The organism is Stutzerimonas stutzeri KOS6 (genome assembly GCF_000307775.2).
GTDB classification, from domain to species: domain Bacteria; phylum Pseudomonadota; class Gammaproteobacteria; order Pseudomonadales; family Pseudomonadaceae; genus Stutzerimonas; species Stutzerimonas stutzeri_B.
Window position 1 is genome coordinate 130,664 of sequence record NZ_KK020677.1, and the last position, 55,333, is coordinate 185,996.

The 55,333-nt window shown below is 65.1% G+C and carries 55 protein-coding genes (1 of these 55 only partly in view); 32 read left to right on the top strand and 23 right to left on the bottom strand.

Annotated features, from left to right (window positions below; translation table 11 throughout):
- Positions 1 to 345: 345 nt before the first annotated feature.
- From moaA to glp, 3 genes are all read left to right on the top strand, one after another.
- The gene (moaA, locus tag B597_RS41080) at positions 346 to 1,335 is read left to right on the top strand and encodes a GTP 3',8-cyclase MoaA (protein ID WP_003292302.1); all 990 of its coding nucleotides are present in this window, start codon (positions 346 to 348) and stop codon (positions 1,333 to 1,335) included.
- 223 nt (positions 1,336 to 1,558) lie between these two features.
- Positions 1,559 to 2,104 (top strand): molybdenum cofactor biosynthesis protein B, encoded by a 546-nt coding sequence (moaB, locus tag B597_RS41085; protein WP_003292303.1) that lies wholly within the window; start codon positions 1,559 to 1,561, stop codon positions 2,102 to 2,104.
- The gene (gene glp / locus B597_RS41090) at positions 2,101 to 3,333 is read left to right on the top strand and encodes a molybdopterin molybdotransferase MoeA (protein ID WP_003292304.1); all 1,233 of its coding nucleotides are present in this window, start codon (positions 2,101 to 2,103) and stop codon (positions 3,331 to 3,333) included. The genes moaB and glp overlap by 4 nt, the downstream gene beginning before the upstream one ends.
- Before the next feature lie 55 nt (positions 3,334 to 3,388).
- Here glp and B597_RS41095 read toward each other — a convergent pair whose 3' ends face one another.
- From B597_RS41095 to B597_RS41130, 8 genes are all read right to left on the bottom strand, one after another.
- On the bottom strand, positions 3,389 to 3,940 hold the full coding sequence (locus B597_RS41095; protein ID WP_003292306.1) for a cytochrome b: 552 nt from the start codon (positions 3,938 to 3,940) through the stop codon (positions 3,389 to 3,391).
- A 119-nt stretch (positions 3,941 to 4,059) separates the two neighbouring features.
- Positions 4,060 to 5,481 (bottom strand): ATP-binding protein, encoded by a 1,422-nt coding sequence (locus B597_RS41100; protein WP_024162390.1) that lies wholly within the window; start codon positions 5,479 to 5,481, stop codon positions 4,060 to 4,062.
- Complete coding sequence (locus B597_RS41105) at positions 5,475 to 6,134, bottom strand: response regulator (protein WP_003292307.1); 660 nt, start codon at positions 6,132 to 6,134, stop codon at positions 5,475 to 5,477. The genes B597_RS41100 and B597_RS41105 overlap by 7 nt, the downstream gene beginning before the upstream one ends.
- A 62-nt stretch (positions 6,135 to 6,196) precedes the next feature.
- Positions 6,197 to 6,847, bottom strand: coding sequence for a tetratricopeptide repeat protein (locus B597_RS41110; RefSeq protein WP_024162391.1), 651 nt, complete (start codon positions 6,845 to 6,847; stop codon positions 6,197 to 6,199).
- Positions 6,844 to 7,677, bottom strand: a complete 834-nt coding sequence (locus tag B597_RS41115) for an SDR family oxidoreductase (protein ID WP_003292309.1) — start codon at positions 7,675 to 7,677, stop codon at positions 6,844 to 6,846. Before B597_RS41115 ends, B597_RS41110 begins: the two co-directional genes overlap by 4 nt.
- 10 nt (positions 7,678 to 7,687) lie before the next feature.
- The gene (locus tag B597_RS41120; protein ID WP_003292310.1) at positions 7,688 to 8,335 is read right to left on the bottom strand and encodes an iron-containing redox enzyme family protein; all 648 of its coding nucleotides are present in this window, start codon (positions 8,333 to 8,335) and stop codon (positions 7,688 to 7,690) included.
- A 15-nt stretch (positions 8,336 to 8,350) separates the two neighbouring features.
- The gene (locus tag B597_RS41125) at positions 8,351 to 9,796 is read right to left on the bottom strand and encodes an AMP-binding protein (RefSeq protein ID WP_003292311.1); all 1,446 of its coding nucleotides are present in this window, start codon (positions 9,794 to 9,796) and stop codon (positions 8,351 to 8,353) included.
- On the bottom strand, positions 9,780 to 10,469 hold the full coding sequence (locus B597_RS41130; protein WP_003292312.1) for a thermostable hemolysin: 690 nt from the start codon (positions 10,467 to 10,469) through the stop codon (positions 9,780 to 9,782). Before B597_RS41130 ends, B597_RS41125 begins: the two co-directional genes overlap by 17 nt.
- A 194-nt stretch (positions 10,470 to 10,663) precedes the next feature.
- On the opposite strand from B597_RS41130, the gene B597_RS41135 reads away from it, so the two are divergent.
- The 6 genes from B597_RS41135 to B597_RS41160 all read left to right on the top strand — a co-directional run bounded on the left by B597_RS41135 (position 10,664) and on the right by B597_RS41160 (position 16,673).
- Positions 10,664 to 11,347 (top strand): response regulator transcription factor, encoded by a 684-nt coding sequence (locus B597_RS41135; RefSeq protein WP_003292313.1) that lies wholly within the window; start codon positions 10,664 to 10,666, stop codon positions 11,345 to 11,347.
- The gene (locus B597_RS41140) at positions 11,337 to 12,611 is read left to right on the top strand and encodes a sensor histidine kinase (RefSeq protein WP_024162392.1); all 1,275 of its coding nucleotides are present in this window, start codon (positions 11,337 to 11,339) and stop codon (positions 12,609 to 12,611) included. The genes B597_RS41135 and B597_RS41140 overlap by 11 nt, the downstream gene beginning before the upstream one ends.
- Before the next feature lie 81 nt (positions 12,612 to 12,692).
- A complete protein-coding gene (locus B597_RS41145) occupies positions 12,693 to 13,370 on the top strand; it encodes a class I SAM-dependent methyltransferase (RefSeq protein ID WP_003292314.1) in 678 nt (225 codons plus the stop codon).
- A gap of 2 nt (positions 13,371 to 13,372) precedes the next feature.
- Positions 13,373 to 14,092, top strand: coding sequence for a lipopolysaccharide kinase InaA family protein (locus B597_RS41150; protein ID WP_003292315.1), 720 nt, complete (start codon positions 13,373 to 13,375; stop codon positions 14,090 to 14,092).
- Positions 14,082 to 14,495 carry a diacylglycerol kinase gene (locus tag B597_RS41155; RefSeq protein WP_003292316.1) on the top strand — a complete coding sequence of 138 codons (414 nt, stop codon included), beginning with the start codon at positions 14,082 to 14,084 and terminating at the stop codon, positions 14,493 to 14,495. The genes B597_RS41150 and B597_RS41155 overlap by 11 nt, the downstream gene beginning before the upstream one ends.
- Positions 14,496 to 14,507: 12 nt before the next feature.
- Positions 14,508 to 16,673 carry an LTA synthase family protein gene (locus tag B597_RS41160; protein WP_003292317.1) on the top strand — a complete coding sequence of 722 codons (2,166 nt, stop codon included), beginning with the start codon at positions 14,508 to 14,510 and terminating at the stop codon, positions 16,671 to 16,673.
- 195 nt (positions 16,674 to 16,868) lie between these two features.
- On the opposite strand, the gene trmA is transcribed toward B597_RS41160, so the two are convergent.
- Both trmA and B597_RS41170 read right to left on the bottom strand, forming a co-directional pair.
- A complete protein-coding gene (gene trmA / locus B597_RS41165; RefSeq protein ID WP_003292318.1) occupies positions 16,869 to 17,957 on the bottom strand; it encodes a tRNA (uridine(54)-C5)-methyltransferase TrmA in 1,089 nt (362 codons plus the stop codon).
- Positions 17,958 to 18,076: 119 nt separating this feature from the next.
- Positions 18,077 to 19,372 carry an NCS2 family permease gene (locus B597_RS41170; protein WP_003292320.1) on the bottom strand — a complete coding sequence of 432 codons (1,296 nt, stop codon included), beginning with the start codon at positions 19,370 to 19,372 and terminating at the stop codon, positions 18,077 to 18,079.
- Positions 19,373 to 19,503: 131 nt separating this feature from the next.
- Here B597_RS41170 and B597_RS41175 point away from each other — a divergent pair, with 131 nt between their 5' ends.
- The 4 genes from B597_RS41175 (at position 19,504) to B597_RS41190 (ending at position 23,932) form a co-directional block, all read left to right on the top strand.
- Entirely contained in the window at positions 19,504 to 20,070 is a 567-nt protein-coding gene (locus tag B597_RS41175; protein ID WP_003292322.1) for a DJ-1 family glyoxalase III, read from the top strand.
- Positions 20,071 to 20,238: 168 nt separating this feature from the next.
- Entirely contained in the window at positions 20,239 to 20,751 is a 513-nt protein-coding gene (locus B597_RS41180) for a (2Fe-2S)-binding protein (RefSeq protein WP_003292323.1), read from the top strand.
- Positions 20,748 to 21,734, top strand: a complete 987-nt coding sequence (locus tag B597_RS41185) for an FAD binding domain-containing protein (protein WP_003292325.1) — start codon at positions 20,748 to 20,750, stop codon at positions 21,732 to 21,734. The genes B597_RS41180 and B597_RS41185 overlap by 4 nt, the downstream gene beginning before the upstream one ends.
- Positions 21,731 to 23,932 carry a xanthine dehydrogenase family protein molybdopterin-binding subunit gene (locus B597_RS41190; protein ID WP_003292326.1) on the top strand — a complete coding sequence of 734 codons (2,202 nt, stop codon included), beginning with the start codon at positions 21,731 to 21,733 and terminating at the stop codon, positions 23,930 to 23,932. Before B597_RS41185 ends, B597_RS41190 begins: the two co-directional genes overlap by 4 nt.
- Positions 23,933 to 24,074: 142 nt before the next feature.
- Here B597_RS41190 and B597_RS41195 read toward each other — a convergent pair whose 3' ends face one another.
- Entirely contained in the window at positions 24,075 to 25,304 is a 1,230-nt protein-coding gene (locus B597_RS41195) for an acyltransferase family protein (RefSeq protein ID WP_003292327.1), read from the bottom strand.
- A gap of 210 nt (positions 25,305 to 25,514) precedes the next feature.
- Between B597_RS41195 and B597_RS41200 the strand changes: the two genes are divergently transcribed.
- Positions 25,515 to 26,603 carry a serine hydrolase gene (locus B597_RS41200; protein WP_003292328.1) on the top strand — a complete coding sequence of 363 codons (1,089 nt, stop codon included), beginning with the start codon at positions 25,515 to 25,517 and terminating at the stop codon, positions 26,601 to 26,603.
- Positions 26,600 to 27,658: a serine hydrolase gene (locus tag B597_RS41205; RefSeq protein WP_003292330.1), complete on the top strand. Its 1,059-nt coding sequence runs from the start codon at positions 26,600 to 26,602 to the stop codon at positions 27,656 to 27,658. The genes B597_RS41200 and B597_RS41205 overlap by 4 nt, the downstream gene beginning before the upstream one ends.
- A gap of 153 nt (positions 27,659 to 27,811) precedes the next feature.
- Here the strand turns inward: B597_RS41205 and B597_RS41210 are convergent, their stop codons facing one another.
- Complete coding sequence (locus B597_RS41210; protein WP_003292331.1) at positions 27,812 to 28,942, bottom strand: methyltransferase; 1,131 nt, start codon at positions 28,940 to 28,942, stop codon at positions 27,812 to 27,814.
- 96 nt (positions 28,943 to 29,038) lie between these two features.
- Between B597_RS41210 and B597_RS41215 the strand changes: the two genes are divergently transcribed.
- On the top strand, positions 29,039 to 29,815 hold the full coding sequence (locus B597_RS41215) for a ferredoxin--NADP reductase (RefSeq protein WP_003292332.1): 777 nt from the start codon (positions 29,039 to 29,041) through the stop codon (positions 29,813 to 29,815).
- A gap of 220 nt (positions 29,816 to 30,035) precedes the next feature.
- Here B597_RS41215 and gdhA read toward each other — a convergent pair whose 3' ends face one another.
- From gdhA to ettA, 6 genes are all read right to left on the bottom strand, one after another.
- Entirely contained in the window at positions 30,036 to 31,373 is a 1,338-nt protein-coding gene (gene gdhA / locus B597_RS41220; protein ID WP_003292333.1) for an NADP-specific glutamate dehydrogenase, read from the bottom strand.
- A gap of 273 nt (positions 31,374 to 31,646) precedes the next feature.
- Positions 31,647 to 32,432 carry a biofilm regulation diguanylate cyclase SiaD gene (gene siaD, locus B597_RS41225; protein ID WP_003292334.1) on the bottom strand — a complete coding sequence of 262 codons (786 nt, stop codon included), beginning with the start codon at positions 32,430 to 32,432 and terminating at the stop codon, positions 31,647 to 31,649.
- A 13-nt stretch (positions 32,433 to 32,445) separates the two neighbouring features.
- Positions 32,446 to 32,823, bottom strand: coding sequence for a biofilm regulation phosphoprotein SiaC (gene siaC / locus B597_RS41230; protein ID WP_003292335.1), 378 nt, complete (start codon positions 32,821 to 32,823; stop codon positions 32,446 to 32,448).
- A 17-nt stretch (positions 32,824 to 32,840) separates the two neighbouring features.
- Complete coding sequence (gene siaB / locus B597_RS41235) at positions 32,841 to 33,383, bottom strand: biofilm regulation protein kinase SiaB (RefSeq protein ID WP_003292336.1); 543 nt, start codon at positions 33,381 to 33,383, stop codon at positions 32,841 to 32,843.
- A 15-nt stretch (positions 33,384 to 33,398) separates the two neighbouring features.
- Positions 33,399 to 35,390 (bottom strand): biofilm regulation protein phosphatase SiaA, encoded by a 1,992-nt coding sequence (gene siaA / locus B597_RS41240; RefSeq protein ID WP_024162394.1) that lies wholly within the window; start codon positions 35,388 to 35,390, stop codon positions 33,399 to 33,401.
- Positions 35,391 to 35,542: 152 nt separating this feature from the next.
- Positions 35,543 to 37,210: an energy-dependent translational throttle protein EttA gene (ettA, locus tag B597_RS41245; protein ID WP_003292337.1), complete on the bottom strand. Its 1,668-nt coding sequence runs from the start codon at positions 37,208 to 37,210 to the stop codon at positions 35,543 to 35,545.
- A 252-nt stretch (positions 37,211 to 37,462) separates the two neighbouring features.
- Here ettA and glyA point away from each other — a divergent pair, with 252 nt between their 5' ends.
- The 3 genes from glyA to B597_RS41260 all read left to right on the top strand — a co-directional run bounded on the left by glyA (position 37,463) and on the right by B597_RS41260 (position 39,737).
- A complete protein-coding gene (glyA, locus tag B597_RS41250; RefSeq protein ID WP_003292338.1) occupies positions 37,463 to 38,716 on the top strand; it encodes a serine hydroxymethyltransferase in 1,254 nt (417 codons plus the stop codon).
- A 134-nt stretch (positions 38,717 to 38,850) separates the two neighbouring features.
- Complete coding sequence (locus B597_RS41255) at positions 38,851 to 39,312, top strand: methyltransferase family protein (RefSeq protein ID WP_003292339.1); 462 nt, start codon at positions 38,851 to 38,853, stop codon at positions 39,310 to 39,312.
- A 56-nt stretch (positions 39,313 to 39,368) separates the two neighbouring features.
- Positions 39,369 to 39,737: a PilZ domain-containing protein gene (locus B597_RS41260; RefSeq protein ID WP_003292340.1), complete on the top strand. Its 369-nt coding sequence runs from the start codon at positions 39,369 to 39,371 to the stop codon at positions 39,735 to 39,737.
- A gap of 3 nt (positions 39,738 to 39,740) precedes the next feature.
- Here the strand turns inward: B597_RS41260 and radA are convergent, their stop codons facing one another.
- On the bottom strand, positions 39,741 to 41,102 hold the full coding sequence (gene radA, locus B597_RS41265; protein ID WP_003292341.1) for a DNA repair protein RadA: 1,362 nt from the start codon (positions 41,100 to 41,102) through the stop codon (positions 39,741 to 39,743).
- Positions 41,103 to 41,218: 116 nt separating this feature from the next.
- On the opposite strand from radA, the gene B597_RS41270 reads away from it, so the two are divergent.
- Positions 41,219 to 41,656 carry a CopD family protein gene (locus tag B597_RS41270; RefSeq protein WP_003292342.1) on the top strand — a complete coding sequence of 146 codons (438 nt, stop codon included), beginning with the start codon at positions 41,219 to 41,221 and terminating at the stop codon, positions 41,654 to 41,656.
- A gap of 103 nt (positions 41,657 to 41,759) precedes the next feature.
- Here the strand turns inward: B597_RS41270 and B597_RS41275 are convergent, their stop codons facing one another.
- Positions 41,760 to 42,029, bottom strand: coding sequence for an HP1242/YdcH family protein (locus B597_RS41275; RefSeq protein WP_003292344.1), 270 nt, complete (start codon positions 42,027 to 42,029; stop codon positions 41,760 to 41,762).
- A gap of 221 nt (positions 42,030 to 42,250) precedes the next feature.
- Here B597_RS41275 and mscL point away from each other — a divergent pair, with 221 nt between their 5' ends.
- Positions 42,251 to 42,661, top strand: a complete 411-nt coding sequence (gene mscL / locus B597_RS41280; protein ID WP_003292345.1) for a large-conductance mechanosensitive channel protein MscL — start codon at positions 42,251 to 42,253, stop codon at positions 42,659 to 42,661.
- 60 nt (positions 42,662 to 42,721) lie between these two features.
- Here the strand turns inward: mscL and B597_RS41285 are convergent, their stop codons facing one another.
- Positions 42,722 to 43,750 carry a cytochrome-c peroxidase gene (locus tag B597_RS41285; protein ID WP_003292347.1) on the bottom strand — a complete coding sequence of 343 codons (1,029 nt, stop codon included), beginning with the start codon at positions 43,748 to 43,750 and terminating at the stop codon, positions 42,722 to 42,724.
- A 294-nt stretch (positions 43,751 to 44,044) separates the two neighbouring features.
- On the opposite strand from B597_RS41285, the gene B597_RS41290 reads away from it, so the two are divergent.
- The 7 genes from B597_RS41290 (at position 44,045) to B597_RS41315 (ending at position 50,516) form a co-directional block, all read left to right on the top strand.
- Positions 44,045 to 46,480, top strand: coding sequence for a Lon protease family protein (locus B597_RS41290; protein WP_003292349.1), 2,436 nt, complete (start codon positions 44,045 to 44,047; stop codon positions 46,478 to 46,480).
- A 175-nt stretch (positions 46,481 to 46,655) separates the two neighbouring features.
- Positions 46,656 to 46,982, top strand: coding sequence for a PA4575 family protein (locus B597_RS41295; RefSeq protein WP_003292351.1), 327 nt, complete (start codon positions 46,656 to 46,658; stop codon positions 46,980 to 46,982).
- A 174-nt stretch (positions 46,983 to 47,156) separates the two neighbouring features.
- On the top strand, positions 47,157 to 47,645 hold the full coding sequence (locus B597_RS41300) for a TIGR00645 family protein (protein ID WP_003292352.1): 489 nt from the start codon (positions 47,157 to 47,159) through the stop codon (positions 47,643 to 47,645).
- A gap of 98 nt (positions 47,646 to 47,743) precedes the next feature.
- Positions 47,744 to 48,049, top strand: coding sequence for a DUF6482 family protein (locus B597_RS41305; protein ID WP_003292353.1), 306 nt, complete (start codon positions 47,744 to 47,746; stop codon positions 48,047 to 48,049).
- 61 nt (positions 48,050 to 48,110) lie between these two features.
- Entirely contained in the window at positions 48,111 to 49,646 is a 1,536-nt protein-coding gene (locus B597_RS41310; RefSeq protein WP_003292354.1) for a cryptochrome/photolyase family protein, read from the top strand.
- On the top strand, positions 49,643 to 49,816 hold the full coding sequence (locus B597_RS46580) for a DUF2256 domain-containing protein (protein ID WP_003292355.1): 174 nt from the start codon (positions 49,643 to 49,645) through the stop codon (positions 49,814 to 49,816). The genes B597_RS41310 and B597_RS46580 overlap by 4 nt, the downstream gene beginning before the upstream one ends.
- Positions 49,817 to 49,898: 82 nt before the next feature.
- Positions 49,899 to 50,516, top strand: coding sequence for a BamJ family beta-barrel-assembly machinery protein (locus tag B597_RS41315; RefSeq protein ID WP_003292356.1), 618 nt, complete (start codon positions 49,899 to 49,901; stop codon positions 50,514 to 50,516).
- 80 nt (positions 50,517 to 50,596) lie between these two features.
- Here B597_RS41315 and B597_RS41320 read toward each other — a convergent pair whose 3' ends face one another.
- Positions 50,597 to 50,824: a PA4570 family protein gene (locus B597_RS41320; protein ID WP_003292358.1), complete on the bottom strand. Its 228-nt coding sequence runs from the start codon at positions 50,822 to 50,824 to the stop codon at positions 50,597 to 50,599.
- A gap of 150 nt (positions 50,825 to 50,974) precedes the next feature.
- On the bottom strand, positions 50,975 to 51,943 hold the full coding sequence (locus B597_RS41325; RefSeq protein WP_003292360.1) for a polyprenyl synthetase family protein: 969 nt from the start codon (positions 51,941 to 51,943) through the stop codon (positions 50,975 to 50,977).
- Between the two features lie 241 nt (positions 51,944 to 52,184).
- On the opposite strand from B597_RS41325, the gene rplU reads away from it, so the two are divergent.
- The 4 genes from rplU to proB all read left to right on the top strand — a co-directional run.
- Positions 52,185 to 52,496 (top strand): 50S ribosomal protein L21, encoded by a 312-nt coding sequence (gene rplU / locus B597_RS41330; RefSeq protein ID WP_003292361.1) that lies wholly within the window; start codon positions 52,185 to 52,187, stop codon positions 52,494 to 52,496.
- A gap of 36 nt (positions 52,497 to 52,532) precedes the next feature.
- A complete protein-coding gene (gene rpmA, locus B597_RS41335; protein ID WP_003292362.1) occupies positions 52,533 to 52,790 on the top strand; it encodes a 50S ribosomal protein L27 in 258 nt (85 codons plus the stop codon).
- Between the two features lie 169 nt (positions 52,791 to 52,959).
- Complete coding sequence (gene cgtA, locus B597_RS41340; RefSeq protein ID WP_003292363.1) at positions 52,960 to 54,177, top strand: Obg family GTPase CgtA; 1,218 nt, start codon at positions 52,960 to 52,962, stop codon at positions 54,175 to 54,177.
- Between the two features lie 105 nt (positions 54,178 to 54,282).
- Positions 54,283 to 55,333, top strand: partial view of a glutamate 5-kinase gene (gene proB, locus B597_RS41345; protein ID WP_003292365.1) — the 5' portion only. 68 nt of this gene lie beyond the right edge of the window; the window shows 1,051 of its 1,119 coding nt (coding positions 1-1,051); it begins with the start codon at positions 54,283 to 54,285; its stop codon lies beyond the right edge, outside the window.

Here is a 55,333-nt window from a genome sequence, read left to right on the forward strand (position 1 = left end):
CTGTGCAGCAACGGCGGCTTGGCTCTGGGTAGGGTGGATGACGCCTCCATCCACCGCGCGGGTTGGCGGTGGATGGACGCAGCGGCACTTGCGCCACCCCATCGGGTCGCGCCACCGAGCAGGGCCATGGTGGATGAAAAACGCGTCATCCACCCTACGAGCTGGTGCAGCAACGGCGGCTTGGCTCTGGGTAGGGTGGATGACGCTTCACCCATCCACCGCGCGGGTTGGCGGTGGATGGACGCAGCGGCACTCGCGCCACCTCCACCGGCTCGCTCCACCGAGCGGGGACATGGTGGATGAAAAACGCGTCATCCACCCTACGAAGCTTCAGAGGTTTTACCGATGACTCAATTACGCGACGCCCACGACCGCCAGATCGATTATCTGCGCATGTCGGTGACCGACCGCTGCGACTTCCGCTGCGTCTACTGCATGGCCGAGGACATGACCTTCCTGCCGCGCCAGCAGGTGCTCGGCCTGGAGGAGCTGGAGCGCATCGCGCGGATCTTCGTCGGCCTGGGCGTGAAGAAGATTCGCCTCACCGGCGGCGAGCCGCTGGTACGCCAGGGCATCGTCGGACTCTGCGAACGCATCGCCGCATTGCCGGGGCTGCGCGAGCTGGTGATGACCACCAACGGCTCGCAACTGGTCAGGCTTGCCGCACCGCTGGCGCGCGCCGGGGTCAAGCGGCTGAACATCAGCCTGGATAGCCTGGACGCCGCCAAATTCCACGCCATCACCCGCACCGGTCAGCTGCAGCAGGTGCTCGACGGCATCGATGCGGCACGTGACGCCGGCTTTGAGCGGATCAAGCTCAATGCCGTGGTGATGAAAGGGCGCAACGCCGAGGAGGTCGCCGACCTGGTGGATTTCGCCATCACCGGCGGGCTGGACCTGAGCTTCATCGAGGAAATGCCGCTGGGCGACGTCGGTCGCTCGCGCGGCGCGAGCTTCTGCTCCAGCGACGAAGTGCGCGCGCTGATCGCCGAGCGCCACGCGCTTATCGATTCGGCCGAGCAGAGCGGCGGTCCGGCGCGCTACGTGCGTCTGGCAGACCATCCGCAGACGCGCATCGGCTTCATCTCGCCGCATTCCCACAATTTCTGCGCCACCTGCAACCGTGTCCGGCTGACCGTGGAAGGCCGGCTGCTGCTGTGCCTGGGGCACGAGCATTCCATCGACCTGCGCGCGCTGCTGCGTCGCCATCCGACCAGCGACCTGCCGCTGATCGATGCCATCCACGCCGCGCTGCAGCGCAAACCGCTGCGCCATGAATTCTCCAGCGGCGGTGAGGTCCAGGTACTGCGCTTCATGAACGCCAGCGGCGGCTGAGGCTGCTTTCAGGTTTCGAGCCGCCGCCCGAATTCGGTACCATCGGACGGTTTACCCGGTCTCCCCCGCATAGCGGTGCATCGAGTGCCGCGGTCGCGGAACTGTCCGCAGCGTTGTCAGACCTGATTGCACCTGCGCGCCGCGGTGATACCTCCAACGGGGAATGGGCTCGCGCGCGGCACCGGTGCAGCCTGCTCACACATATTCCAGGGAGTTTCGAGCCATGGCTCATCTGTCCAACACCGAATTCCAACCGCTGAGCATCGCCGTGCTCACCGTCAGCGATACCCGCACCCTCGATACCGACACCTCCGGCCAGGCGTTGATCGACGGGCTGCTGAGCGCGGGGCATAGCCTGGCCGAGCGAGCTATCGTCAAGGATGACATCTGGCAGATCCGCGCTCGCGTCTGCGGCTGGATCGCCAGTGACAACGTGCAGGCGGTGCTGATCACCGGCGGTACCGGCTTCACCGCGCGCGACAACACCCCGCAGGCGGTGCAGCCACTGCTGGACAAGTCCGTCGACGGCTTCGGCGAGCTGTTCCGCCATGTCTCGCTGGGCGAGATCGGCACCTCCACCGTGCAGTCCCGCGCCCTGGCCGGCATGAGCAATGGCACCCTGGTGTGCTGCCTGCCCGGTTCCACCAACGCCTGCCGCACGGCCTGGAACAAGATCCTCGTCGAGCAACTGGACAGCCGCACCAAGCCGTGCAACTTCGTGCCGCACCTGAAAGCCGCCGCGCTCGATAACTGCGGACCACGCTCATGAGCGCCTGTGGCTGCGACACCAGTGGCCTGAAGCCGGTCGACGAAGCCATCGCCGAGCTGCTGGCGCGGGTGCCGGCGCCGCCCGCCGTGGAAGAGGTCGCGTTGCGCGATGCGCTCGGCCGCGTGCTCGCCGAGCCGCTGGATGCCAGCTTTCCGGTGCCGCCCTGGGACAACAGCGCGATGGACGGCTACGCCCTGCGCGCCGCCGATCTGCCGGCCGAGGGCGGTGCGCTGCCGCTGGCCGGACGCATCGCCGCCGGTGATGCCGCCAGTCAGCAGCTGCCGGCCGGGCATGCGGTGCGCATTTTCACCGGCGCGCCGTTGCCGCCGGGCGCGGACGCCGTGGTGGCCCAAGAGAACTGCCGCGTCGAAGGCGATCGCATCTGGCTGCCGAAGGTAAAGGCCGGTGACAACGTGCGCTGCCTGGGTGAGGAAACCGCCGCCGGCGAGCGCCTGATCGACGCTGGCAAGCGTCTGCGCCCGCAGGAACTCGGCTTGCTGGCGACCTTCGGCGTGGCGCGGGTGAAAGTGTACCGGCGTCTGCGCGTGGCGCTGCTGTCCAGCGGCAACGAGCTGCGCGAGCCGGGCGAGCCGCTGGACGCCGGGCAGATCTACAACTCCAACCGCTACAGCCTGCTCGGCGTTTTGCAGAGCCTCGGCTGCGAGGTGCACGACTACCCGATCCTGATCGACGATCTGGGCGCCAGCCGCGACGCGCTGGCCGATGCGGCGAGCCGCTTCGACCTGATCATCACCTCGGGCGGTGTTTCGGTGGGTGAGGAGGATCACCTCAAGCAGGCGATTCGCGATTTGGGCGAGCTGCACCTGTGGCGCCTGGCGATCCAGCCGGGCAAGCCGCTGGCCTTCGGCGAGGTCAACGGCACGCCGTGGATCGGCCTGCCGGGCAACCCGGCGGCGGCGCTGGTCACCTCGCTGGTGGTGGCCCGACCGTTCCTGCTGCGCGCCCAGGGCTGCACGCAGGTGCAGGTCACGCCGCTGCGCCTGCCGGCCGGTTTCGCCTGGCGCAAGGCCAACGTGCGCCAGCAGTTCCTGCGCGCGCGGCTCGAAGCGGTCGATGGCCGGCTCGAGGTGCGTCTGTTCCCACGCCAGGGCTCTGCCATGCTGACCTCGGCGACCTGGGCCGATGGCCTGGCCATCGTCGAGTGTCAGCGTACCCTCGCCGAAGGCGAGCTGGTGCAGTACCTGCCGTTCAGCGAGCTGCTCGGCTGACGCATGAAAACGCCCGGACGATGGTGAGTCGACCGGGCGTTGTCGTGTCTGCGCCTCAGACCTGGCTGCGCTGCGGCAGCATGCGCAGCAGGGTGCCGTCGCGGCGCACGTACTGGTGGAACAAGGCCGCCGCCGCATGCAGGCCGATCAGCCAGTAGCCGAGCACACCGACGGTTTCGTGGAGCTCCTTGAAATCTCCGGCCAGTGCTTCGTCCGGTCCGATCAGGGCCGGCAGTTCCAGGCCGAAGAAGGGAATCGGCTTGCCCGCCGCGCTCAGGGTCAGCCAACCCAGCAGTGGCAGGCCGATCATCAGCGCATACAGGGCCAGATGCATCAGGCTGGCCAGCACATGTTCCCAAGTTGCGCCTGCGACCGGCTTTGGCGCCGGCCGTAGCCACCGCGCGAGCAGGCGCAGCCAGACCAGGGCGAACACCGTCAGGCCGAGCATGAAGTGCCACTGCTTGAGCAATTCGCGTGGCTCGCTGCCCTTGGCGAAATTGCCCTTCAGTTCGATGGTGGCGTAGACGCCGACGATCAGCAGGACCATCAGCCAGTGCAGGGCGATGCTCAGGCGCCCGTAGCGCATCAGCGGGTTCGATGCAGTCATTTCACACACTCCGGGTAGGGGAATGTCGGCAGTCTAGGACGCCAGGCTTAAGCGAACCTTAGCGAGTGGCGGCTGCATCTGCGGCGCGCGGTCGCGGCTGCTCGCGGGTGCCCATCCGCCTACCGTCGTGGCTGGCGCGCAAGGCGCACGGCGACCTGCAGCCCGCCAAGCGGCGAGTCCGCCAGTTCGACCGAGGCGCCGTGCAGTTCAGCGATGCGGGCGACGATGGACAGGCCGAGGCCGGCGCCCTGGCCTTCGCCCTGGCGGTAGAAGCGCTCGAACAGCTTGTCGCGCTGCGCCGCCGCTACGCCGGGGCCGCTGTCGTCCACGTGCAGGGTGAGGGCCGCCTGCGTGGCCTGAATGCCGACCTGGATCTGTCCACCCACGGGCGTGTACTCCAATGCATTGCCCACCAGGTTCTGCAGCAGCGTGCCCAGGCTCGCGGCATCGCCGCTGAGGCGGCAATCGGCGCGTTCGTCCACTTCCAGCGTCAGCTCCTGCTCGCGGGCGATAGCCAGCGGTGTCAGCTCGGCAAGCGTCTCGCGCGCGAGCAAGCGCATGTCCAGAGGCGCCATGCGCAACTGTTGGGCGTTGGGCTCCAGGCGGGCAAGGGTGAGCAGCTGGGTGACCACGCGGGTCGTGCGGTCGACGCCGGCGAGCAGTTGGCGGAGGGCTTCGTCACGGTCGGTCTCGCTGCCGGCCTGCTGGGCGTTCTGCGCATGGATGCGCAGCACCGCCAAAGGCGTGCGCAACTCGTGGGCGGCGTCGGCGATGAAGCGCTTTTCGCGCTCGACCAACTGGTTGACCTGCTGCAGCAGGCGGTTCAGCGAAGCCGCCACCGGCTCCAGTTCCTGCGGCAGTGGCGCCAGCAGCAGCGGCGCGAGGTTGTCCGGGTCGCGGCGCTTGAGCAACTGCGCCATGCTCGCCAGCGGGCGCAGGCCCCAGCCCACCGCCAGCCAGATCAGCAACGCCAGCAGCGGCAGGCCGATGAGATCGGGCAGCAGGCTGCGTCGGGCGATCTTGCCGACCAGTTCGCCACGCACATCGCCGCGCTCGCTGAGCAGAATCCACAGGTCGTCTTCGCGGTCCTGCAGCAGGAACAGGCGCCAGGCGTGGCCGTCGAGCTGTACGTCGTGATAGCCGCCGCGCAGGCGGCCGAAGGGTGAGGTGGAAGCTGTGCCGGCCAGCTGCTGCAGTGCGCCATTCGGCGCGCCGGCCGATTGCAACAGGCTACTGCCGTCTGCGGCGTACACCTGAAAGCCCAGCTTGGTTTCGTAGTCATGCCCCGGCACGCCCTGGTCGCGCCGCGCATTCACCGCGGCGTCCAGCGCCTGCTGCAGCGCCTCGCGCGCCTGCGGGTCCATTTCTCGCATCACCAGGCCCTGCACCAGCCGCGCGCTGTGTGCCAGCTGCGCGTCGAACAGCTCCTCGATCTCGTGGCGGGCATCGCGGTAACTGCGCCAGGAAATCAGGCTCAGCGACAGCAGCAGGATGCCGAGCACCAGCACCAGGGTACGGTTGCGGATCGAGCGCTTCAGCATTTGTCCACCAGATAGCCGACGCCGCGCACGGTGCGGATCAGTTCGGGGAAGAACTTCTTGCGCAGATGATGGATATGCACCTCCAGTGCATTGCTCTCGACCTCCTCGTCCCAGCCGTAGAGCACCTGCTGCAGGCGATCGCGGGTCAGCACGCGGCCGGGCTGGGCGATCAGTTCGTGCAGTAGAACGAACTCCTTGCGCGGCAGGTTGATCGGCGTGTCCTGGTAGCTGACCTGCTGATTGGCCGGATCGAGCAGGATGCCGCGGTACTCCAGCACCGGTTCCGGACGGTTGAAGCTGCGCCGCAGCAGGGCGCGCAGGCGGGCCTTGAGTTCGGCGACGTCGAACGGCTTGACCAGGTAGTCGTCGGCACCGGCGTCGAGCCCGGCGATGCGGTCGGAGGTCGCATCGCGGGCGGTCAGTACCAGCACCGGCACCGGGTTGGCGCTGGCGCGCAAGCGCTTGAGCACTTCCAGTCCGTCCAGGCGCGGCAGGCCGAGGTCGAGGATCGCCAGCTCGAAGCTCTCATGGCTCAGGGCATGCAGCGCGCTGGCGCCGTCCTGCAGCCAGTCGACCGTATAACCCTCGGGCTTGAGTGCGGTGCGGATGCCCTCGCCGAGGGCACGATCGTCTTCTACCAGCAGAATGCGCATGTCGTTCCTGTCGTCCTGAAGGGTTCGCGGCATTGCTGTGCATTCAACGCCGCCGCACCCGGTTATTCCAGCTTTTCCTTGACCCTGGCCAGCAGCGCGCGGGCTTCGTCGCGGCGACCGGCATCGGCCACTTCACGGCCGGGGCGGTCCGCTGCGGCGAGCGCCTTGCGCAGCGCGGCCTGCGCCTCGCCGTAGCGGTTCTGGCGCAGCAGGAAATCGCCATGGAAATAGTTCGGGTCAATGCCGTTCGGGTTCAGCGCCAGCGCCTGCTTGAACAGCGCCTCGGCCTGCTCCTCGTCACCGAAGCCGATCGGCCAGCCGGGTACCTGGTAGTAGAGGCTGGCGAGGCTGGTGTAGGCCGAGCCGTCCAATGCCTGCGGGTCGAGTTCGATGGCTTTTTCCAGTTCCGCCTTGGCCTGCTTGACCAGGCCCAGCGCGCCAAGCCCGCCCTTGGCGCCGGCCCAGGTGCTGAGCACGATGCCGTGCCAGATATGCAGCTCGGCGGCCTGCGGTTCGCCGTTCACCGCGCTCTCGGCCTCCGAAGCGAGCCGGGCGAAGGCCGCTTCGCGCTGTGCTGGGGGCAACTGGTAGTTGATCTCCGCCCAGCGGCTCTGGATCTGGCGCAGCGACGACTCGCCAGCCGGGCTGAGGGCGAAGGAAGGCTGGCAGGCCAGGGCCAGCAGCAGGGAGCAAAGAATGGACAGGCGCTTCATGGGTGTTCTCCAGGCATGGGGGTGGATGAGGCAGGTGGTGGCGATTCGGCACCGGCGAAGCGCTTGATCACCGGCAGCTGCCTGCGCAGCGCCTGGTCGACCAGCCGCGGCAGCAGGCCGTTGAGGCGCACGAAGAGCTTTTCCGGCCAGCCCAGATAGAGCTCTTCGCGCTCGCGGACGATGGCCCGCAGGATCTCGCCGGCGACCTGCTGCGGGTCGTCCATGTCCACCTTCAATTCGTCGTTCATTGCCACCACCTGGGCGCTGTTCATCGCCGTGCGGGTCGCTCGTGGTGCGATGTAGAGCACCTTGACGTGGCTGTCGGCCAGTTCGCGCCGGAGCGCTTCGGAAAAGCCGCGCAAGGCGAACTTGCTGGCGCAGTAGGCGGCAAAACCCGGATAGCCGATCGAGCCGAAGGTCGAGCCGAGGTTGACCAGCAGGGCCTGCGGTTGCTGGCGCAGCAGCGGCAGCAACAGGTGGGTCAGTTGCAGGGTGGCGGTGACGTTGACGTCGATCAGCCGGGCGATGGCGTCTTCGTCCTGCTGTTCGAGCAGGCGGAACTGGTTGATCCCGGCGGCGTTGATCAGGCAGTTGAGCCCGCCGAAGCGGCGCGCGGCATCGAGTACCGTCTGCCGGCCGCTGCGCTGGGTGAGGTCGGCGCAGATCAGGCTGACCTGGCCGGGATGGCGCCGGGCGAGGTCATCCAGGGCGAGGCTGTCGCGTCCCACCAGCAGCAGTTGTGCGCCGTCCCGGCAGAGCCGATCCACCAGCACCTGGCCGATTCCGCCACTGGCGCCGGTGAGCAGGGCGCGGCATCGATTGAGTTGCATGGTCGTGCCCTCAGGCCGTCAGGCTGCGGAAGATGTCGCCGTAGAGGCGGTAGACCACCCGCGCGGTGTGCACCACGGCGGCCTTGTCGCTGTCGTCGTCGAGACGGTTCATCAGCGTCTTGAAGAATTCGATGTGCTCCAGGTCCAGGCTGCCGTGGGAGGTCAGGTAGCTGAACGCCTTGGCCGGCAGCTGGAGCTTGTCCCGCAGCACGCCGGCGGCCTGGGTCGCCAGGGCGGTGCTGGTGCCTTCCAGCACGTTGACCATGCCGAAGAAGCTCGTCGGGTTGTGCCGCGCGATGCGGTCGTAGACGTAGGCGACCATCAGCTCGGTGGGCAGCGCCGGCTGGCCGTCGCGCACCGCATCGGCATCACCGCCGCAGGCGCGGATGTCGTTGAGAATCCACTCCTGGTGGCCGATCTCCTCTTCGATGTATTCGGCGATCGCCTCGCGCAGCCATTCCAGCCGCTCCGGCAGGCGTGCGCCGCAGGCCATCAGCAGCGGCACCGTGTGCTTGACGTGGTGATAGGCCTGGGTAAGGAAGGCGATGTACTGCGCGTGGGTGGCGGTGCCGGCGAGCGCGGCGTGGATGATCGGTGCGCCGAGCAGGTATTCGCGCTCGCTGCTGGTCTGGTGTTGCAACTGGTCGAAGAATTCCATGGGGTTGCCTCGAAGTCAGGGCTGAAGGGCGTTGATGGCGGTCTGGTAATGGACGAGCAGGGCGTTGCGGCGCAGGCGGCCGTTGGCCGTGGCCAGGCCGTTGTCGGGTCGGAACGGTTGGCCGGCGCGCAACCAGTGGTGCACACGGGCGTAGTCGGGCAGGCCGGCGTTGACCTGGCTCACCGCGGCCTGCAGTTCGGCGTCGCTGCAGTCGGCGCGCCGCGGCACCAGCACGGCGACGTTCTGCGGCAGGGCTTCGCCGTGCAGCCAGGCCTGGGCGATGGCTGCCTGCTGGACCAGCTCGGCTTCCACCCACTCGGGATTGACGTTGCGCCCGTAGGCGGTGACGAACTGGTGTTTCTTGCGCCCGTGCAGGACCAGGAAACCGTCTTCGAAATGCCCCAGGTCGCCGCTCGCCAGCCAGTCGCCCGGCAGCGCCGGCTCGCCGAGATAACCGAGCATGTGCGGGCCCTTGACCAGCACCTCGCCATCCTCTGCCAGGCGCAGCTCGGCATGCGCCAGCGGCCGGCCGACCGTGCCGGTCCGGCGTGCTTGCGGCGTGTTCAGGCAGACCACCGAGGCACATTCGGACAGGCCATAGCCCTCGAACACCGGCAGGCCGAGGCGGTCGGCGCGCTCCAGCAGTTGCGGCGCGACCCGGCCACCGCCGACGGCGACGAAGCGCAGCGACGACGGCAACGGCAGGCCCTGTTCGGCGGCGCTGACCAGCCCCAGCAGCAGTTGCGGCAGCAGGATCAGGCTGTGCGGACGGCTCTCGTTCAGTGTGGCGAGCAGGCGCGGTAGCTCGAAGCCCGCTGCGCCGCTGAAGCCGATCTCGGCCAGCGGCCGCAGTTCGACCCGGGCGCCGGCCAGCAGCGGTGCGTAGAGCCCGGCGATATTCTCCAGCAGGGTCGCCAGCGGCAGCACGCACAGGTGCTGCTGCACGGCACAGGACTGGCTGGCCTGCCACAGGCTCTCGGCCACCGCCAACTGCGCGTGGGCGTCCAGGCAGACGCCCTTGGGCTGGCCGGTGGTGCCGGAGGTGTAGGTGATCTTGCGCGTGTCCGCTGGCACCGGCGTGACGACGCCCGGCTGGCGTTGCAGCAGTCCGCGAGCGGTCTGGCGAAAGCCGCAGCGCTCGCTGAGTGCGCTGGTCGCGCCGATCAGGCAGTCGATGCCGGCGTGCTGCAGCACGTGCTCCTGCTGAGCCGGCGAAAAGAACCCCGGCAGCGGTACGCAGACCCGTTCGGCGCGCAGCAGCGCCAGGTCCCACAGCGCCCACTCCAGACCGTTGTCCAGCGCCAGGGCGACGCGCAGCACGCCGAGCGTCTCCAGCAGGCTGGCGCGAGCGGCGACTTCGTGGCGCAGCTCGGCGTAGCTGAGCTGGCGCGCACCTTCGGCCAGGGCGATGCCACTGTGCTGCTCGAGTGCCGCCCGGAAGCGTTCAGCTGCAGGCTGCATGCGGCACCTCCGAGGCATCGAACAGCGGCTGGTAACCCAGCCGCGGGTAGACGCCAAGCTGCAGCAGATGCTGATGCCCCGGCAGGATCTCTCCAGCCATGACCTGAGGGCGGCTGGCGTAGTAGCTGCCCCAGTCGGCCAGCTCGTCGCCCATCCGGGCCGGATCGGCCAGGCCCAGCGGCAGCGGCGTCAGCGCCAGGCGCTGGAAGCTGTTGAGCAGGGCCGGCGTGCCGGTGAACACCACCCAGCGAAAACCCTGGGCCACCAGCAGGTCGGTCAGGGCGACGATCAGCAGGCGCGCCGAAGCATTGCCGAAGGCGGCCAGGTTGCCGACCTCGACGATCTGCGCACGCTCGACCTGGCGACCGCAGCGCTGCCTGACGGCCTGCTCGATCGGTTGGTCTAGATAGCGTTCGAGGAACAGCGGTCGGCGCTGGGCGCTGCGCAGGCCGACGGCGCCCTGTACGGTGCCGTCTTCGGCGTGCAAGCCGAGCAGGCAAGGCATGAAGTGCGTCACGCGCGCCCCGTAATGCTCGGCGAAACGCTGACGGATGAAGGCTTCCAGCGCAGCACGGCGCTCGCCTTGATCGGCTTGGGCCAGTTGCAGGGTCATCGGTCGCTCGCGGCCGATGCGTGCCAGTACGTCAGTTTGATCAACCCAGGGGAGTTCCATTCGGGGAACCTCGGTTAGAAGCCTGGGGCGATTGTTGGACGACAAACTTAAGGCAGTCTTAAGCCCGCGGGGCTGCAATGATGCGCAGCAAGGGCGACGTTTTTTTCACATCGCGTCGGCTATGTTTCTCCCCGCGCACAGGCGCAGTACTGTCTGTCGCAGCCGTTCCGAAACCTGTCGTGAGTACTCGTGCGATGCGCATCCTGGTCATCGAAGACAACCGAGACATCCTGGCCAACGTGCTCGACTACCTCGAGCTCAAGGGCTATGTGGTCGACTGCGCGCAGGACGGCCTGAGCGGCCTGCATCTGGCCGCCACCCATGAATACGACCTGATCGTGCTGGACATCATGTTGCCGGGCATCGATGGCTATCAGGTCTGCAAGCGCCTGCGCGAAGATGCCCGGCGCGACACGCCGATCATCATGCTCACCGCCTGCGATGCGCTGGCCGATCGCCTGCAGGGGCTGCAGGCAGGGGCCGACGACTATCTGGTCAAACCCTTCGCGCTGTCCGAACTGGTCGCGCGTATCGAGGCGGTGCTGCGTCGCAGCCAGGGTTCGCGGCGCCGCCAACTGCAGGTTGGCGACCTCGTCTACGACCTGGACACGCTCGCCGTCAGCCGCGGCGGCGTGTCGCTGCGCCTCAATCCCATCGGCCACAAGCTGCTGGCGCTGCTGATGCAGAAGAGTCCGGCGGTGGTGCGGCGCGAGCAGCTCGAAGAAGCGCTCTGGGGCGATCACGTGCCGGACAGCGATGCCCTGCGCAGCCATATCCATCAGTTGCGTCAGGCACTGGACAAACCTTTCGCCAAGCCGCTGCTGCAAACCGTACATGGCGTCGGCTTCCGCCTGGCGGAGGAAGGCGATGCTCGCTAAGCAACCTTTTTTCCGGCGCATCGTCATCGCTTTCACGCTGATGACATTGCTGGTCAGCGGCGTGTTTTCGCTCGGCATCGTCGCGGTGGTGCATTTCATCGAAGCACAGCTGGTGACCGAGGAGATGAGTCGCGAGATGGACTCGGTACTCGGCGAGGATCTTGCCCACGGTTTGCCTCCCAGGCTGGATGCGAGTACCCGCTTCTTCGCCTCGGGCCTGCCGCAATACGCGATGCCGGATGTTTTTGCCACGCTTGCGCCAGGTTTCACCGAGCTGGTGCGCGACAAGGAGGCTCACTACGTGTTCGTCCGCGACGTGGCTGGCGAGCGCTATGTCCTGATGGAGGACCAGCACGAGTTCGAAGCGCGCGAGAATGCGCTGTTCAATGCGGTACTGGTCGGCTTTCTGCTCAGCGTGCTCGGTGCCTGGGTGCTGGGACGGCTGATGGCCAACCGGGTGATGGCACCGGTGCGCCGGCTGGCCAACCAGGTGCGCCATCGCGACCAGCTGCATCCGCTGGCGCCGCCGCTGGCACTGCAGTATCCCGACGACGAGGTCGGCCACCTGGCTGCCGCCTTCGACAGCACCCTCGGCCAGCTGCGCCAGACCCTTGAGCGCGAGCGGCTGTTCACTGCCGACGTCAGTCATGAGCTGCGTACGCCGCTGATGGTGATGCTCGGCGCCTGCGAACTGCTCGAACAGGGCGAGCTGCCGCCGCGTGCACAACGGCAGGCGGCGCGTATCCAGCGTGCCGCGCAGGAGATGCAAGAGCTGGTGGAAACCTTCCTGCTGCTGGCGCGGGCGCGACCCGAACAGTTTTCCTTCGTCGGCGATGCCAGTCTGAAAAGCGTGGCGGCCGAGCAGGGCGAGCGCTGGGGGCCGTTGCTGGCTGAAAAGGGCCTGATCTTCGAGGTGCTGCAGGAGGGTGAGGACAAGGCGGCTTACAACCACACGCTGCTCAGCACGGTGATGTCCAACCTGTTGCGTAACGCCATGCACTACACCGACAGCGGCACGGTGCGACTTATCCTCAGCCATGGCGGTTTCCGCGTCGAGGACAGTGGCGTGGGCATCCCGCTGGCCGAGCAGGAGCGCATGTTCCAGCCGTTCGTGCGGGGTGCCGAGCAGCGTGGCGAGGGGCTTGGGCTGGGGCTGTCGCTGGTCAAGCGGATCTGCGCGCACCAGGGCTGGTACGTCGGTGTGACAGCGCGCCAGCCGCAGGGCAGCTGTTTCCAGGTGCGGCTGCGCGATGGCGGCTCATGACGTTTTTTTCACATCTTTTTGACAGAGCCTTGATCTTCGTCTCGCTAGTTTGGCGTTCTGCTTCTAACCGGAACGCCCGCCATGACGAGATCAAGCCCTATCGAACTGGAGTTCTCGCGCAAGTACGACCGCGAGCACGCCAGGCAGTATCTGCACAAGCACCAGCAGGGCCTGGCCAGGCGGCTGTCGCACTGGCGTGACGAGCAACTGGCACGGCGTGCGCTGAAGACCGCTGGCGACCCCGACCTGGTGCTCGACCTGCCCTGTGGCGCCGGCCGATTCTGGCCGCTGCTGGCCGAGCACCCGAGCCGGATGATCTTCGCCGCGGACAATTCCGCCGACATGCTGGCGATCGCCGAGGCGGCGCAGCCGCAGGAGGTGGTCAGGCGCGTGGAAACCTTCCAGACCTCGGCGTTCGCCATCGACATGGGTGACAACGCGGTGGACAGCATCTTCTGCATGCGCCTGCTGCACCATGTCGCCGACCCGGCGCACCGCCTGGCTATGCTGCGCGAATTCCACCGGGTCACCCGCGACACCCTGATCGTCTCGCTGTGGGTCGACGGCAACTACAAGGCCTGGAAGCGCAAGCGTCTGGAGCTCCGCCGTCCGGCCAAGGACAACCAGAACCGCTTCGTCGTCGCGCGTTCGGTGATCGAGGCGGAATTCGCCGAGGCCGGCTTCGACATCCTCGACCGCGCTGATTTCCTCCCGGGCTACGCCATGTGGCGGGTCTACGTGCTGCGCAAGCGGGGGTGAACATGAACCGACCTCTCGTACTGCCGGCCCGCGAAGCGCGTACCAGTACCTTCCAGCGCTGGTGGAATACCCAGGGCGAATGGGTCGAACAGCCCAACCAGCGACGTGCCGGTGAAAGTGGCGTGCAACGGATAAGGCTGCGCGACCCCCAGCAGCCATTGCTGTACTGCAAACGCCAGATCGGCCACCTGTATCGCTCGCTGCTGCACCCGTTCGGCCGCCCTACGGTGCTGCGTGAGCGGCATGCGCTGCAGGCCATGAGCGACCTCGGCGTGCGGGTGCCCGAAATCGTCTATTGCGGCACCCGGCAGCAGGCCGGGCAGTGGCAGGCGCTGCTGGTGACGACGGAACTGCAGGGCTTCGTCAGCCTGGAGGACTGGTATGACAAAGACATGGCCACGCGCTATGGCCGGCTGATTCAGCAGCGCATGCTCGAGGCGGTGGGTGTCACCCTGAGCCGCATCCACCGGGCGCGCTGGCAGCATGGCTGTTGCTACCCAAAGCACATCTTCATCAGGGTCGACGGCGAAGACGACGCGGCCTGGGTCGAGGTTGCCCTGCTCGATCTGGAGAAGAGCCGCCGCCGTCTGCGCTGCAGCGCTGCGGCACGGCACGATCTGCGCCAGCTCAACCGTCACCGGCAGGCGATGCCCGAGCAGGACTGGCTACAGCTGCTGGCCGCTCATCAGACGGCTTGCGAGGTATCCCGGCATGTCCTCTGAGTCGACCGGAGCGGTCACCGATGGCACAGCGGCCGATGGCGCGGCCTTCAAGGGGCGCAGCGGTCTGGTGCGCATCTGGCACGCCTCCGGCTATTCCCTGGCCGGCCTCAAGGCGACCTATCGGGGCGAGGCCGCGTTCCGCCAGCTGGTGCTGCTGAACCTGCTGCTGATCCCGCTGGCCATGCTGCTGGACGTCAGCCGCGTCGAGCGCGCCGTGCTGATCGCCGTGGTGTTTCTCGGCCTGATCGTCGAGCTGCTCAATTCGGCCATCGAGGCGACGGTCGACCGCATCTCCCTTGAACTGCATCCGCTCTCCAAGCAAGCCAAGGACATGGGCAGCGCCGCACAACTGCTGGTGCTGTGCCTGATCGGCCTGGTCTGGACGGTGATCCTGATCCCCTAAAAGGACGTACTCATGTTTTCTTTTCTGCAACGCGACGGGCGAGAGCCCTCTGCGCCCGGTTTCAGCGGCCTGGCCGCGCACCTGCGGTTCACCCTCGCCAGCGCGCTGGCGCTGCTTTTGCTTTTCGCCCTGCTGCGCCTGGGCTTGCTGCTGTTCAACCGAGAGCTGATCGGCAGCACGCCGCTGGGCAGCTTCGTCGAAGCGTTCGGCAACGGTCTGCGCTTCGATCTGCGGGTGACGGTTTACATCCTGCTGCCGCTGCTGCTCGGCGTGCTGAGCGTGCGCGTGATGGCCGCCCGGCGCCTGCTGCGGCTGTGGCTGGGTGCCTGTGCCAGCCTGGCGATCCTGCTCGGGCTGATCGAGCTGAACTTCTATCGCGAGTTCCACCAGCGCCTCAACAGCCTGGTGTTCCAGTATCTGCAGGAAGATCCGGCGACCGTGCTGAGCATGCTCTGGCATGGTTTTCCGGTCCTGCGGCTGCTGGCGGCATGGGGCGTGGCGAGTGCTGCGATGTTCGTCGTGTTCGGCTGGCTGGAGCGGCTGACGCGCGGCACAGGCACCCGCGGGCCAGTCATCGTCCGGCAGCGCAGGCCGGCCTGGCACACACGTGCCGCGGTATTCACGGTGCTGGTGCTGGTCTGCGTGGTGGCCGCGCGCGGTACGCTGCGCCAGGGTCCGCCGCTGCGCTGGGGCGATGCCTTCACCACCGAGTCGATGTTCGCCAACCATCTCGGCCTGAACGCGACGCTGTCGCTTTACGACGCCGCCAAGAGCCGCCTGTCCAGCCATCGCGACAACAGCTGGAAGGCGACGCTGCCGGCCGAGCAGGCCCTGACGATCACCCGCGAGCTACTGCTGACCGGCAACGACCGGCTGGTCGATGCCGGGCTGGCCGCGGTGCGCCGCGACTTCCAGCCGCCGACGGCCGGGCAGCTGCCAGTGCGCAACGTGGTGGTGATCCTGATGGAAAGCTTCGCCGGGCGCTTCGTCGGTGCGCTGGGCAGCCGGGAGGGCATCACGCCGAACTTCGACCGCCTCGCCGAGCAGGGGCTGCTGTTCAGCCGCTTCTTCTCCAATGGCACCCATACCCACCAGGGCATGTTCGCCAGCATGGCCTGCTTCCCCAACCTGCCGGGCTTCGAGTATCTGATGCAGACGCCGGAGGGTGGCAACCGCTTCTCCGGGCTGCCGCAACTGCTCAGCGCAAGGGCGTTCAACGATGTTTACGTCTACAACGGCGACTTCGCCTGGGACAACCAGTCCGGGTTCTTCAGCAACCAGGGCATGACCCGCTTCATCGGTCGCGGCGATTATGTCGATCCGGTGGTTGCCGACCCGACCTGGGGCGTTTCCGATCAGGACATGTTCGCCCGCGCCGCCGAGGAGCTGCAGCAGCTGGACCGTGGCACGCCGTTCTATGCACTGTTGCAGACGCTGTCCAATCACACGCCCTACGCACTGCCGGAGCAACTGCCGGTTGCCACAGTGGAAGGACACGGCGCGCTGGATCAGCACCTGACCGCGATGCGTTATTCGGACTGGGCGCTGGGGCAGTTCTTCGACAAGGTGCGTGACGAGCCCTGGTTCGGGCAGACACTCTTCGTGGTGGTCGGCGACCATGGCTTCGGCGTGCCGGAAGAAGTGACCGAGATGGACCTGTTCCGCTTCAACGTGCCGCTGCTGCTGATCGCGCCGGGCATCACCGAGCGTTTCGGCAGCCGTCGCGATGTGGTCGGGACCCAGGTCGACGTGGTGCCGACCATCATGGGCCGGCTTGGTGGCGAGGTGCGGCACCAGTGCTGGGGACGCGACCTGCTCAGCCTGGCGGCGGATGATCCGGGCTTCGGCATCATCAAGCCGTCGGGCAGCGACCAGACGGTGGCGATGATTCGGGGCGACCGCGTGCTGGTGCAGCCCAGGGACCAGGATGCACGCCTGTATCGCTATCGCCTGGGCGCCGATGCGCAGGCTGAGCGCCTCGAGGCGGATGCCCAGCAGGCGTTGCTGCAGCGTCAGCTGGAAGCCTACCTGCAGACCGCGACCGCCAGTCTGCTGGCCAACAGCAGCGGCGATCGCGAGCGTGATGCTGCGGCCGGCGTGTCGGTAGCCAGTACGGCGGCGCCGGCAGAAGCACCATCCCAGGCGCCGAGCCAGATACCCGGGGCGAACGGAGGCTGAGGTACGGCGCGCCTGGCGTTGCGCCACCGGCAGGTCGTGCCAGCGCCAGGCGGTCCAGGAGCCCGGCACGTTGACCACCCGGCTGAACCCGTGGCACTCGAGGAGGCTGGCGGCGAGCGAGGCGCGGTAGCCGCAGCATCCAGCCGGCGCGGCTGACGAATTCGTTGTGCAGGGCTGCCGGCGTTCACTCGGTGTTCACTTGCGAACCAGCAGCACCCCGGATTCCATGTGGTGGGTGTAGGGGAACTGGTCGAACAGCGCGCAGCGCTCGATGCGATGGGTGTCGGCCAGCTGGGCGATGTTCTGCGCCAGGGTTTCCGGGTTGCAGGAGATGTAGAGGATGCGCTCGAAGCGGCGGGTCAGCTCGCAGGTGTCCGGGTCCATGCCGGCGCGCGGCGGGTCGACGAAAATGCTGCCGAAGTCGTAGCGCTTCAGGTCGATATGGGCCAGGCGGCGGAACGGCCGCACCTCGTTCAGCGCCTGGGTCAGCTCCTCGGCGGAGAGACGCACCAGCTCGATGTTGTCGATGCCGTTGTCCTCGATGTTGGCCAGCGCGGCGTTGACCGAGGTCTTGCTGATCTCGGTGGCCAGCACGCGACGCACGCGGGTGGCCAGCGGCAGGGTGAAGTTGCCGTTGCCGCAGTAGAGTTCGAGCAGGTCGTCGTTGCGCTCACCTAGCACGTCGAAGGCCCAGTTCAGCATCTTCTGGCAGACCTCGCCGTTGGGCTGGGTGAAGGCGCCTTCCGGCTGGCGATAGCGGAAAGTCCGACCGGCGACGATCAGTTGTTCTTCCACGTAATCGCGGCCGATGACGATGCGCTTGCCCTTGGAACGGCCGACCAGGCTGACGCCCAGGCTCGCCGCCAGGCGTTCGGCTTCGGCCTGCCAGGCGTCATCCAGCGGACGGTGGTAGGCCAGGGTGATCAACGCGTCACCGGCCAGGGTGGTGAGGAACTCGACCTGGAACAGTTTGAAACTCAGCGTCTCGGACGCCTGCCAGGCGGCCTTGAGCTGCGGCATGAGCTGGTTGATCCGGCGGCTGGCGATGGGGAAGTCGTCGATCAGGATCGCCTTGTGCTTGTCGCCCCGCTCGAACATCGCGTAATGCCGCTGGCCGTCCTCGCGCCACAGGCGGAACTCGGTGCGCAGGCGGTAGTGCTCACGCGGCGAGTCGAAGACTTCCGGCGCAGGGGCGTCGAACGGCGCCAGCAGTTCCACCAGCCGGGCGGCTTTCTCGGCGAGTTGGGCGTCGTAGGTGGCGGGGTCGAATTGCGGAGCGCTCATGAAGACTCTTGGAATGGTAGGTAAATCGTAGGGTGGATCGGGGTGCGCAGCTGACGCTTCATCCATCCACCGTCTCCGTATGAAAGGTGGATGAAAAAAGCGTCATCCACCCTACGGCGTCAGCCGGCGAACCAGCCCAGCTTGACCACGAACAGCGCCGAGAGCACCCACATCGCCGGGCTCAGCTCGCGCCAGCGGCCGGCCAGCAGCTTGATCGCGGTCCAGGCGATGAAGCCGAAGGCGATGCCGTTGGCGATGGAGAAGGTCAGCGGCATGGCCAGCGCGGCAACCACGACCGGTGCGGCGACGGTGAGGTCGTCCCAGTCGATACCGGCCAGGCTGCTCATCATCAGCACGGCGACGAACAGCAGTGCCGGCGCGGTGGCGTAGGCCGGTATGGCACCGGCCAGCGGGGCGAAGAACAGACTGAGCAGGAACAGCAGCGCGACCACGCAGGCCGTCAGGCCGGTGCGGCCACCAGCCGCGGTACCAGCGGCGGATTCGATGTAGCTGGTGGTGGTCGAGGTACCCAGCGCGGCGCCGGCCATGGTGGCGGTGCTATCGGCCAGCAGGGCGCGGCCCAGGCGCGGCAGCTTGCCGTCCTTGTCCAGCAGTTCGGCCTTCTGCGCGACGCCGATCAGCGTGCCGGAGGTATCGAACAGGTCGACGAAGAGGAAGGCGAAGATCACGCTGATCAGGCCGATGTCCAGCGCGCCCATGATGTCCAGTTGCATGAAGGTCGGCGCCAGCGATGGCGGCATCGAGACCACGTCGTCGAGCTGCGACAGGCCGAGCAGAATCGACAGCCCGGTGACCACCAGGATGCCGATCATCACCGCGCCGGTGACCTTGCGGTAGGCCAGCGCGGCGATCAGGAAGAAGCCCAGGCAGGCCAGCAGCGGGCCGCCGGCGCTGAGATCGCCGAGGCCGACCAGGGTCGCCGGGTTATCGACCACGATGCCGGCGTTCTTCAGCGCGATGATCGCCAGGAACAGGCCGATGCCCGCGGCAATCCCGGCGCGCAGGGCCAGCGGGATGCTGTGGATGATCCATTCACGGATCCGGAAGATCGACAACAGGAAGAAGATCGCCCCGGAGAGGAATACCGCGCCCAGCGCGGTCTGCCAGGTGTAGCCCATGGTCAGAACCACGGTGTAGGTGAAGAAGGCGTTCAGGCCCATGCCCGGCGCCAGCGCGATCGGGTAGTTGGCGACCAGGCCCATGATCGCCGAGCCGATGGCCGCGGCCAGGCAGGTGGCGACGAACACTGCGCCGTGGTCCATGCCGGCCTCGGCGAGGATGCTCGGGTTGACGAAGAGAATGTAGGCCATCGTCAGGAAGGTCGTGATACCGGCCAGGATCTCGGTGCGCAGCGTGGTGTTGTGCGCCTTGAGTTGAAACAGCTTTTCCAGCATGGTCGATCCTCTTGTGCCGGTCGTAAGTGTGGGCTGTCGCCTCTGCTGGGCGATTAGCGGGTCATCGCAAAAGCCGGGCATCTTACACCGGCCGGCAGCGCCGTTGAATTTCCATTGAGCAGGTGAACGTCATGAGCAAACGAGTCCTGATTCCGATCGCCGACGGCTCCGAGGATCTGGAAGCCGTCACCCTGATCGACGTGCTGCGCCGCGCCGAGTTCGAAGTACTGGTGGCCAGCGCCGAGCAGCGGCGCATGCTGAGCTGCGCGCGCGGCACGCGGATTACCGCTGACGTCATGCTGCTCGACGTGCTGGCGCAGGATTTCGACCTGATCGTGCTGCCCGGCGGCATGCCCGGGGCGAAGACCCTCGGCGAACTGGAGCCGCTGGCCGAGCGTGTGCGCCAGCAGGCCCGCGCCGGCCGCGATTACGCGGCGATCTGCGCCGCGCCGGCGGTGGCGTTGCATCCCTACGGTGTGCTCAAGGGCCGTCAGGTGACCTGCTATCCGGGCATGAGCGATAACCTGACCGGCACGCATTTTCTCGACCAGCCGGTGGTGGTGGACGGCAACTGCATCACCAGCCAGGGACCGGCGACTGCCCTGGAGTTCGCCCTGACGCTGGTGGAGCGGCTGGCCGGCCGCGGCAAGCGGCGCGAGGTGGCGGCCGCCATGCTGGTACCGGCCACGACGAACTAGCCTCGCCTCGTATCGCAGATTCCTCCGCGGTGAGCGCACATTGCTCGCTGCGAGACAGCCGTTGGCAGCCTGCGGCCGGCCAGCGGCGCTGAACGTTTTCGGCGCCGCGCCAGTCGTACCCCAAGACGCACGGACAGCGCATCCCAATGCCCAAACCGTGAGGCTGCCATGAGCGAAAAATCTTCAGTTGCAGGGCACACCTGCACCATCAGCCTGGAGCTGAACGGCGAACGCCGCGAGCTCGAGGTACAACCCTGGACCACCTTGCTCGATTTGCTGCGCGACCAGCTCGGTCTGAGCGGCACCAAGAAAGGCTGCGACCACGGCCAGTGCGGCGCCTGCACGGTGCTGCTCGACGGCCGCCGCATCAACAGCTGCCTGACCCTGGCGGTGATGCACGACGGCGCGCGGCTGACCACCATCGAGGGCCTGGCCCGCGATGCGACGCTGCATCCGCTGCAGGCTGCCTTCGTCAAGCACGACGCCTTCCAGTGCGGCTATTGCACGCCGGGCCAGATCTGCTCGGCCGCCGGGCTCGTTGCCGAGAACCGTGCCACTAGCCGCGATGAGATCCGCGAGCAGATGAGCGGCAACCTCTGCCGCTGTGGTGCCTATCCGAACATTCTCGCCGCCATCGAAGACGCGCTGCCGATGCTGCGCGGCCAGGAGGGTGTGCAATGACGCCGTTCAGTTATCAGCGCCCCGAACTCATCGATCAGGCCATTGCCCTGCACGGGCCGGACAGCCGCTACATCGCCGGTGGCACCAATCTGCTCGACCTGATGAAAGAAAACGTGCTGCGCCCCGCTCAGCTGATCGACATCAATGGCCTGCCGCTGCGCGAGATCGAGCAGACCGCCGAGGGCGGGCTGCGCATCGGTGCGCTGGTGAGCAATGCCGACCTGGCCTGGCACCCGCAGATCGAAGCGCGCTACCCGCTGCTGAGCAAGGCGATCCTCGCCGGGGCTTCGCCACAGCTGCGCAACATGGCCAGCACCGGCGGCAACCTGCTGCAGCGCACCCGCTGCTACTACTTCTATGACACCGCCACGCCCTGCAACAAGCGCGAGCCGGGCTCCGGCTGTGGCGCACGCGACGGACGCAATCGTATCCACGCGATTCTCGGCGCCAGCGAACACTGCGTCGCCGTGCATCCGTCGGACATGTGCGTGGCGCTGGCGGCACTGGATGCGCGGGTGCACGTGCAGGGGCCGCACGGCCAGCGCCGCATCGACCTGGTGGACTTCCACCGGCTGCCCGGCGACCAGCCGCAGCAGGACAACGTACTTGCCGAGGGCGAGCTGATCACCGCCATCGAGTTGCCGGTGGAGGGTTTTGCCAGCCATTGCGCCTACCTCAAGGTACGCGATCGCGCCTCCTATGCCTTCGCCCTGGTGTCCGTCGCGGCGGCGCTGGAGATGGATGGCGAGATCATCCGCCGTGGGCGCATCGCCCTGGGTGGCGTGGCGCACAAACCCTGGCGCCTGGAAGAGGCCGAGGACCTGCTCAGCGGCAAGCCTGCCGGGCCTGATCGTTTTGCCGCTGCGGCCGACCGCCTGCTGCAAGGTGCGCAGCCGCTCGCCGACAACGCCTTCAAGATCGACCTGGCACGACGCGCCATCGTGCGCGCACTCACCGAAGCCGCGGGAGGAACCGTCCGATGAACAGCGTCAACTCTCCACTGGGCAAGCCGCTGGACCGTGTCGACGGTCCGCTCAAGGTCACCGGCAAGGCCTGCTACGCCGCCGAGGCCGAGGTGCCCGGGCTGCTTTATGGGGCCGTGGTGTCGAGCAGCATCGCCCGCGGCCGGGCGAGTCACATCGATGCCACGGCGGCGGAGGCGCTATCCGGCGTGCATCTGGTTCTGACCCATCGGAACCGCCCTGCGGTGGCCAGTTACGACGAGCCGTACGAGGACGACGATGCCGCCGATGGCTCGCCGTTCCGCCCGCTGTACAACGACCGCGTGCTGTACAGCGGCCAGCCACTGGCGCTGGTGGTTGCCGAGACCCAGGCGCTGGCGCTGCACGGGGCGAGCCTGGTGCGTATCGAGTACGAAGTCGAAGCGCACCAGACCGATCTGCAGGCGGCGCGCGAGCAGGCCCACGAGGCGCCGGCCGAATTGCCCGCGCCGCGCGGTGATTTCGACTCGGCATTCGCCGCGGCGGCCAAGCGTATCGACTGCGAATACAGCACCCCGGTCGAACATCACAACCCGATGGAGCCGCATGCGTCCATCGTCCAGTACCAAGCGGGCGGCGAGCTGCTGATCCATGACAAGACCCAGGGCGTGCAGAACTGCCAGCGCTATCTGGAGCAGGTGTTCGACATGCAGGGCAGGATTCGCGTGCTCGCGCCCTTCGTCGGCGGCGCCTTCGGTTCCGGCCTGCGCCCGCAATACCAGCTGCCGCTGGCGGTGATGGCCGCGCTCAAGCTCAAGGCCTCGGTACGCGTCGAGCTGACCCGGCAGCAGATGTTCACCTTTGGCTATCGCCCGCGCACCATCCAGCAGCTGAAGCTCGCGGCCGATGGCGAAGGTCGCCTGCAGGCGATCGAGCACAAGGCCATCGGCCAGACCTCGCGCTTCGAGGATTTCACCGAGCACGAGGTGGAGTGGTCCGGCATGCTCTACGCCTGCGACCACGTGCGCCTGGGCTATCGCCTGGCGCCGCTGGACGTCTATACGCCGCTGGACATGCGCGCGCCGGGCGCGACCATCGGCGTCTATGCGCTGGAGTGCGCGATGGACGAGCTGGCTTACGAAGTCGGTATCGATCCGCTGGAGCTGCGCTTGCGCAACTACACCGAGATCAACGGTAACGAAGGCAAGCGCTATTCCAGCAAGGAGCTGCGTGCCTGCTACCAGCAGGGCGCCGAGCGTTTCGGTTGGTCGCGGCGCCCGGCGCAGCCACGCGGTCTGCGCGACGGCCATCAGCTGGTCGGCATGGGCATGGCCACCGGTGTCTGGGAGGCGATGCAGATGCCGGCCAGCGCACGCGCCTGCCTCGATGCCGACGGTCGGTTGCTGGTCAGTAGCGCCACCGCCGATATCGGCACCGGCACCTACACCGCGATGACCCAGATCGCGGCCGATGCGATGGGCCTGCCGATGACGGATGTGGAGTTCCGCCTCGGCGATTCGAGCCTGCCGCAGGCGCCGCTGGAGGGCGGCTCGGCGACGGTGTCATCCGTCGGCAGCGCGGTGCAGCGGGCTTGCGCAGGGCTACGGCAGAAGCTGCTGGACGCCGCGCAGCAGTCCCCGGCCTCGCCCTTTACCGGGGCCAATCCCGAAGCGGTGGAATTCGTCGACGGGGAGCTGCGGCTGAAATCCGGGCAGCATGCCGTGTCGCTGCGGCAGATCGTTCAGGTCAGTGGCGCACTGGAGGCCGAGGCCAGCGTCAAGCCGGACGAGAAGCGCGACGCCTGGGCGACGGCGACCCACTCGGCGGTATTCGTCGAGGTGCGGGTGGACGAGGAACTGGGCACGGTGAAGGTCGAGCGGGTGGTCAGTGCCATCGCCGCCGGGCGCATCGTCAACCCGAAGACCGCCGGCAACCAGATCGTCGGCGGCGTGGTCTGGGGTATCGGCCAGGCCCTGCAGGAGGAAACCCTGATCGACCACAAGCTCGGTCGTTACATGAACCACAACCTCGCCGAGTACCACATCCCGGTGAATGCCGACATTCCGGATATCGAGGTGATCTTCGTCGAAGAGCACGACGAAGTGGTCAATGACCTCGGGTCGAAGGGGGTCGGGGAGATCGGCATCGTCGGGGTGGCGGCGGCCGTGGCCAATGCGATCTACAACGCCACGGGCAAGCGGGTCAGGGATCTGCCGATCACCCTGGACAAGTTGTTGTAACGGCTTGCGGCGACCGTAGGGTGGGCTTCAGCCCACCGTCGCGGCTGCGGCAGATGCGTCGTTGGGCGGATAACGAGTGGCCTGCTGCCGGGTGTCGTCATCAGCCATCTCGTTAAGCGCCTTTTCACCCTGACCAAAGACCTCAACTCTTCAAGACCCGCCTCAGCAAAAACCGCCTCACCGGCACCACTGCCCGCTCCTGCGCCACCACGCACACCATAATGCACAACCCCAGATACAGCGGATACAACGCCGGCGTCAGCGCCTGCTCCCCCGCCTGCACCACACAATCCGCCCAGTCCTCGAAACACGTCGCCGACACCACCCCGAGCAGCTTCTCCGAGCGCGAAAAGAGAATGAACACCGGCACATGCAGCACGAACAGCGGCAACGAGGCCGCACCCAGCCGTTGCGACCAGCCGACCAGCGCGGCATTGCGCGGCGTGGCGACCAGCGCACAGAGCCAGACCAGCGCCAGCTGCGCCGGCAGCAGCAGGCCGTTGTGCAGCAGGAAATACCAGTAGCGCTCGCCCTTGAGCAGCCCCAGCGTCGCCAGAAAACTCCCCAGCACGAAGACGGCCAGCGCCAGCCGCCCCACGGCGCCGAGTTGTCCGCCAGCGCTGCGCCATTCGCGGAACAGCCCGCAGAGCAGGATGCCGGCGAGAAACTCCGGCAGCCGCAGCAGCGGCATGCGGTGCAGCATGCCGGTGACAGGAATGCCATAGGCCTGTTGCTGGATCGCCCACAGCGGCGGCAGCAGGTAAAGCACGCCGATCGCCAGCAGCCACCAGCCCTTGTGGCGCTGGCGCATCAGGCGAGGCGCCAGCAGCGGGAAGCACAGGTAGAAGAAGAACAGCGTGGAGATCGACCAAAGCGGCGGGTTGAATGTCAGGTAGTAGGGGTTCCAGGCATGCAGCATGAACAGTTGCAGGGCGAAGTTGAGCGTCAGCTCGCGGTTGTTCATGAAGTGCTCGAGGGCTTCGCCCGCGACATTCTCGTTGGTGTCGTAGACCACGTAGCGCAGGCTCGCCTTGGCATCGTCCGGCGGGATGCCGAGCTTGGCGATGATCGTCAGCACGATGGCGGTCAGCAGCAGGGAGAACAGATGCAGCGGATAGAGATTGGCCAGGCGCTTGCCGAGGAAATGCCCTGCCGGCTCGCGCAGTTCACCCTGCCGGCAGTACACGTGCGCCAGTAGAAAACCGGAGAGGACGAAGAAGCTGCTGGTGGCGAAGAAGCCGACGCCGGCCAGGTCGGCCAGCCAGGACGGCTCGTCCCCGACGTAGGTGTGCACGGTATGGAACAGCACCACGTAGATGGCCAGCAGAAAACGCAGCCACTCCAGTCCGATGAAATGTTCCTTGTGCGGCACGGCTCACTCCTGCGTCGGTTGGCGGCGCCGGAACGGCGCATAGGGCTCTTTTTGCCGGATCGTCCGCGCCTCGTGACGAAGTGGGCGAATCCTCCACATGGGACTCGCAGCGGGCCCGACCGTTGCGCCACCGGTGATCGGGAGGTGCGCACGGCCGGCCACGGCGGTGGTCGGATAGTTGGAAATCGCATGACACGACTCCGGAGGACCATGCATCCGTCATCGCTGCTTCGTTTACCGGTCGCCGGGCGCCTGCTGCTGGCAGCGTTGCTGCTCGTCACGCAGGATCAGCCCGCCGTTGCCCGGGACAACTTCGAGTGGAGTGGGCCGTTTCTGGCGCGTATCGCTCGGGTCGACAGGCAAACGCCCGGTCAGCTTGGCGTCTATGTCAAGGACATGCAGACCGGCACCTCCGTCTCCTATCACGGTGAGGAGTCCTGGTACCTGGCCTCGACCGTCAAGGTGCCGATCGCCATCGCCGTGATGCGCCGGATCGAGCAGGGCGAACTGACACTGGACAGCTCGGTGGCGCTGCTGGCGTCCGATTATGTCGACGGAGCCGGCCCGACCAATGGCCATGCGCCGGGCAAGGCCCTCAACGTGCGCTACCTGCTGGACCAGATGCTGATCCACAGCGACAACACTGCCAGCGACATGCTCATCCGCCTGGTCGGGATCGAGCAGGTCAATGCGGTCGTCCGCGAACTGGTGCCCGCAGGCTTCGGCCCGATCACCTCGCTGGCCGAAGTGCGGCGGCTGATCTACGGCGAACTGCATCCGGCGGCACGCGAGCTGTCCGGCATGGACTTTCTTGCGCTAAGGCGCCAGCCGAACGACGCCGGCCGCCTTGCGTTGCTGGCTCGTCTGCTGGGTGTGGAGCGAACGGCACTGGCGCCCATCAGCCTCGGTACTGCCTATGAGCGCTACTACGCCACGGCATTCAACTCGGGCACCCTGAAGGCTTACGGCGATCTGCTCTCGGCACTGGATGCCGGCACCGCGCTGGCGCCGGCAAGCACCGAGTACCTGCTGAGCGTGATGCGCCGGGTGGCGACCGGCAAGCAGCGGATCAAGGCCGGTCTGCCGCATGGGGTGGGCTTCGCGCACAAGACCGGCACCCAGCGCGCGCGCATCTGCGATGCCGGGTTGGTCGATCCGCCGGCTATCGGGGCCGGGGGCTTGTCCACACGGCTCATCATCGTCGCCTGCGTTCGCGGCGTCGCTTCCACCAGCCAGGCCGAGCGGGCGTTGCGCGCGACCGGCGAGGCGGTCACCGCTGCGGGGTTGATCCGACGATGAACAGACAGATCGCACTGTGCGCGCTGCTCCTGCCGCTTGCCGGACTGACGGCCTGCACCGAGCAGGCCGAGGCGACCTGGAAGGATGGTCTGGAGCAGGAGCTGCGCCGCATCGACGCCGCAGCACCCGGCAAGCTGGGCGTCTACATCAAGCATCTGGGCGATGACGGCGAGCTGCGTTACGACGCCGAGCGCTTCTGGTATCTCGGCTCTGCGGTGAAGGTGCCGATCGCCATCGCCGTGCTGCAGAGCGTCGACGAGGGGGCGTTCAATCTGGATCAGCGCCTGACCCTGGAAACCGAGGACAAGGTGGATGGCTCCGGCGATCTGGTCTGGCAGGATGCGGGCGTCGACTATGCGCTGCGCGAGCTGCTCGAGGAAATGCTGATCGAGAGCGACAACACCGCGGCCAATATGCTGATCCGCCTGGTCGGCGAGGACGAGCTCAACGCGCGCACCGGCAAGAGCATGGGCGGCGACTTCGAGGCAATCACGACGTTCACCCAGGTACGCCGCGATGTCTACGGCGAAGTGCACCCGGACGCGGCCCGGCTGGAGAACATGCAGTTGGTGGAGCTGGCCTCGGCGCCGTTCAGCCAGCCGCGCTACCAGGCGCTGGCCAGGGTGCTGAACCGGCAGCCGGACGAGCTGAAGGCGGCGAGCATGGAGGAGGCGTATGCGCGTTACTACGCCCGCCACCTCAACTCCAGCAGCCTGGTGGCCTATGGCGCGCTGCTGGAAAAGCTGGTGCGTGGCGAACTGCTCTCAGCGAACAGCCGGGACCTGCTGTATGGCGACATGAAGCTCGGTTCCTACGACAACTACCGCCTCGAGGCCGGGCTGCCGGAAGACGTGCCCTTCATCCAGAAGACCGGCACCCAGCTGGGACGTGCCTGCCATGTCGGCGTCATCGAGCCGCGGGATGAAACCCGCGCGATCGTCGTGGTCGCCTGTGCCGAAGAGTTGGACGAGGGCAAGGAAGCCGGGCAGCTGTTCGAGCAGGTCGGGCGGGCGATCAGCGAGGCGCTGCTGCGCGCCGACGCCGAGAGCGACTGAGGTTGGCGGCGAGCGCCTTATGCGCGCCAGCCCCCGGCCCTGCAGCCGGCACGTTGTCCTGCCGGAGCGAGCCTTGCTCGCGACCATGCTTCGTGGTCATGGCCTCTGCGTTCCCGCCCGCGCAAGCTGTCGGCCGATCGGGCGCCGATACCTTCAGGATGTCCGGGTGGCCTTGAGAATCACGAACTTCGGCGTGGCACCGACCTGCTCGGCGTTGCCGAACAGGCGCTTGAGCTTGAGGTGATAGCCGAGATGGCGGTTGCCGACGATCCATAGCTCGCCGCCCTTGGCCAGCGCGGCCTTGGCCTGGGTGAACATGCGCCAGGCGAGGAAATCGCCGACCACCTGCTGCTGGTGGAACGGCGGATTGCACAACACCAGATCCAGCGAAGCCGCTGGCTGTTCCGCCAGGCCGTCGTCGGCACGGATCTCGACCGGGCGTTCGCCGAGGATCGCCTGCCAGTTCTCCCGCGCCGACTGCACCGCCATGTGGCTCTCGTCCACCAGCGTCAGTTGCGCCTGCGGATTGCCCAGCGCATAGACAATGCCGAGTACGCCGTTGCCGCAACCGAGATCGGCCACGCGCAGCGCGCCCAACGCCTTGGGCAGGTGCGGCAGGAAGGCGCGCGTGCCGATATCGAGGCCTTCGCGGCAGAACAGGTTGGCGTGGTTGAGCAGTTCGAGTTTCGGCTGATCGAGCTGGTAGCGGGTCGGGTAGGGTGACTGCGGCGCCGGTTTGTCGACCGGTGTTGCGCTGAGCAGGCGCGCCTTCTTTACCGCCAGCGAGGCCTGCACCGGACCGATGTACTGCTCCAGCAGGTCACCGGCGGCGCGCGGCAGGTGCTTGATCATCGCCGCGGCGATCACCCGTGCGCCGGGCGCCAGCTGCCCATGCAGGCGGATCAGCTGTTCCTCCAGCAGGGCGAGGGTCTTCGGTACGCGAATCAGCACCAGATCGAACGGCCCCTGGGCAACCTCGCTGGCCGCAACGAAGCTCACTCTTGTCTCGGATATCCCATTGCGCGCCAGGTTCTTCTGCAGCGCCAGATGGGCCAGGTGCGAGTCGCCACTGCTGGTGACCTCGGCGTGCATGGCCAGTGCGCAGGCGAGGGCGCCGAAGCTGTCATTGAGGATCAGCACCCGTGTGGCCACCGGCAATCCCTGTTCGTGCAGCTGGGCCAGCAGGTATTCGTCGGCGGCATCGAAGGCCTGCAGCGGCTCGTTCGGCTGCTCCGGCTGGCGGATCAGGTCGAGGCTTGCATAGGGAGTATCGAGAGTAGGCATGAGAACTGGCGGTGTTTGTGGGCGTCGGAATGGAGTATCAAAGCGTTTACGGGGATTGCGAACAGCACCCCGGCATCTGCTCGGAGGGAGCGAAGTATGACCGCCAGCGAAGAGAAGTTCACCCGCCAACGCCTGCTCGAGGTGCAGACGTTGACGCCCAACCTGTTCACCCTGCGTACCAGCCGCGATCCCGGCTTTCGTTTCAGCGCCGGGCAGTTCGCCCGCCTCGGCGTGCGCAAGCCAGACGGCGGCATCGTCTGGCGCGCCTATTCGATGGTCTCGGCGCCGCACGACGAGTTTCTCGATTTCTTCTCTATCGTGGTGCCGGATGGCGAGTTCACCAGCGAACTGAGCCGGCTTGCCGTCGGCGACGAACTGCTGGTGGACAAGCAGGCCTTCGGCTTCCTGACGCTGGATCGCTTTGCCGATGGCCGTGACCTCTGGCTGCTGGCAACCGGCACAGGGATCGCGCCGTTCCTTTCGATCCTGCAGGACTTCGAGGCCTGGCAGCGCTTCGAGCGCATCATTCTGGTCTACAGCGTGCGCGAGGCGCGTGAACTGGGCTATCAGCAGCTGATCGCCGAACTGCCGCAGCGCGATTACCTGGAAGGGCTGGGCGCGAAGCTGCTGTACCTGCCGGTGGTGACTCGCGAGCAGGTACCCGGTGCGCTGCACGGGCGCATCACCACACTGATCGGGAACGGCGAGCTGGAGCGTGCGGCCGATCTGCAGCTGGCACCCGAGCATTCGCGGATCATGCTCTGCGGCAATCCGCAGATGAACGAGGACACCCGTGCGGTGCTGAAGGTGCGCGGCATGAACCTGGCGCTTACCCGCAAACCCGGGCAGGTGGCTGTGGAGAATTACTGGTAAGGCGTCTTTGCCGGGCCTTCCCCGCATGGCGCGTGCAAAACCACAGAGCACTCGTAGGGTGGGCTTTAGCCCACCGAGGGATGTCGATCCGGCAGCGCTGGGCTAAAGCCCAGCCCACGGCTGTACGGCGACCACGCTGAACAAGAAAAGCCCCCGCCGTTCGATCGGGCAGGGGCTTTCGTGCAACTGGCCGAGCCTGAGGCTTGCCGCTGGCGCTGCGTCAGACCACGCCCTGGGCCAGCATGGCATCGGCGACCTTGACGAAGCCGGCGATGTTGGCACCTTTCACATAGTTGATCCGACCGTTTTCCTCGCCGTGGGCGGCGCAGGCGTGGTGGATCGACTGCATGATGCCGTGCAGCTTGGTATCCACCTCACCGGCGGTCCAGTGCAGGCGCATGGCGTTCTGGCTCATCTCCAGACCGCTACAGGCCACACCACCGGCGTTGGATGCCTTGCCCGGTGCGTAGAGGATGCCGGCCTCGAGGAACAGGTCCACGGCTTCCAGGGTCGACGGCATGTTGGCGCCTTCGGCCACGCAGATGCAGCCGTTCTTCAGCAGCGCGCGGGCATCTTCGCCATCCAGTTCGTTCTGCGTGGCGCAGGGCAGGGCGATGTCGCACGGCAGGCGCCATGGGCGCTGGTCGGCCAGGTAGGTGACGCCGAACTGCGTGCCCATCTCCTCGAGGCGACCGCGCCGGACGTTTTTCAGGTCCATCAGGTAGGTCCACTGCTCGGCGGTCAAGCCGTCCGCGAAGTGCAGGGTGCCGCCCGAGTCGGACAGCGAGACGACCCGGCCACCCAGCTCCATGACCTTCTGCGCCGCGTACTGCGCGACGTTGCCGGAACCGGAGATCGCCACGCGCTTGCCGTCGAAGCTGCTGTGGCTGCTCTTGAGCATTTCCTCGGCGAAGTACACGCAGCCGTAGCCGGTGGCTTCCGGGCGAACCAGGCTGCCGCCGTAGGCCAGGCCCTTGCCGGTCAGGACCGAGGTGAACTGGTTGGACAGGCGCTTGTACTGGCCGAACAGGAAGCCGATTTCGCGGCCGCCGACGCCGATGTCACCGGCCGGCACGTCGAGGTCAGCGCCGATATGGCGGTACAGTTCGGTCATGAACGACTGGCAGAAGCGCATCACTTCGTTGTCGCTCTTGCCCTTGGGGTTGAAGTCCGAGCCACCCTTGCCGCCGCCCATGGGCAGCGAAGTCAGGGAGTTCTTGAAGACCTGTTCGAAGGCGAGGAACTTGAGGACGCCGATGTTCACCGACGGATGGAAGCGCAGGCCGCCTTTGTATGGGCCAATGGCGCTGTTCATCTGGATGCGGAAGCCGCGATTGACCTGCACACGACCCTGATCGTCGACCCAGGGTACGCGGAAGATGATCGAGCGCTCCGGTTCGACCATGCGTTCGATGATGCCGGCCTGCATGTAATGCGGATGGGCTTCGAGGAAGGGCCAGAGGCTGCGAACCACTTCTTCCACCGCCTGGTGAAATTCGGGTTGGTGGGGGTCGCGTTGCTTCAACCGCGCGAGAAAGGCATCAACGGTTTCGATCATCAGGTAGGCCCTCGGCGACCGCGTGTCGGCAGTCATTAATAATTTCGGCCGGCGACTGTAACAAACCTGATTTGCACCGCGGAAGTGCGTCGTTGGGCTTTAATGCTGCCAAATGGTGCATTTGTGGTGCTATGGAGCTGATGATCTTGGCGCAGCTCGGGGCGCCTATTTAAAGGTTTTCCGAGGCTTCAGGCTTTGGGTGGTGGAGGTGTCGCTCTACTTGCACTGAAATAGTGCGCTTAGTGCGTCATTCCTGTGCTTCGTCGGGGGTGGCTATTCGGCCAGTTCGCAGCGATTGCGCCCACTGCGCTTTGCGCGCAACAAGGCGCTATCGGCCCGGTTGATGGTGCTCGAATAGGTTTCATCCGGGCGCAATTCGGCAATGCCCATGCTCACGGTCACCCTGAGCAGACTGTCGTTCACCCGTACGCCGAGGGCAGCGATGCTGTCGCCCAGGCGGCGCATCACCATCTTGGCTCTTTCGGCGGGGCACTCCGGCATCAGGATGAGGAACTCCTCACCGCCCCAGCGCCCGCACAGGTCGTGCTCACGTATCTCGGACTCCATCACGCGAACCACCTCGATCAGCACGCGATCACCGACATCATGGCCGTAGTCGTCGTTGATTCCCTTGAAACGATCGATATCCAGCATGACCACCGCCAGCGGACGGGCATAGCGTTTGGCGCGCTCGCTTTCCTCGCGCAGGCGCTCGGTCAGCAGGCGACGGTTGGCGATCCCGGTAAGCGAGTCCAGGGTCGAGGCCTCGCGCAGCGAGGCATTCAGGTCCTGCATCATCATCTGGTAGCGATCGGAAATGCGTGCGACCTTTTCCAGCTGACGCAGCTGCTTTTCGAAGCGCGCGGCCAGGCTCTGCTCGCGCTCGCGGGCAATGCTCTGGTAGCCGTCCGAGACGCGAGTGATCCGTTCTATCCGTCCGAGCAGATCATGGTGGGTTGCCCACAGTCTGCTCAGGGCCTCTTTCAATGGATGCCCTTCGAACTGTGGATCGGCGAGGAGAATGGCTACCTCCTGCTCGGCTGGGGATGGCCCGCGCATATCGACCTTCTAGTCAGTCATGACTCTGGATGGAAAAGGGAAAGCTGCAGTCTTCCTTGAATTCCTCGGCCAGTTCTACCACACGCTCGTTACGGATGTCGTAGTACCAGTTGACGCCCACCTGGCGACCACTCTGAAAGGCCGACTCCAGCAGGTCGAAGATGTCCATCATCGCCTTGATGCTGCTGGTGTTGAGATACAGCAGCCGCAATTCCAGGCTCAGTGGATGCGCGGCATCGGCGAGAAATCGCTCGATCCATTCGTAGACCTGGCGGAACAGTTCATAGGAGTTTTCCGGGAAGGAGTCGCCCTGCATCGAGACGATGCCCTTCTCCCAGTCGGACTGGATGGCGGGCGTGGATTGGCTGCCGGGGATGGAAAAATCGTTCATGTGGATACTCTCGATATTCAAATGACGGCGCTCAGGCTCAGGAAGGAAAGTCCGTCGGAGACCGGCTGCAGCGAGGCCTCGAGTGGCTCGCTGGACTTGCGGGCGATGTCGATCAGGCCGAGCCCGGCGCCAGTGGTCACATGTTCATCGTGGGGTTTGCGCAGTTGTTCCTTGTACAGGGCCTTCAGTCCGGCCTTGTCCAGTTTCGCCAGCTCGGCCACCGCATCGAGCAGTAGCTGTCCGTCGGCAGTCTCGACCAGGTTGCCGGCGGAAACCACGTACCGACCCTGTTCGTCACGGGACACCACCACCGTGGCACCGGCCTGCTGATCGGACCAGTTTTTCTCACGGGTGTAGTGACGGATGTTCTGCGTCATTTCGATGTAGACCGCGAACACGTCCATCGCCGATGACGGGTGCGCCTGCTCTTCGGCCATGTAGTTGCGCAGCGCATTACCGATTTCCTCGATCAGGCTGCGTGATATGGGACCGTTGAAGCACAGCATGATCTGTTGCTGGTTGTAGCGTTCGCGCATCGCGAACATGTCGATGGGGGCCATGGCCAACTCCCTGTCTCAATCGAAACGGAAACATAACATCGTGATGTCGTCGCGCTGCGGGAAATCACCCTGGTAGCGCGCCAGAGCGAGGCTGAAGGCTTCGCCCTGCTCGGCCAGCGGCAGCCGAGCATGCTCGCGGATCATGCTGGCGAAGCGGCTGTTGCCGAAGCCGTAACCCTGTTCGCCGCCGGCCTGGTCGAGAAAGCCGTCGGTGGTCATGTAGAAGGTCCGTCCCGGCTGCAGGTTGATGGTGGTGTTGTGGTACTCGCCGATCCGCTTGTCGCCGACGGCGCGGCGCGCCGCCTTGACTTCCTCCACCTCTGCGCCGTCGCAGTAATACAGCGCGATCTTCGCCCCGGAATAATGCACCTTGCGCTGGCGCAGATCGACATAGGCCAGGCCGACGTCCATGTTCGTCGCCAGGGCGTGGGAGCCGTCCTCGTTGCGCAGCATGCTGCGCACGATGGCGTCGGTGCGTGAAAGTGCCGCAGCAGGATCCTGCAGGCCGGTGCTGCCCAGCGCCTGGTCGATCGCGGCGTGGGCGAGCATGGTCATCAGCGCGCCGGGTACGCCGTGGCCCGCGCAGTCGACGACGCCGAACAGGCAGCCCTGCTCGTCGGCGCGGTAGACGTAGAAATCGCCACCGACCACGTCGCGTGGCCGCCAGAGCACCGCATGGCGGTCGCCCATGGCGGTGACCAACTGGCGGTTGGGCAGGATGGAGCGCTGGATCAGGCTGGCGTAATCGATGGAGTCGCCGATTTTCTTGTGCGCGGCGGCCATTTCCAGGTTGGCCTGCTCCAGATCGCGGGTTCGCTCGCGTACGCGGTGCTCCAGCTCGCTGGTATGGCTACGCACTTTCTGCGCCATGCTGCCGAAGGCGGCGCTGAGCTCGCCGATCTCGTCCTGTCGGTGCAGCGGCAGCGGTGTGTCGTACTGCCCCGCTGCCAGCGCCTGTGCGCTGCGGCGCAGCTGCCGCAGCGGCTTGAGCACCCGCTTTTCCACCAGCCAGGCGCCGCCGCCGATCAGCAGCAGGAACAGCACGAGGAACAGGGCGATGGCGGGCAGCAGTGGACGAATCTCGACGACTTGAGCGGTACCGAGGTCGACGGAGCTGGCGACGAACCACTGCAGTTCGGGTATCCAGCTCAGTGCCAGCAAGCGCGGGGCGCCATCGAGGGCAAGTTGCAGTGCCGCCACGGTACCGGGGTTGTTGCGGCTTTCGGCCATGGCCTGGCGCACGGCCGAGGCTGCCTCGGCGTCGTCGAGCAGGCCGAGGATGCTGGTGGACAGCGAGCGGCCGCGGGTGGTGTCGGCATTCAGGGTGACCAGATTCTGGTTCGGATGGACCAGAATCGAACCGTAGGCATCGAGGACCATCGATTCGACTCCAACCGTACTGGACTCGATGAAGTCATCGACGAACGCCTTCAGGCTGATGCCGGAGCCGACCATGCCCAGGCGCCGATCGCCGTCGCGCACCTGCACGTTGAACCATACCTTCAGCTCGCCGGTGACCGCCGAGCGATCGACGTTGATCGTATAGGGCGCATCGCTTTCCAGGGTCAGGTAGAACCACTCGTCGCGAGGGTTTTCCGGGCCCATCGTATAACGTGGGGCCTCGCTGGGCGGTTGGTCTGCGCCGTTGGAGTAATAGCTGTTGCTCAGGGCCGAGGCCGCGAAGTAGGCATGATCGCCCAAAGCCTGCTGGTAGCCCGCCGCCTCCTTAAAAAAACTCGCGCGCTTGGCGGGGTTCTGTTCGTCGCTCAGCCAGGCGAGCGTCGCTTGCGAGGCCGCGAGCCGTTGGGCAAGGGCCAGCTCGCGAGAAACCGGGGCGAACAGGCGCTCGCGGTTGAGCTGCACGATGTTCTGCGCGTATGCCTCGCCGAAGCGACTCTGCACCCCGAGCAGCGCTTCACGGCCGATGAAGCCGGCAAAGACGAATGCAAGAAGGCAGCTGAGCAACAAGGCCAGCAGTGATTTGCCGCGCAGTCCCAGTGCAGCCATGCGGATAGTCCCTTGTCTGTCGCGAGGTCCAGTTGCGGACCGGAAATTGGATGGCGATTATCAGCCAGAAGGCGTTTTGCCACCAGCTGTGAGTCGCATCCCTGGCACGAGAACGGAGCCGCCTGGGCTCCGTTCTTCGTCCAATGCCGGGCTTATTGCGCCAGCTTCTTGTATTTGACGCGGTGCGGCTGCGAGGCCGCATCGCCGAGGCGTTTCTTGCGATCGGCTTCGTACTCGGTGTAGTTGCCTTCGAAGAACATGACGCCGCCATCGTCCTCGTAGGAGAGGATGTGCGTGGCGACGCGGTCGAGGAACCAGCGGTCGTGAGAGATCACGATGGCCGAGCCAGGGAAGTCCAGTAGCGCCTCTTCCAGCGAACGCAGGGTTTCCACGTCGAGGTCGTTGGACGGTTCGTCGAGCAGCAGCACGTTGGCGCCCTGCTTGAGCGTCAATGCCAGGTGCAGGCGCCCGCGCTCACCCCCGGAAAGGTCCTTGACGAACTTCTGCTGGTCGGCACCCTTGAAGTTGAAGCGGCCGACGTAACCGCGCGATGGCACCTCGTAGTTGCCGATGCGGATCTGGTCGAGGCCGTCGGAGACCGCCTCCCACACCGTCTTGCCGCCATCCAGGTCGTCGCGGCTCTGATCGACGCAGGCCAGTTGCACGGTGTCGCCGATTTCGATGCTGCCGGAGTCCGGGGTTTCCTTGCCCATCAGCATGCGGAACAGGGTCGACTTACCGGCACCGTTACCACCGATCACGCCAACGATGGCACCTTTCGGCACGCTGAAGGAGAGGTCGTCGATCAGTACGCGATCGCCGTAGCCCTTGGTGACGTTCTTGAATTCGATGACCTTGTCACCCAGGCGCGGGCCGGCCGGGATGTAGATCTCGTTGGTCTCTGCGCGTTTCTGGAATTCCTGCGACTGCATTTCCTCGAAGCGCTGCAGACGAGCCTTGGACTTGGACTGGCGGGCCTTGGCGCCTTTGCGCACCCACTCCAGTTCTTCCTTCATGGCCTTTTCATGGGCCGACTGCTGCTTGGATTCCTGCGCCAGACGGGTCGACTTGGCCTCCAGCCAGCCGGAATAGTTGCCTTCGTACGGGATGCCCGCGCCGCGGTCGAGTTCGAGAATCCAGCCGGCGACGTTGTCGAGGAAGTAACGGTCGTGGGTGATCGCCACCACGGTGCCCGGGAAATCATGGAGGAAGCGCTCCAGCCAGGCCACCGAGTCGGCGTCCAGGTGGTTGGTCGGTTCGTCCAGCAGCAGCATGTCCGGCGCCGACAGCAGCAGGCGGCACAGCGCTACGCGGCGCTTCTCGCCACCGGACAGGTGCGCGACCCTGGCGTCCCAGGCCGGCAGGCGTAGTGCGTCGGCCGCGACTTCCAGCTGGCGTTCCAGGTTATGGCCGTCGGATGCCTGCAGGATCGCTTCGAGCTTGGCCTGCTCGGCGGCCAGGGCATCGAAGTCGGCGTCCGGCTCGGCATAGGCGGCGTAGACGGCATCCAGGCGGGCCTGGGCGTCCTTGATTACACCAACCGCCTCCTCGACGACTTCGCGCACGGTCTTTTCCGGATCGAGCTGCGGTTCCTGCGGCAGGTAGCCGACATTGATGCCCGGCATGGCGCGGGCTTCGCCGTCGAACTCGGTGTCGACACCGGCCATGATGCGCAGCAGGGTGGATTTACCGGCGCCGTTCAGGCCGAGCACACCGATCTTGGCGCCGGGGAAGAACGACAGGGAAATGTTCTTGAGAATCTCACGCTTCGGCGGAACGACCTTGCTCAGCCGGTGCATGGTGTAGACGTATTGAGCCATGGAAACGAATGCCCGTGACGGTGGTGAAGGATGCCGCCCGGAGGCCGCGAGGGCCGGGAAAAACGGGAGGCATGTAAGGAGCGCAAAGCTACCCGAATGCACCGGTCAGGGCAAACCGCGGGGACGCCTCGGGCGCGCTCAGGCAGCGCTGGCTGTTCATCTTGTGCATGACTATCGCTCATACCCGCCAGCAGTCGGATGGGGTAGAATCCGCGCCTCTCTTTTACCGCCAGCTGATCTCAGAGGACTGCCATGTTCAGCCGTGATTTGACCCTCGCCCGTTTCGACGCCGATCTCTTCGCTGCCATGCAGCAGGAAGCCAAGCGTCAGGAAGACCACATCGAGCTGATCGCCTCGGAGAACTACACCAGCCCGGCGGTGATGGAAGCCCAGGGATCGGTGCTGACCAACAAGTACGCCGAAGGCTATCCGGGCAAGCGCTATTACGGCGGTTGCGAGTACGTCGACGTGGTCGAGCAACTGGCTATCGATCGCGCCAAGGAGCTGTTCGGCGCCGACTACGCCAACGTCCAGCCGCACGCCGGTTCGCAGGCCAATGCCGCCGTCTACCTGGCTCTGCTCAGCGCTGGCGACACCATCCTCGGCATGAGCCTGGCCCACGGTGGCCACCTGACCCACGGCGCCAGCGTGTCCTCGTCCGGCAAGCTGTACAACGCCGTGCAGTACGGCATCAACGACCAGGGCCTGATCGACTACGACGAAGTCGAGCGTCTGGCCGTCGAGCACAAGCCGAAGATGATCGTCGCCGGCTTCTCCGCCTATTCGCAGGTGCTGGACTTCGCCCGCTTCCGCGAGATCGCCGACAAGGTCGGTGCCTACCTGTTCGTCGACATGGCCCACGTGGCCGGTCTGGTCGCCGCCGGCGTCTACCCGAACCCGGTGCCGTTCGCCGATGTGGTCACCACCACCACCCACAAGACCCTGCGCGGCCCGCGCGGCGGCCTGATCCTGGCTCGCGCCAACGCCGAGATCGAGAAAAAGCTGAACTCGGCCGTATTCCCCGGTGCCCAGGGCGGTCCGCTGGAGCACGTCATCGCGGCCAAGGCGGTGTGCTTCAAGGAAGCGCTGCAGCCCGAGTTCAAGGTCTACCAGCAGCAGGTGGTGAAGAACGCCCAGGCGATGGCCGAGGTGTTCATCCAGCGCGGCTTCGACGTGGTTTCCGGTGGCACTCAGAACCACCTGTTCCTGCTCAGCCTGATCAAGCAGGACATCACCGGCAAGGATGCTGATGCTGCCCTGGGCAACGCGCACATCACCGTGAACAAGAACAGCGTGCCGAACGACCCGCGTTCCCCGTTCGTGACTTCCGGTCTGCGTATCGGCACTCCGGCCGTGACCACTCGTGGCTTCGGCGAGACCGAGTGCCGCGAGCTGGCCGGCTGGATCTGCGACATCCTCGACAACATGGGCGACGAGTCGGTAATCGAAGCGGTACGCAGCAAGGTCGAGGCGGTTTGCGCCAAGTTCCCGGTATACGGCAACTAAGCGTTCTAACGCTGCATCGAAAAGCCCGCGAAAGCGGGCTTTTTGCTGTCTGGCGGCTGTCGCGACGCATCTTCCTGATTGCGGGCCATGTGGCGCGCTAGACTGCCGTGTGTCGTTTTTTCGGAGTCCGATTCATGTTCAAGCGCGCCACGGGTGTGATCCTGCCGCCACCGGTCATCTATCTGCTGTTTCTCGCGGCGGCCTGGCTGTTGGAGTCGGTGTTGCCGATCGCATTGCCGCGCAATCTCTGGACTCACTACCTGGGTTGGGGACTGATCGATGCCGGCGTGCTGCTGATGCTCTGGGCCGGGTTGTTGATGCTCTGGCACAGGACCACCGTCAATCCCTACGGCAGGCCCGCCAGGCTGGTGGAGGAGGGCCCGTTCCGCTTTTCACGCAATCCCATCTACCTTGCCGACAGCCTGATCTATGTCGGTATCGCCTTGCTGTGGGGCTCGCTGTGGCCGTGGTTGCTGCTGCCGCTGGTTATCTTCACCATGCAGAGGGGCGTGATCGTGCACGAGGAACGCTTGCTCGGCCAGCTGTTCGGGGCCGAGTATCATGCGTACTGTGGTCGTGTCCGCCGCTGGCTGTGACGCCATTGCCGGGCATGGATGTCTATAGTGAACCCAGAATTTTGCGGAGTGACCTGATGCGTGATACCCCGAGTGACCGCCGACGCTTCCAGCGCATCGAGTTCGATGCGGCGACCGAACTGGTCCAGGGAGAGCGCCGCTGGTCGGTCGAGCTGCTCGATCTTTCCCTCAAGGGGCTGCTGGTCCGCCGCCCGGAATGCTGGGACGCCGATGCGCGGCAGCCGTTCCAGGCGCAGGTGCGCCTTTCCGGCGACACCGTGGTGCGCATGGAAGTGGAGATGGCTCGTGAAGAGGGGGAGCTGATCGGCTTCGTCTGCCAACATGCCGACCTCGATTCGATCGCTCATCTGCGTCGCCTGGTCGAACTCAATCTGGGCGACGAGGCGCTGCTGGAACGCGAACTGGCTGCACTCGGCGGCGAGTAGCGATCACTCGAACAGCGCGTCGAGCGCCTGTTCAAGGCGCGTCACGGCAATGATCTGCAGCCCGGCCGGTGCCTCCTTCGGCGCATTGCCCTTGGGCACGATGGCCCGCTTGAAACCGTGCTTGGCGGCCTCCTTCAGGCGTTCCTGACCGCTGGGTACCGGGCGGATCTCGCCGGACAGCCCGACCTCGCCGAACACCAGCAGATCGGTATCCAGCGGCCTGTTGCGCAGGCTGGAAATCACTGCCGCCATCAGCGCCAGGTCCGCCGCGGTTTCCAGCACCTTCACGCCGCCGACGACATTGATGAAAACGTCCTGATCGTAGGTCGGGATGCTGCCGTGGCGATGCAGCACGGCGAGCAGCATGGCCAGGCGGTTCTGGTCCAGCCCCAGGGTGACGCGCCGCGGATTGGCCAGGTGGCTGGTGTCGACCAGTGCCTGCACTTCCACCAGCATGGGCCGGGTGCCTTCCCAGGTCGCCATGACCACGCTGCCGGGTACCGCCTCCTGGGCCCGGGTGAGAAAGATCGCCGACGGGTTGGTGACTTCCTTCAGGCCCTTGTCGGTCATGCCGAACACGCCCAGTTCGTTGACTGCGCCGAAGCGGTTCTTCACGGCGCGCAGCAGACGCAGGCGCCCGTCCGATTCGCCTTCGAAGTACAGCACGGTATCGACCATGTGCTCGAGGACCCGTGGGCCGGCCAGTGCGCCCTCCTTGGTCACGTGGCCGACCAGGAAGATCGCCGTGCCGCTCTGTTTGGCGAAACGCACCAGCAGCGCCGCGCTTTCACGCACCTGGGCGACTCCGCCTGGTGCCGACTGCAACTGCTCGGTAAAGATGGTCTGGATCGAGTCGATCACCATGACCTTGGGCTTTTCCAGGCGCGCGGTGGCGATGATCGATTCGATGCAGGTTTCGGTCATCACCTTGAGCTTGTCCTGCGGCAGGTCGAGGCGCCGGGCACGCATGGCGACCTGCTGCTGCGACTCCTCGCCGGTGACGTAGAGAGCCGGGAAGCGCTGGGCGATGGCACAAAGGGTCTGCAACAGAATGGTGGACTTGCCGATACCCGGATCGCCGCCGATCAGCACCACCGAACCGTCCACCAATCCGCCGCCAAGCACGCGGTCCAGTTCGCCGGAGGCGGTGGAGAAGCGTGGCACTTCCTCCACGCTGACTTCGGCGAGGGTCTTGATGTTGGCCTGCTCCCCGGCCCAGCCGGCGCGCCCGGACGGTGGCGCGGCGCCTTCGATGAGCGTTTCCACCAGTGTGTTCCAGGCACCGCAGTCAGCGCACTGGCCGGCCCACTTGGGGAAGGTCGAGCCGCATTCGGTGCAGCCATACATGCGCTTGGCCTTGGCCATGGAAAACTCCAGATCGGGGACAGTGGTGCCGCATGATAACGGCTGACTTGATCGCCATCAGCCACAAGCGGCGAACGACCGCTCAGACTGTAAACAAATCGAGCAGGAGTGAGCCCATGCGTCATCTGTTGTTTCTGCATTTGCTGGGCGCCAGCGTCTGGGTCGGGGGGCACCTAGTGCTGCTGTCCGGCGTGCTGCCCGGGGCGCTGCGCCAGCGTGACCCGCAGCCGGTGCGGCATTTCGAGCAGCTCTACGAGCGCATCGGCATTCCGGCATTGCTGGTGCAGATCGTCAGCGGGTTCTGGCTGGCGAGCCTCTGGCTGCCTCATGCCCAGTGGTTCGATTCGTCAGCGATGGCTCGCCTGGTGCAGGCCAAACTGGTTCTGCTCGTAGCCACCGCTTTGCTCGGTGCCCACGCGCGACTTGCGCTCATCCCTCGGCTCGATGCGCAGCGCTTGCCGCAGCTGGGCGTGCATATCGTGCTGATCACCCTCACCGCGGTTGCGTTCGTCTGGGTTGGCTCGGGCTTCCGCTTCGGCGGGCTGCTTGGTTGATTTCAGTGGTCAAGGTCGGCGCCTGCGCTCCCCATATGGCGTAGCCGTCCCGCTGAACGAAAGAAGCCCGCGAAATGCGGGCTTCCCGGAACGACTCAGGCGGTCAGCCGCAGCAACCACCGCAGCAGCTTCCGGAGGCGCGTTTGAGGTCTCGAGCGATATCGTCCTTCAGGTTCACGCGCTCCAGCTTGAGGACATTCAGCGCAGCGTCATCCAGGCTCTCGACGCCGTCTTCCACCCGGCAGATGCGCTTGTCCAGGGACTCGTATTCCTCGGCCTTGCGGGCGAAGGCCGGATCGTCCTGACGCAGCTTGTGCAACTGCTCGCGCTTTTCAGGAAACTCCTTGATCAAGGGATGGTGTTCGATGTGCATGGAGATTGCTCCGGATGGTCAGGAAAGGTCGCCACCTTAATCGCCTGGCCGGCGGAAGCGGTTGACGGCGATCAAGCGAACCCGTTTCGCCGCAGCAGGTCGATGAAAGGCGCGTGGTCGTGGCCTCTGTCGCCAGTCCCGCCTATGCTCTACGGCAGTATCTGCCGCCGAGGCACTGTCATTGCAGGCAGGCCCGTCTTTATCAGAAGGATGGTTTGAATATGAGTCTGATCAACGAGTTCAAGGCGTTCGCCGTGCGTGGCAACGTCGTCGACATGGCCGTGGGGATCATCGTCGGCGCTGCGTTCGGCAAGATCGTGTCTTCGTTCGTCGACGGCGTGGTAATGCCCCCGCTGGGGCTGCTGATTGGTGGAGTGGACTTCTCCGACCTGGCGATCGTGCTCAAGGAGGCAGCAGGTGAAACGCCGGCCGTGTTGCTGCGCTACGGGGCCTTCATTCAGACCGTGGTGGACTTCCTGATCATCGCCTTCGCCATTTTCATGGCGATCAAGGCGATCAATCACCTCAAGCGCAAGGAGGCCGCGGCTCCATCGGCGCCGCCGGCACCCTCCAAGGAAGAACTGCTGCTGACCGAGATTCGCGATCTGCTCAAGGAGCAGAACCGCGGTTGAGCGGGGTCTGGAAGAGAGGGACGAGTCACCCGGCGCATGGCACCGGGTGACTGGCAGCGGTCACTCCGGCTTCGGGGTGTCCGCAGTGCTGGCTGGCAGTACGGGGTAGGCCACTTGTGGCTGCTTGCCGGTGAGGCTGTGGAGGAAGGCGGTGATGGCACCGACTTCGTCGTCGCTGAGCTGGCGGCCGAGCTGGCTGTTGCCCATGATCGCCACGGCCTGCTCCAGTTCCCAGACCTCACCGCTGTGGAAGTACGGCGGAGTCAGCGCGATGTTACGCAGCGGCGCCGCGCGGAACACGTACTCGTCGTCAGCGGTGTTGGTGACCGTGAAGCGGCCCTTGTCGCCGGCCGGCAGGATGTCGGCGCCCGGCTTCTTGATCACGCCGAACGGGAAGTAGCTCTGGCCGCCGACATTGACGCCGTTGTGGCAGGCGGTGCAGCCGACGTCCATGAACAGGGCGAGGCCTTTCTTCTGCTTGTCGTCCAGCGCCTTGTCCTCTCCCTTGAGGAAGCGGTCGAACGGCGAGTTCGGAGTGGTCAGGCTGACTTCGAAGGCTTCCAGGGCGTAGGCCATGTTGTCGAAGCTGACCGGGTCCTTGTCCTTGGGGAAGGCCTTTTTGAACTCGGCGGCGTACTCGGGAATGCTCTTGAGCGTCGCAACGACGCGTTCGGGGGTGCTGTTCATTTCCACGCTGGCCTGAACCGGGCCCTTGGCCTGTTCCTGCAGATCCTTGGCGCGGCCGTCCCAGAATTGCGCGGCGTTGAAAACCGCATTCAGTACGGTCGGCGAGTTGCGCGGGCCTTTTTGCCAGCCGTGGCCGATGGAGGTCGGTACGTTGTCGCTGCCGCCGATGCTCAGGTTGTGGCAGCTGTTGCAACTGATGACATGACTGCTGGAAAGGCGTGGGTCGAACCAGAGCTTGTGGCCGAGTATCGCCTGATCTTTGCTGACCTTCTGCCCGCGGACTTCGGTGACCTTGTCCGGTATCGGCTTGAAGATGGCATTGGCGCGTTCGCGAAGGTCATCGGCATTCGCGACGCTGGTGAATATTAGGCTGCTAAGCAATAGGGGGAGGGAAGAGCGCATCACGGGAAGCTCCTTTTTTGTGTTGGCTGGAGCTAGGAGGCACTTTTTGGTCAAGCGACCGTTTGATCTACATCAAGGCCATCGGAATAGGCGGGTGCGGTCAAATGTATCTACCTGTGTCGGTGGTCTGGGGCAGACCTGGCAGACTCCGGGATCGCACCCCGTCGGGCGATTTCCCTGCATGGTGCTCTCGAGCTGGCGAAGGCTCGGGTGCCGGCCTTGCGGCGCGGCCGACGCAGCGCCAGAATGGCGCCATCAATACGTGGCTGCGCGCCACTCCAGCAAGGATTCCCGATGCCTGAAACTGTCGCTGCCGGCCTGCGCCTGGCACCCGATGCGCTGACCCGTCCCTTCGAGCCCAGCCAATTCGACTTCAAGACCACCGCCGAGCTCGAACCTTTTCTCGGCGTGCTCGGCCAGGAACGGGCAGTCGAGGCGCTACAGTTCGGCGTGGCGATGCCGCGTCCCGGTTACAACGTGTATGTCATGGGCGAGCCGGGAACCGGGCGTTTCTCCTTCGTGCGGCGCTATCTGAAGGCCGAGGGCAAGCGCCTGGACACGCCGTCGGACTGGGTCTACGTGAACAATTTCGACGAGCCTCGCGAGCCCCGGGTGCTCGAGCTGCCACAGGGCGGCGCCACAGCCTTCATTGCCGACATCAACCAACTGATCGACAACCTGCTGGCGACCTTCCCGGCCGTGTTCGAACACCCCAGCTTCCAGCAGAAGAAAAGCGCGATCGATCGCGCCTTCAACCAGCGCTACGACAAGGCGCTGGATGTGATCGAGAAGCTCGCGCTCGAGAAGGAAATCGCGTTGTATCGCGACAGCACCAACATTGCCTTCACCCCCATGAAGGAAGGCAAGGCGCTGGACGAAACCGAGTTCGCCCAACTGCCGGAGGCCGAGCGTGAGCGTTACCACGAGGACATCTCGACTCTGGAAGTGCGTCTGAACGAGGAACTGGCGAGTCTGCCGCAATGGAAGCGCGAGTCGACCAACCAACTGCGCCAGCTCAACGACGAGACTATCAGCCAGGCGCTGCAGCCGCTGTTGGTGCCCTTGTCCGAGAAGTATGCGGAGAACGCCGGTATCGAGGCGTACCTGCAGGCCGTGCAGGTCAACCTGCTGAAGACCGTGGTCGAGCAGCTGGTGGACGAGAACCGTCCGGAGGCGCAAAACCGCGTGCTGCTGGAAGAGCAGTACAGCCCGAGCCTGGTGGTCGGCCATCCAGTGGATGGCGGTGCGCCGGTGGTGTTCGAGCCGCATCCGACCTACGACAACCTGTTCGGCCGCATCGAATACAACACCGATCAGGGCGCCCTCTACACCAGCTATCGCCAGTTGCGCCCGGGTGCGTTGCACCGTGCCAATGGCGGCTTCCTCATGCTGGAAGCGGAGAAACTGCTGAGCGAGCCCTTCGTCTGGGAAGCACTCAAGCGCGCCCTGCAGTCGCGCAAGCTGAAAATGGAATCGCCGCTCGCCGAACTGGGTCGCCTGGCTACCGTGACGCTGACGCCGCAGGTCATCCCGCTGAACGTGAAGGTGATCATCATTGGCTCGCGCCAGCTCTACTACACGCTGCAGGACCTGGATCCGGACTTTCAGGAGATGTTCCGGGTCTTGGTGGACTTCGACGAGGACATCCCGCTGGCCGAAGACAGCCTCGAGCAATTCGCCCAGTTGATGAAGACCCGCACCTCTGAAGAGGGCATGGCGCCGCTCACGGCGGCAGCGGTGGCGCGCCTGGCCACCTACAGTGCGCGCCTGGCCGAGCATCAGGGGCGCCTGTCGGCGCGCATCGGCGACCTGTTCCAATTGGTCAGCGAGGCTGATTTCATCCGCCAACTGGCCAAGGACGAGGTGACCGACGTCGGCCACATCGAACGTGCCCTGAAAGCCAAGGCGACCCGTACCGGCCGCGTGTCGGCGCGGATTCTCGAGGACATCCTCGCCGGCGTGATCCTGATCGACAGCGAAGGCGCGGCGATCGGCAAGTGCAACGGGCTGACGGTGCTGGAGGTCGGCGACTCGGCGTTCGGCATGCCGGCGCGTATTTCCGCCACGGTCTATCCGGGGGGCTCGGGAATCGTCGATATCGAGCGCGAAGTAAACCTCGGCCAGCCGATCCACTCCAAGGGCGTGATGATCCTCACCGGCTACCTCGGCAGCCGCTATGCCCAGGAATTTCCGCTGGAGATTTCGGCCAGCATCGCGCTGGAACAGTCCTACGGCTATGTCGACGGCGACAGCGCTTCACTGGGTGAGTGCTGTGCACTGATCTCGGCGCTGTCTCGCACGCCGCTCAAGCAATGCTTCGCCATCACCGGCTCGATCAACCAGTTCGGCGAGGTGCAGGCGGTTGGTGGCGTCAACGAGAAGATCGAAGGATTCTTCCGCCTCTGCGAGGCGCGTGGGCTGACCGGCGAGCAGGGCGTGATCATTCCCTTCGCCAACGTCACCACGCTGATGCTCGATGAACGCGTGCTGGAAGCCGTGCGTCAGCAGCGCTTTCATGTCTATGCGGTGAGGCAGGTGGACGAGGCGCTCTCGCTTCTGGCGGGGGAGGATGTCGGCACGGTCAACGAGCAGGGGCACTTCCCCAAGGGCAGCGTCAACGCCAGGGTGGTCGAGCGCCTGCGTGACATTGCCGAAATTGAACTGGAAGAGGAAGGCAAGAGCGAGTCGGCACCAGCGGATCAGGCATCGTCTGCTGCTGGGGAAAGCTAGGCTGCTCGAATTGTGCGCTTTTTGAACGGAACGATAGCGCTGGCGGCGGGTCTGCAGTGAAGGAGGGCATCCACCCTCCATTCACAGGGTTATCCACAGCTTCAGGGGATAAACCGGCCTGCGTGCGAACTCCATTTTCCGGAGATCCGCGCCAGCCGATGCGAGGACCGCCGCCATGCTGCACAACCTATGTCTGAGTCGCCAGTGCCTGGGCCTGGTTACCCGAATCGAATGCGCGATACGCCCGCTTGCCGGCGGGAACGGTCTGTGGACACTGCTCTGTGCAGCCGGGCTGGCCGACGGTCAGCCCACCGCGATCAAGGTGCAGGGCCCATTCCACGGCCCTGTGATGGCTGAGTCGGTGCTTGCCGCGATAGCCGAGAACCTGATGAAGCAGGGCTACAGCGAGTCGAACGCCCCGTCCATCTGGCAGTTGCACATGCAAGCTGAGTTGCGTCGGGTCAACGCGAATCAGGGGCGCTTTCTGAGCGGCTGGGAATAGAGTCCGTTCGGCAGCAGAGTGCTACGAAGCGCTTGCGCCGGCCCGTTATTCCGAGAAGAGCTGGCATCGGCCGAGCATCTTATCCACACCCGGACTGCGCAGCTTGCCTGCCTTGGTGCGCCTGGCGCGGCTGCGTATACTCGCCTTCCTTCGTCATTCTCGTGTGAGATCTCCATGGAGCGCATTCTCGAAAATGCCATGTACGCCGCTCGCTGGCTGCTGGCCCCCATCTATTTCGGCCTGGCGTTCGCCCTGCTGGCGCTGGCGATCAAGTTTTTCCAGGAAATCTTTCATATCCTGCCGGCCATCCTGTCGCTGAGCGAGGCCGAGCTCATTCTCAAGCTGCTGTCGCTGATCGACATGGCGCTGGTCGGTGGCCTTCTCGTGATGGTGATGATTTCGGGCTACGAGAATTTCGTTTCGCAACTGGACATCGAGGAGGGCAAGGAAAAGCTCGACTGGCTAGGCAAGATGGATTCGGGCTCGTTGAAGATGAAGGTCGCGGCCTCCATCGTCGCGATCTCCTCGATCCATCTGCTGCGCATGTTCATGGATGCCCAGCAGCTCGATAGCGAGAAGCTGATGTGGTATGTGATCATTCACCTGACGTTCGTGGTCTCGGCGTTCGCCATGGGTTATCTCGACAAGCTCACCAAGCACTGAGGGCAAACGCCCGTCGTTCTACTGGCATCGACTGGAAAAGCTGTACAGAAATCTATTTTTGTTAAATATTCTGTATCGGTTTTTTCCGGGGATTTGCCATGAATTTTCAGGACCTCGCGCGCCATGCCGATGCCGGGCGTATCGATGCCCTCGAGCTGATTTCCCTCGAGGGCGGCATCTATCTTCTCGACATCCATCTACAAGGGCAGCGCCACAGTCTGATCGATGATCGCGGCCAGGTCTGGCATCTGCGCTCGGTTGAGCATGCCCGCGACCTGCTGCGTGAATTGCCCTCGCTGCCTTTTCATCTGGTGCAGCAGTCGCCCTACGACGAGATGTGCGGTCTCGCAGAGGGTGCCCGCGAACCGCTGCGTGTGCCGATCGGCATGCGCTCGCAGTGGTGAGGTTCCTTTGCCATGGTCGCTGCATCAATGCGGTGACCGCTGCTCTTCAGGATGACGAATCGTGAGTGTCGCGGCATTGCGGCTGGTGCTTGGCGATCAGCTGAGCTTCGATTTGTCCGCCCTGAGCGGTCTCGATCCGTCCCGTGATCGAGTGCTGCTTGCCGAAGTGGCGGAGGAGGCGGGTCACGTGCCGCATCATCCGCAGAAGATTGCATTTCTGTTCAGTGCCATGCGCCATTTCGCCGAGGCACTTTGCCAGCGTGGGGTGACGGTGGACTATGTGCGGCTCGACGATCCGGCCAACAGTGGCTCGCTGGCCGGTGAGCTTGCGCGTTTCGCTGCCTTGCATAGCCCCGGGGCGATTCATGCCACCGAGGCCGGTGACTGGCGTGTCGAGCAGGCGCTGAAACATTCCGGGTTGCCGATCACCTGGCATGAGGATCGGCGTTTCCTCTGCTCGCGTGGCGAGTTCGCGCGCTGGGCGCACGGCAAGCGACAGCTGCGCATGGAATTCTTCTATCGCGAAATGCGCCGCAAGTGCGGCCTTTTGCTGCATCCGGACGGTACGCCCGAGGGCGGCGTCTGGAATCTCGACGCCGACAACCGCAAGTCACTGCCGCGAGGGCTGCGCGGTCCCATCAAGTTGCGCTTTCCCGAGGACGCCATCAGCCGCGAAGTGCTCGAGCTGGTGGCTGCGCGTTTCGCCGGTCATTACGGACGTCTCGAAGGTTTCGATTACCCGGTTACTCATGCAGAAGCCGAACAGCTGTGGTTGCATTTTCTCGACTTCGGTCTGGCTGCGTTCGGCGACTACCAGGATGCCATGGCCAGCGATGAGCCCTTCCTGTTTCATGCGCGCATCGGCGCCGCGCTCAACGTCGGCCTGCTGGATGTGCGGCGGCTATGTGCCGATGTAGAGGCAGCGTACCGGCAGGGCCATGTTGCGCTGAACGCTGCCGAGGGTTTCATTCGCCAACTGATCGGCTGGCGCGAATATGTCCGCGGCATCTACTGGCTGCAGATGCCCGACTACGCGTTACGCAATGCATTCGGAAATACCAGGCCGCTGCCTGAGTTCTACTGGAGTGGACGGACGCGCATGAACTGCATGCGTCAGGTCATAGGGCAGACCCTGGATCATGCCTACGCCCACCACATCCAGCGGCTGATGGTGACGGGCAATTTCGCCTTGCTCGCGGGTATCGCGCCGCCGGAACTGTGCGACTGGTATCTGGCGGTATATATGGATGCGTTCGAGTGGGTAGAGCTGCCCAATGTGCTGGGTATGGTGTTGCACGCTGATGGCGGCTATCTGGGTTCCAAGCCTTACTGTGCGAGTGGTCAATACATCAAGCGGATGTCCGACTACTGCCAGGGCTGTTCGTACCGGGTGGGCGAGAGCACGACGGAAGATGCCTGTCCGTTCAATGCGCTGTATTGGCACTTTCTCATGCGTCACCGCGAGCGGCTGCAATCCAATCCGCGGATGGTCATGGCCTACCGAAACCTGGCGCGCATGGCCGAGGACAGGCAGCGGGCGCTGTGGCAGCGCGGCGAAACGCTGCTGGCGCGGCTGGATGCAGGGGAAGCGCTGTGAGAAAGAAGGCCGATCTCCCACGGAAAACTTGCGTGGCATGCGGCCTCCCGTTCGCATGGCGACGCAAGTGGGCGCGCTGCTGGAACGAGGTGCGCTACTGTTCGGAGCGTTGCCGTCGTGCTCCGAAGGGCACGGGGTACGCAAGGTTCCAGGCGACCGAAGGGTGCTGAACGCTGTATCGAGGCAGTCGCTGCTCCAGGCCGGTTCAGCTGTGCTAGGCTGGCCGACCATTTTTTTCCTCTCGGAGCCGGCATGACCGATCTTAATCTCTCCACCGATGAAACCCGCGTGAGCTATGGCATCGGCCGTCAGCTGGGCGACCAGCTGCGGGACAATCCGCCGCCGGGCATCAGCCTCGATGCGGTGATCGCCGGCATTCGCGATGCCTTCGCTGGTGCAGCCAGCCAGGTTTCCCCGGAAGCGCTGAACGCCAGTTTCGCGGTCATCCGCGAGCGGATGCAGGCCGAGGCGCAGCAGAAGGCCGAGGCCGCCGCTGCCGAAGGCCGTGCCTTCCTCGTCGAGAACGCCAAGCGCGACGGCGTGGTGGTGCTGGAATCCGGTCTGCAGTATGAAGTGCTGGCTACGGGGGATGGCGCCAAGCCGTCCCGAGAGGACAGCGTGCGCACGCACTACCATGGCACTTTGATCGACGGTAGCGTGTTCGATAGCTCCTATCAGCGCGGCCAGCCTGCCGAGTTCCCGGTTGGCGGCGTGATCGCTGGCTGGACCGAGGCGCTGCAACTGATGAGTGCAGGTAGCAAGTGGCGCCTCTATGTGCCGAGCGAGCTGGCCTACGGCGCTCAGGGCGTGGGCAGCATCCCGCCCCATAGCACGCTGGTATTCGACGTCGAGCTACTGGACGTTCTCTGATCGGCTGCTCAGCGCACGGCAACAGCCAATGCTCGTCGTGCGCGCTTCGCCGGTTCGGTGCCGTTCCGGCGCCATGAATGCTAGGGGCGCAACGCCCTGGCATAGCTGAACAGGAACAGGTTGCGGATCTGTTCCTTCAGCACGCTGGGTTCGTTGGTACTCAGTTCCTGCAGGTCGAGCTCGCCCTGTTCGCGCAGTTCCTCCAGCGCTTCCCCTTCCAGTGATACGCAGACGGCTCCCGTATTGCGGTCGAGTATGCGCAGATAAGGCTGCGGCCGGTCCAGCCAGGCGTCTATCAGATAGGTCATGTGGCACCTCCAATTCAATCTTCTAATGAGAATAATTGTTATTTGCAAATATGCAAGCGCAAAGGTGCCTCGCCTTGTAGCGAAGGAGGGTTGTGGTCAGTCAGGATGGCTGCGCCGAGCGGCGCAGCGGAGGAAGGAAGCAGCCGGGTATCAGTGCGTGCGCGCCACGGCGAAGCGGCAGAGCTCCATCAGGGCGTCGCGGTACTGGTTGGCGGGAACCACTTCGAGGCAGGCGATGGCGCGCTCGGCGTAGTCGCGTGCCAGCCTGGCGGTATACGCCAGTGCGCCGGAGGCCTCCACTGCTGCGCGAATGCTCTCGAGATCCTCCAGGCCGCCTTTCTGGATGGCCTGGCGTACCAGGGCAGCCTGCTCGGCCGTGCCTTCGCGCATGGTGTAGATCAGTGGGAGCGTGGGCTTGCCTTCGGCGAGATCGTCGCCGACGTTCTTGCCGAGCGTCTCAGCGTCGCCCTGATAGTCGAGCAGGTCGTCGACCAGTTGGAAGGCGATGCCGAGGTGATCGCCGAAGGTGCGCAGCGCCTCGCGCTGTTCGTCGCTGGCACCGGCCAGGGTGGCCGCACTATGCGTCGAGGCTTCGAAGAGCATGGCGGTCTTGCCGCGGATGACTTCCATGTAGATTTCTTCGGTAGTGCTGGCGTCGCGTACCTTGGACAGCTGCAGGACCTCGCCCTCGGCGATGACGCGAGTCGCCTGCGATATGATGCGCATCACCGGCATGGAATCCAGTTCCACCATCATTTCGAACGAGCGCGCATATAGAAAGTCGCCGACCAGCACGCTGGGCGCATTGCCCCACAGGGCGTTGGCGGTGGAGCGGCCGCGACGCATGCCGGACATGTCGACGACATCGTCGTGAAGCAGGGTCGAGGTGTGCAAGAACTCGATGATGGCGGCAAGCAGGCGCAACTGGTCGCCCTGATGACCGAGCGCACTGCCGCTGAGCAGCACCAGCAGCGGACGCAGGCGTTTGCCGCCAGCCGACGTGATGTAATCCCCGATCTTTTCCACCAGAGGGACGCGCGAAGTCAGTTGCTTGCGGATGATGCCGTCGACAGCGGCAAAATCGTCCGCCACAACTTGATAGAAAGGCTGGGGTTGCATCGGGGACTCCTCGCAGATTGCGCGGCATGCTAGGGGGCGGGTCTGGCACTGTCAAGGCAACGCCCGTTGGCTATTGCGCGGGGTGTGCCGCATGCGTACAATCGCGGACCCTGAACTTCCCCCTGGGCATTTCCCTGCCTTACGCAATTGCACGGGCGTCAACTTCCGGCCCCATGCAGCCATGCCAGCCACTAATCATTCTTTCAAAGCGCTGGGTGAGCAGGATCAACGGAGATACGAGATGTACGCAGTTATCGTTACCGGCGGCAAGCAATACAAGGTTGCCGAAGGCGAATACCTCAAGATTGAAAAACTCGAAGTTGCGACTGGCGAAGCTGTCACTTTCGACCGCGTTCTGCTGATCGGCAACGGCGACGATGTGAAGATCGGTGCTCCGGTGGTCGATGGTGCCAAAGTCACTGCCGAAGTGGTTGCCCAGGGCCGCCACGACAAGGTGACCATCATCAAGTTCCGCCGTCGTAAGCATCACATGAAGCGTCAGGGCCACCGTCAGTGGTTCACTGAGGTCAAAATCACCGGTATTCAGGGCTAATCTGGGCCTGAATCCCCCTACAGGAGTATTGAACTCATGGCACACAAAAAAGCTGGCGGTTCTACCCGCAACGGTCGCGACTCAGAAGCCAAACGCCTTGGCGTGAAGATGTATGGCGGCCAGGTCATCAAGGCCGGCAACATCATCGTGCGTCAGCGCGGCACCCAGTTCCATGCCGGTTACGGCGTTGGCATGGGTAAGGATCACACTCTCTTCGCCAAGGTCGAAGGTGTGGTCAAGTTCGAAGTGAAGGGCGCTTTCGGCCGTCGCTACGTGAGCGTCGTCGCAGCCTAACTGCGGCGTTGCTGAAGAAGCCCTGTCATGCGACGGGGCTTTTTTGTTTCTGTATCCTGTGAGGCTCTTGCAAAGAACTGCTCGGTGCTCATTCAGTTTTCGCTGGGTTTTTTGCAAGACCCTTACGTTTCTTGTTTCTTAAGCCCGTCCTGCGACGGGAGGCGTTCCCATGAAATTCGTCGATGAAGTATCGATTTTTGTAAAGGCCGGCGACGGCGGCAACGGCATGATGAGCTTTCGTCGTGAGAAGTTCATCGAAAAGGGTGGTCCCAACGGCGGCGACGGCGGCGACGGCGGCTCGGTGTACCTGGAGGCCGATGAGAACCTCAATACCCTGGTGGACTACCGCTATACCCGTCGCTTCAATGCGCAGAACGGGCAGAAGGGTGGCAGCACCGACTGCACCGGTGCCAAGGGCGACGATCTGATCCTGCCGGTGCCGGTCGGTACCACCGTGATCGATGCCGCTACCCAGGAGATCATGGGTGATCTGACCAAGGCCGGGCAGCGCCTGCTGGTGGCGCAGGGTGGCTGGCACGGGTTGGGCAATACGCGCTTCAAGTCCAGCACCAATCGGGCACCGCGACAGACCACGCCAGGCAAACCGGGCGATGCGCGTGACCTCAAGCTGGAATTGAAGGTCTTGGCAGATGTCGGTTTGCTGGGGCTGCCGAATGCCGGCAAGAGTACCTTCATTCGTTCGGTGTCGGCGGCCAAGCCGAAGGTGGCCGATTATCCTTTCACCACGCTGGTACCGAATCTCGGCGTGGTCAGTGTCGGGCGTTACAAAAGTTTCGTGATCGCCGACATTCCCGGTCTCATCGAGGGTGCGGCCGAGGGTGCGGGGCTGGGTATTCGCTTTCTGAAGCACCTGGCACGGACTCGCCTGCTGTTGCATCTCGTCGACATGGCGCCATTGGATGGTGGCGATCCGGCCGATGCGGCGGAGGTGATCCTGCATGAGCTGGAGAAATTCAGCCCGGCGCTGACGCAGCGCGACCGCTGGCTGGTGTTGAACAAGGCTGATCAGCTCCTGGAAGACGAGCGTGAGCAGCGTGTCCGGCAGGTGGTCGAGCGTCTGGACTGGAAGGGTCCGGTATTCGTCATCTCGGCGCTTGAAAGTGAGGGTACCGAGGCGCTGAGTCAGGCCATCATGCGCTACCTGGATGAGCGCACCTTGCGCATCGCCGAGGAGCCCGAGTACGCCGAGGCCCTGGCTGAGCTGGATCGTCAGATCGAAGACGAGGCTCGGGCCCGACTGCAGGAGCTCGACGATCAGCGCGCCCTGCGGCGCGCGGGTGTCAAGGCCGTCGACGAGGTGGATGACGATGACTTCGACGATGATGACGACGACGAGGATGGTGCCGAGATCATCTACGTTCGCTGATTCGAGTGCCGGGCCGCTGCGCGGCCTGGTCATGCGGGTGGTCGGTGGGCTGGCTCGTGTGCAGTCCGATCCGAACGTGTTTTGGCCGAATAGAAGGCGGGAACGATGCGGGACAAGGTGAGCGGCGCGCGGCGCTGGGTAGTGAAGATTGGCAGTGCGCTGTTGACTGCTGATGGGCGCGGGCTCGACCAGGATGCCATGGCCGTCTGGGTCGACCAGATGGTGGCGTTGCGTGCGGCAGGTGTGGAGCTCGTGCTGGTCTCTTCGGGCGCCGTCGCCGCGGGCATGAGTCGTCTTGGCTGGGTTTCTCGTCCCAGGGCGGTCCATGAACTGCAGGCTGCGGCTGCGGTAGGGCAGATGGGGCTGATCCGTGCCTGGGAGTCGAGTTTTGCGCGCTGCGATCAGCAGACGGCGCAGATCCTGGTCACTCACGACGATCTGTCCGATCGCAAGCGCTACCTCAACGCGCGTAGCACGCTGCGTACGCTCATCGATCTCGGTGTCGTTCCGGTCATCAATGAGAACGACACCGTTGTCACCGACGAGATCCGCTTCGGTGACAACGATACCCTTGCCGCGCTGGTCGCCAATCTGGTCGAGGCTGATCTGCTGGTCATCCTGACCGATAGGGATGGCATGTTCGATGCCGATCCTCGTCTCAATCCCGATGCACAGCTCATCAGTGAGGCTCGGGCCGATGATCCGTCACTGGATGCGGTGGCGGGCGGTACTGGTGGGGCGTTGGGTCGCGGCGGCATGCAGACCAAGTTGCGTGCGGCTCGTCTGGCGGCGCGCTCTGGTGCGCATACGGTGATCGTGGGTGGGCGGATCGAGCAGGTGCTGGCGCGGCTCAAGGCGGGTGAGCGTCTGGGTACGTTGCTGGCTCCCGAGTGCAGTCGGCATGCGGCGCGCAAGCAATGGCTCGCCGGGCACCTGCAGACGCGTGGCACGCTGACCCTGGATGATGGCGCGGTGCACGCGCTGCGCCAGGGTAATCGCAGCCTGCTGCCGGTCGGGGTGAAGGCGGTGCAGGGGGCGTTTCGTCGTGGCGAGATGGTGGTCTGTGTCGGGCCGCAGGGTGCCGAGGTTGCCCGTGGCCTGGTCAACTACAGTGCGGCCGAGGCGCAGCGGATTCTGGGGCGGCCGTCCGACGAGA

Bases quoted from the DNA above. Each gene is read 5' to 3' on its own strand.
- B597_RS41160 (WP_003292317.1), top strand. From the start codon at position 14,508: ATGTTTTCTTTTCTGCAACGCGACGGGCGAGAGCCCTCTGCGCCCGGT.
- B597_RS41270 (WP_003292342.1), top strand. From the start codon at position 41,219: ATGCGTCATCTGTTGTTTCTGCATTTGCTGGGCGCCAGCGTCTGGGTC.
- gdhA (WP_003292333.1), bottom strand. From the start codon at position 31,373: ATGATCGAAACCGTTGATGCCTTTCTCGCGCGGTTGAAGCAACGCGAC.
- B597_RS41200 (WP_003292328.1), top strand. From the start codon at position 25,515: ATGCATCCGTCATCGCTGCTTCGTTTACCGGTCGCCGGGCGCCTGCTG.
- ettA (WP_003292337.1), bottom strand. From the start codon at position 37,210: ATGGCTCAATACGTCTACACCATGCACCGGCTGAGCAAGGTCGTTCCG.
- cgtA (WP_003292363.1), top strand. From the start codon at position 52,960: ATGAAATTCGTCGATGAAGTATCGATTTTTGTAAAGGCCGGCGACGGC.
- B597_RS41120 (WP_003292310.1), bottom strand. From the start codon at position 8,335: ATGGAATTCTTCGACCAGTTGCAACACCAGACCAGCAGCGAGCGCGAA.
- B597_RS41190 (WP_003292326.1), top strand. From the start codon at position 21,731: ATGAACAGCGTCAACTCTCCACTGGGCAAGCCGCTGGACCGTGTCGAC.
- B597_RS41145 (WP_003292314.1), top strand. From the start codon at position 12,693: ATGACGAGATCAAGCCCTATCGAACTGGAGTTCTCGCGCAAGTACGAC.
- B597_RS41295 (WP_003292351.1), top strand. From the start codon at position 46,656: ATGCTGCACAACCTATGTCTGAGTCGCCAGTGCCTGGGCCTGGTTACC.
- siaB (WP_003292336.1), bottom strand. From the start codon at position 33,383: ATGGCCCCCATCGACATGTTCGCGATGCGCGAACGCTACAACCAGCAA.
- B597_RS41150 (WP_003292315.1), top strand. From the start codon at position 13,373: ATGAACCGACCTCTCGTACTGCCGGCCCGCGAAGCGCGTACCAGTACC.
- B597_RS41095 (WP_003292306.1), bottom strand. From the start codon at position 3,940: ATGACTGCATCGAACCCGCTGATGCGCTACGGGCGCCTGAGCATCGCC.
- glp (WP_003292304.1), top strand. From the start codon at position 2,101: ATGAGCGCCTGTGGCTGCGACACCAGTGGCCTGAAGCCGGTCGACGAA.
- B597_RS41180 (WP_003292323.1), top strand. From the start codon at position 20,239: ATGAGCGAAAAATCTTCAGTTGCAGGGCACACCTGCACCATCAGCCTG.
- B597_RS41125 (WP_003292311.1), bottom strand. From the start codon at position 9,796: ATGCAGCCTGCAGCTGAACGCTTCCGGGCGGCACTCGAGCAGCACAGT.
- B597_RS41155 (WP_003292316.1), top strand. From the start codon at position 14,082: ATGTCCTCTGAGTCGACCGGAGCGGTCACCGATGGCACAGCGGCCGAT.
- B597_RS41290 (WP_003292349.1), top strand. From the start codon at position 44,045: ATGCCTGAAACTGTCGCTGCCGGCCTGCGCCTGGCACCCGATGCGCTG.
- siaA (WP_024162394.1), bottom strand. From the start codon at position 35,390: ATGGCTGCACTGGGACTGCGCGGCAAATCACTGCTGGCCTTGTTGCTC.
- B597_RS41175 (WP_003292322.1), top strand. From the start codon at position 19,504: ATGAGCAAACGAGTCCTGATTCCGATCGCCGACGGCTCCGAGGATCTG.
- B597_RS41210 (WP_003292331.1), bottom strand. From the start codon at position 28,942: ATGCCTACTCTCGATACTCCCTATGCAAGCCTCGACCTGATCCGCCAG.
- B597_RS41300 (WP_003292352.1), top strand. From the start codon at position 47,157: ATGGAGCGCATTCTCGAAAATGCCATGTACGCCGCTCGCTGGCTGCTG.
- siaC (WP_003292335.1), bottom strand. From the start codon at position 32,823: ATGAACGATTTTTCCATCCCCGGCAGCCAATCCACGCCCGCCATCCAG.
- B597_RS41185 (WP_003292325.1), top strand. From the start codon at position 20,748: ATGACGCCGTTCAGTTATCAGCGCCCCGAACTCATCGATCAGGCCATT.
- B597_RS41135 (WP_003292313.1), top strand. From the start codon at position 10,664: ATGCGCATCCTGGTCATCGAAGACAACCGAGACATCCTGGCCAACGTG.
- B597_RS41255 (WP_003292339.1), top strand. From the start codon at position 38,851: ATGTTCAAGCGCGCCACGGGTGTGATCCTGCCGCCACCGGTCATCTAT.
- trmA (WP_003292318.1), bottom strand. From the start codon at position 17,957: ATGAGCGCTCCGCAATTCGACCCCGCCACCTACGACGCCCAACTCGCC.
- B597_RS41275 (WP_003292344.1), bottom strand. From the start codon at position 42,029: ATGCACATCGAACACCATCCCTTGATCAAGGAGTTTCCTGAAAAGCGC.
- rpmA (WP_003292362.1), top strand. From the start codon at position 52,533: ATGGCACACAAAAAAGCTGGCGGTTCTACCCGCAACGGTCGCGACTCA.
- B597_RS41100 (WP_024162390.1), bottom strand. From the start codon at position 5,481: ATGCTGAAGCGCTCGATCCGCAACCGTACCCTGGTGCTGGTGCTCGGC.
- B597_RS41115 (WP_003292309.1), bottom strand. From the start codon at position 7,677: ATGCAACTCAATCGATGCCGCGCCCTGCTCACCGGCGCCAGTGGCGGA.
- B597_RS41215 (WP_003292332.1), top strand. From the start codon at position 29,039: ATGACCGCCAGCGAAGAGAAGTTCACCCGCCAACGCCTGCTCGAGGTG.
- B597_RS41110 (WP_024162391.1), bottom strand. From the start codon at position 6,847: ATGAAGCGCCTGTCCATTCTTTGCTCCCTGCTGCTGGCCCTGGCCTGC.
- B597_RS41305 (WP_003292353.1), top strand. From the start codon at position 47,744: ATGAATTTTCAGGACCTCGCGCGCCATGCCGATGCCGGGCGTATCGAT.
- B597_RS41285 (WP_003292347.1), bottom strand. From the start codon at position 43,750: ATGCGCTCTTCCCTCCCCCTATTGCTTAGCAGCCTAATATTCACCAGC.
- radA (WP_003292341.1), bottom strand. From the start codon at position 41,102: ATGGCCAAGGCCAAGCGCATGTATGGCTGCACCGAATGCGGCTCGACC.
- moaB (WP_003292303.1), top strand. From the start codon at position 1,559: ATGGCTCATCTGTCCAACACCGAATTCCAACCGCTGAGCATCGCCGTG.
- B597_RS41105 (WP_003292307.1), bottom strand. From the start codon at position 6,134: ATGCGCATTCTGCTGGTAGAAGACGATCGTGCCCTCGGCGAGGGCATC.
- B597_RS41170 (WP_003292320.1), bottom strand. From the start codon at position 19,372: ATGCTGGAAAAGCTGTTTCAACTCAAGGCGCACAACACCACGCTGCGC.
- rplU (WP_003292361.1), top strand. From the start codon at position 52,185: ATGTACGCAGTTATCGTTACCGGCGGCAAGCAATACAAGGTTGCCGAA.
- B597_RS41205 (WP_003292330.1), top strand. From the start codon at position 26,600: ATGAACAGACAGATCGCACTGTGCGCGCTGCTCCTGCCGCTTGCCGGA.
- siaD (WP_003292334.1), bottom strand. From the start codon at position 32,432: ATGCGCGGGCCATCCCCAGCCGAGCAGGAGGTAGCCATTCTCCTCGCC.
- B597_RS41260 (WP_003292340.1), top strand. From the start codon at position 39,369: ATGCGTGATACCCCGAGTGACCGCCGACGCTTCCAGCGCATCGAGTTC.
- B597_RS41130 (WP_003292312.1), bottom strand. From the start codon at position 10,469: ATGGAACTCCCCTGGGTTGATCAAACTGACGTACTGGCACGCATCGGC.
- B597_RS41320 (WP_003292358.1), bottom strand. From the start codon at position 50,824: ATGACCTATCTGATAGACGCCTGGCTGGACCGGCCGCAGCCTTATCTG.
- B597_RS41325 (WP_003292360.1), bottom strand. From the start codon at position 51,943: ATGCAACCCCAGCCTTTCTATCAAGTTGTGGCGGACGATTTTGCCGCT.
- B597_RS41140 (WP_024162392.1), top strand. From the start codon at position 11,337: ATGCTCGCTAAGCAACCTTTTTTCCGGCGCATCGTCATCGCTTTCACG.
- mscL (WP_003292345.1), top strand. From the start codon at position 42,251: ATGAGTCTGATCAACGAGTTCAAGGCGTTCGCCGTGCGTGGCAACGTC.
- glyA (WP_003292338.1), top strand. From the start codon at position 37,463: ATGTTCAGCCGTGATTTGACCCTCGCCCGTTTCGACGCCGATCTCTTC.
- moaA (WP_003292302.1), top strand. From the start codon at position 346: ATGACTCAATTACGCGACGCCCACGACCGCCAGATCGATTATCTGCGC.
- B597_RS41315 (WP_003292356.1), top strand. From the start codon at position 49,899: ATGACCGATCTTAATCTCTCCACCGATGAAACCCGCGTGAGCTATGGC.